This is a genomic window from Microbacterium sp. APC 3901 (assembly GCF_030407765.1).
Classification (GTDB): Bacteria; Actinomycetota; Actinomycetes; order Actinomycetales; family Microbacteriaceae; genus Microbacterium.
Genome location: NZ_JASDCU010000006.1, coordinates 1 through 57,671 on the forward strand (window position 1 = coordinate 1; position 57,671 = coordinate 57,671).

The 57,671-nt window shown below is 68.6% G+C and carries 46 protein-coding genes and 1 tRNA gene (1 of these 47 running past the window's edge); 19 read left to right on the forward strand and 28 right to left on the reverse strand.

Going from position 1 to position 57,671, the window contains the following annotated elements; genetic code table 11:
- From QMA07_RS06830 to QMA07_RS06840, 3 genes are all read right to left on the reverse strand, one after another.
- Positions 1–730: DUF1206 domain-containing protein (locus tag QMA07_RS06830; RefSeq protein WP_290160797.1), on the reverse strand; the 730-nt coding region annotated here is incomplete at its 3' end.
- A gap of 62 nt (positions 731–792) precedes the next feature.
- The gene (locus QMA07_RS06835) at positions 793–1,425 is read right to left on the reverse strand and encodes a GyrI-like domain-containing protein (protein ID WP_290160799.1); all 633 of its coding nucleotides are present in this window, start codon (positions 1,423–1,425) and stop codon (positions 793–795) included.
- Positions 1,426–1,523: 98 nt separating this feature from the next.
- The gene (locus QMA07_RS06840) at positions 1,524–2,693 is read right to left on the reverse strand and encodes an ROK family protein (RefSeq protein ID WP_290160800.1); all 1,170 of its coding nucleotides are present in this window, start codon (positions 2,691–2,693) and stop codon (positions 1,524–1,526) included.
- Positions 2,694–2,779: 86 nt separating this feature from the next.
- On the opposite strand from QMA07_RS06840, the gene xylA reads away from it, so the two are divergent.
- Together xylA and xylB are read left to right on the forward strand one after the other, a co-directional pair.
- Positions 2,780–3,967 (forward strand): xylose isomerase, encoded by a 1,188-nt coding sequence (xylA, locus tag QMA07_RS06845; RefSeq protein WP_290160801.1) that lies wholly within the window; start codon positions 2,780–2,782, stop codon positions 3,965–3,967.
- 5 nt (positions 3,968–3,972) lie between these two features.
- Positions 3,973–5,259: a xylulokinase gene (gene xylB / locus QMA07_RS06850; RefSeq protein ID WP_290160802.1), complete on the forward strand. Its 1,287-nt coding sequence runs from the start codon at positions 3,973–3,975 to the stop codon at positions 5,257–5,259.
- Positions 5,260–5,405: 146 nt separating this feature from the next.
- On the opposite strand, the gene QMA07_RS06855 is transcribed toward xylB, so the two are convergent.
- From QMA07_RS06855 to QMA07_RS06865, 3 genes are read right to left on the reverse strand one after another with little or no spacing between them, the layout of a single operon-like run.
- Positions 5,406–6,467: a Gfo/Idh/MocA family oxidoreductase gene (locus QMA07_RS06855; RefSeq protein WP_290160803.1), complete on the reverse strand. Its 1,062-nt coding sequence runs from the start codon at positions 6,465–6,467 to the stop codon at positions 5,406–5,408.
- Complete coding sequence (locus QMA07_RS06860; protein ID WP_290160805.1) at positions 6,464–7,195, reverse strand: cupin domain-containing protein; 732 nt, start codon at positions 7,193–7,195, stop codon at positions 6,464–6,466. The genes QMA07_RS06855 and QMA07_RS06860 overlap by 4 nt, the downstream gene beginning before the upstream one ends.
- Positions 7,192–8,322, reverse strand: coding sequence for a Gfo/Idh/MocA family oxidoreductase (locus QMA07_RS06865; RefSeq protein ID WP_290160807.1), 1,131 nt, complete (start codon positions 8,320–8,322; stop codon positions 7,192–7,194). The genes QMA07_RS06860 and QMA07_RS06865 overlap by 4 nt, the downstream gene beginning before the upstream one ends.
- A 100-nt stretch (positions 8,323–8,422) precedes the next feature.
- Here QMA07_RS06865 and QMA07_RS06870 point away from each other — a divergent pair, with 100 nt between their 5' ends.
- From QMA07_RS06870 to QMA07_RS06880, 3 genes are read left to right on the forward strand one after another with little or no spacing between them, the layout of a single operon-like run.
- Positions 8,423–9,427 (forward strand): LacI family DNA-binding transcriptional regulator, encoded by a 1,005-nt coding sequence (locus QMA07_RS06870; protein ID WP_290160808.1) that lies wholly within the window; start codon positions 8,423–8,425, stop codon positions 9,425–9,427.
- A 22-nt stretch (positions 9,428–9,449) separates the two neighbouring features.
- Positions 9,450–10,385 carry an NAD(P)-dependent oxidoreductase gene (locus QMA07_RS06875; RefSeq protein ID WP_290160809.1) on the forward strand — a complete coding sequence of 312 codons (936 nt, stop codon included), beginning with the start codon at positions 9,450–9,452 and terminating at the stop codon, positions 10,383–10,385.
- A 39-nt stretch (positions 10,386–10,424) separates the two neighbouring features.
- Entirely contained in the window at positions 10,425–10,820 is a 396-nt protein-coding gene (locus QMA07_RS06880; protein WP_290160810.1) for a VOC family protein, read from the forward strand.
- 89 nt (positions 10,821–10,909) lie between these two features.
- Here the strand turns inward: QMA07_RS06880 and QMA07_RS06885 are convergent, their stop codons facing one another.
- The 3 genes from QMA07_RS06885 to QMA07_RS06895 all read right to left on the reverse strand — a co-directional run bounded on the left by QMA07_RS06885 (position 10,910) and on the right by QMA07_RS06895 (position 13,841).
- Positions 10,910–11,887, reverse strand: a complete 978-nt coding sequence (locus tag QMA07_RS06885) for an NAD-dependent epimerase/dehydratase family protein (RefSeq protein ID WP_290160812.1) — start codon at positions 11,885–11,887, stop codon at positions 10,910–10,912.
- An 85-nt stretch (positions 11,888–11,972) separates the two neighbouring features.
- Positions 11,973–12,629: a GntR family transcriptional regulator gene (locus QMA07_RS06890; protein WP_290160813.1), complete on the reverse strand. Its 657-nt coding sequence runs from the start codon at positions 12,627–12,629 to the stop codon at positions 11,973–11,975.
- Positions 12,630–12,800: 171 nt separating this feature from the next.
- Positions 12,801–13,841 (reverse strand): aldo/keto reductase, encoded by a 1,041-nt coding sequence (locus tag QMA07_RS06895; RefSeq protein WP_290160815.1) that lies wholly within the window; start codon positions 13,839–13,841, stop codon positions 12,801–12,803.
- Positions 13,842–14,097: 256 nt separating this feature from the next.
- Here QMA07_RS06895 and QMA07_RS06900 point away from each other — a divergent pair, with 256 nt between their 5' ends.
- On the forward strand, positions 14,098–16,716 hold the full coding sequence (locus QMA07_RS06900) for an excinuclease ABC subunit UvrA (RefSeq protein WP_290160817.1): 2,619 nt from the start codon (positions 14,098–14,100) through the stop codon (positions 16,714–16,716).
- 171 nt (positions 16,717–16,887) lie between these two features.
- Positions 16,888–17,808 carry a formate/nitrite transporter family protein gene (locus QMA07_RS06905; protein ID WP_290160819.1) on the forward strand — a complete coding sequence of 307 codons (921 nt, stop codon included), beginning with the start codon at positions 16,888–16,890 and terminating at the stop codon, positions 17,806–17,808.
- Positions 17,809–17,889: 81 nt separating this feature from the next.
- Here QMA07_RS06905 and QMA07_RS06910 read toward each other — a convergent pair whose 3' ends face one another.
- The 14 genes from QMA07_RS06910 to QMA07_RS06975 form a co-directional block, all read right to left on the reverse strand.
- Positions 17,890–18,567 carry a CbiX/SirB N-terminal domain-containing protein gene (locus tag QMA07_RS06910; protein ID WP_290160820.1) on the reverse strand — a complete coding sequence of 226 codons (678 nt, stop codon included), beginning with the start codon at positions 18,565–18,567 and terminating at the stop codon, positions 17,890–17,892.
- The gene (locus tag QMA07_RS06915; protein ID WP_290160821.1) at positions 18,564–19,694 is read right to left on the reverse strand and encodes a uroporphyrinogen-III synthase; all 1,131 of its coding nucleotides are present in this window, start codon (positions 19,692–19,694) and stop codon (positions 18,564–18,566) included. The genes QMA07_RS06910 and QMA07_RS06915 overlap by 4 nt, the downstream gene beginning before the upstream one ends.
- The gene (gene cobA / locus QMA07_RS06920; RefSeq protein WP_290160822.1) at positions 19,691–20,926 is read right to left on the reverse strand and encodes a uroporphyrinogen-III C-methyltransferase; all 1,236 of its coding nucleotides are present in this window, start codon (positions 20,924–20,926) and stop codon (positions 19,691–19,693) included. The genes QMA07_RS06915 and cobA overlap by 4 nt, the downstream gene beginning before the upstream one ends.
- Positions 20,923–21,276: a nitrite reductase small subunit NirD gene (gene nirD / locus QMA07_RS06925; protein ID WP_290160824.1), complete on the reverse strand. Its 354-nt coding sequence runs from the start codon at positions 21,274–21,276 to the stop codon at positions 20,923–20,925. Before nirD ends, cobA begins: the two co-directional genes overlap by 4 nt.
- Positions 21,273–23,852, reverse strand: coding sequence for a nitrite reductase large subunit NirB (gene nirB / locus QMA07_RS06930; protein WP_290160826.1), 2,580 nt, complete (start codon positions 23,850–23,852; stop codon positions 21,273–21,275). Before nirB ends, nirD begins: the two co-directional genes overlap by 4 nt.
- Before the next feature lie 276 nt (positions 23,853–24,128).
- A tRNA-Ser gene (locus QMA07_RS06935) sits at positions 24,129–24,217 on the reverse strand.
- A gap of 210 nt (positions 24,218–24,427) precedes the next feature.
- On the reverse strand, positions 24,428–25,435 hold the full coding sequence (locus QMA07_RS06940; protein ID WP_290160827.1) for a LacI family DNA-binding transcriptional regulator: 1,008 nt from the start codon (positions 25,433–25,435) through the stop codon (positions 24,428–24,430).
- 43 nt (positions 25,436–25,478) lie between these two features.
- A complete protein-coding gene (locus tag QMA07_RS06945) occupies positions 25,479–26,156 on the reverse strand; it encodes a hypothetical protein (RefSeq protein ID WP_290160829.1) in 678 nt (225 codons plus the stop codon).
- A gap of 2 nt (positions 26,157–26,158) precedes the next feature.
- The gene (locus tag QMA07_RS06950; RefSeq protein WP_290160831.1) at positions 26,159–27,100 is read right to left on the reverse strand and encodes a carbohydrate ABC transporter permease; all 942 of its coding nucleotides are present in this window, start codon (positions 27,098–27,100) and stop codon (positions 26,159–26,161) included.
- On the reverse strand, positions 27,097–28,098 hold the full coding sequence (locus QMA07_RS06955) for a sugar ABC transporter permease (protein ID WP_290160833.1): 1,002 nt from the start codon (positions 28,096–28,098) through the stop codon (positions 27,097–27,099). Before QMA07_RS06955 ends, QMA07_RS06950 begins: the two co-directional genes overlap by 4 nt.
- 67 nt (positions 28,099–28,165) lie before the next feature.
- On the reverse strand, positions 28,166–29,461 hold the full coding sequence (locus QMA07_RS06960) for an extracellular solute-binding protein (RefSeq protein WP_290160835.1): 1,296 nt from the start codon (positions 29,459–29,461) through the stop codon (positions 28,166–28,168).
- Between the two features lie 163 nt (positions 29,462–29,624).
- Entirely contained in the window at positions 29,625–30,551 is a 927-nt protein-coding gene (locus tag QMA07_RS06965; RefSeq protein ID WP_290160836.1) for a hypothetical protein, read from the reverse strand.
- The gene (locus QMA07_RS06970; protein WP_290160837.1) at positions 30,548–31,639 is read right to left on the reverse strand and encodes a Gfo/Idh/MocA family oxidoreductase; all 1,092 of its coding nucleotides are present in this window, start codon (positions 31,637–31,639) and stop codon (positions 30,548–30,550) included. Before QMA07_RS06970 ends, QMA07_RS06965 begins: the two co-directional genes overlap by 4 nt.
- 28 nt (positions 31,640–31,667) lie before the next feature.
- Positions 31,668–33,443, reverse strand: a complete 1,776-nt coding sequence (locus tag QMA07_RS06975; protein WP_290160838.1) for an ABC transporter ATP-binding protein — start codon at positions 33,441–33,443, stop codon at positions 31,668–31,670.
- Positions 33,444–33,511: 68 nt separating this feature from the next.
- Here QMA07_RS06975 and QMA07_RS06980 point away from each other — a divergent pair, with 68 nt between their 5' ends.
- From QMA07_RS06980 to QMA07_RS07010, 7 genes are all read left to right on the forward strand, one after another.
- Positions 33,512–34,477 (forward strand): serine hydrolase domain-containing protein, encoded by a 966-nt coding sequence (locus QMA07_RS06980; protein WP_290160839.1) that lies wholly within the window; start codon positions 33,512–33,514, stop codon positions 34,475–34,477.
- A 272-nt stretch (positions 34,478–34,749) separates the two neighbouring features.
- Complete coding sequence (locus QMA07_RS06985) at positions 34,750–41,037, forward strand: SGNH/GDSL hydrolase family protein (protein ID WP_290160841.1); 6,288 nt, start codon at positions 34,750–34,752, stop codon at positions 41,035–41,037.
- Positions 41,038–41,147: 110 nt separating this feature from the next.
- Positions 41,148–41,549: an L-rhamnose mutarotase gene (locus QMA07_RS06990; RefSeq protein WP_290160843.1), complete on the forward strand. Its 402-nt coding sequence runs from the start codon at positions 41,148–41,150 to the stop codon at positions 41,547–41,549.
- Positions 41,546–42,712: an L-rhamnose isomerase gene (rhaI, locus tag QMA07_RS06995; RefSeq protein WP_290160845.1), complete on the forward strand. Its 1,167-nt coding sequence runs from the start codon at positions 41,546–41,548 to the stop codon at positions 42,710–42,712. Before QMA07_RS06990 ends, rhaI begins: the two co-directional genes overlap by 4 nt.
- A gap of 77 nt (positions 42,713–42,789) precedes the next feature.
- Positions 42,790–43,644, forward strand: a complete 855-nt coding sequence (locus QMA07_RS07000) for an alpha/beta hydrolase (RefSeq protein ID WP_290160847.1) — start codon at positions 42,790–42,792, stop codon at positions 43,642–43,644.
- Complete coding sequence (locus QMA07_RS07005; protein WP_290160849.1) at positions 43,641–45,677, forward strand: bifunctional aldolase/short-chain dehydrogenase; 2,037 nt, start codon at positions 43,641–43,643, stop codon at positions 45,675–45,677. Before QMA07_RS07000 ends, QMA07_RS07005 begins: the two co-directional genes overlap by 4 nt.
- Positions 45,674–47,071 (forward strand): rhamnulokinase family protein, encoded by a 1,398-nt coding sequence (locus QMA07_RS07010; protein ID WP_290160850.1) that lies wholly within the window; start codon positions 45,674–45,676, stop codon positions 47,069–47,071. Before QMA07_RS07005 ends, QMA07_RS07010 begins: the two co-directional genes overlap by 4 nt.
- A 126-nt stretch (positions 47,072–47,197) precedes the next feature.
- On the opposite strand, the gene rhaS is transcribed toward QMA07_RS07010, so the two are convergent.
- From rhaS to QMA07_RS07030, 4 genes are read right to left on the reverse strand one after another with little or no spacing between them, the layout of a single operon-like run.
- The gene (gene rhaS / locus QMA07_RS07015) at positions 47,198–48,241 is read right to left on the reverse strand and encodes a rhamnose ABC transporter substrate-binding protein (RefSeq protein WP_290160851.1); all 1,044 of its coding nucleotides are present in this window, start codon (positions 48,239–48,241) and stop codon (positions 47,198–47,200) included.
- 55 nt (positions 48,242–48,296) lie between these two features.
- Entirely contained in the window at positions 48,297–49,349 is a 1,053-nt protein-coding gene (locus QMA07_RS07020) for an ABC transporter permease (protein ID WP_290160852.1), read from the reverse strand.
- Complete coding sequence (locus tag QMA07_RS07025; protein WP_290160853.1) at positions 49,346–50,374, reverse strand: ABC transporter permease; 1,029 nt, start codon at positions 50,372–50,374, stop codon at positions 49,346–49,348. Before QMA07_RS07025 ends, QMA07_RS07020 begins: the two co-directional genes overlap by 4 nt.
- Positions 50,371–51,900 carry a sugar ABC transporter ATP-binding protein gene (locus QMA07_RS07030; RefSeq protein ID WP_290160854.1) on the reverse strand — a complete coding sequence of 510 codons (1,530 nt, stop codon included), beginning with the start codon at positions 51,898–51,900 and terminating at the stop codon, positions 50,371–50,373. Before QMA07_RS07030 ends, QMA07_RS07025 begins: the two co-directional genes overlap by 4 nt.
- Positions 51,901–52,049: 149 nt before the next feature.
- Here QMA07_RS07030 and QMA07_RS07035 point away from each other — a divergent pair, with 149 nt between their 5' ends.
- Positions 52,050–53,057, forward strand: a complete 1,008-nt coding sequence (locus tag QMA07_RS07035) for a LacI family DNA-binding transcriptional regulator (RefSeq protein WP_140036134.1) — start codon at positions 52,050–52,052, stop codon at positions 53,055–53,057.
- A 43-nt stretch (positions 53,058–53,100) separates the two neighbouring features.
- On the opposite strand, the gene QMA07_RS07040 is transcribed toward QMA07_RS07035, so the two are convergent.
- Entirely contained in the window at positions 53,101–54,150 is a 1,050-nt protein-coding gene (locus tag QMA07_RS07040) for a peptidase M24 (protein WP_290160855.1), read from the reverse strand.
- A 69-nt stretch (positions 54,151–54,219) separates the two neighbouring features.
- On the opposite strand from QMA07_RS07040, the gene QMA07_RS07045 reads away from it, so the two are divergent.
- The 4 genes from QMA07_RS07045 to QMA07_RS07060 all read left to right on the forward strand — a co-directional run.
- Entirely contained in the window at positions 54,220–55,215 is a 996-nt protein-coding gene (locus tag QMA07_RS07045) for a LacI family DNA-binding transcriptional regulator (RefSeq protein ID WP_290160856.1), read from the forward strand.
- A gap of 172 nt (positions 55,216–55,387) precedes the next feature.
- Positions 55,388–56,716 (forward strand): Gfo/Idh/MocA family oxidoreductase, encoded by a 1,329-nt coding sequence (locus QMA07_RS07050; RefSeq protein WP_290160857.1) that lies wholly within the window; start codon positions 55,388–55,390, stop codon positions 56,714–56,716.
- The gene (locus tag QMA07_RS07055; RefSeq protein ID WP_290160858.1) at positions 56,713–57,630 is read left to right on the forward strand and encodes an NAD(P)-dependent oxidoreductase; all 918 of its coding nucleotides are present in this window, start codon (positions 56,713–56,715) and stop codon (positions 57,628–57,630) included. Before QMA07_RS07050 ends, QMA07_RS07055 begins: the two co-directional genes overlap by 4 nt.
- Positions 57,631–57,640: 10 nt before the next feature.
- Positions 57,641–57,671, forward strand: the beginning of a protein-coding gene (locus QMA07_RS07060; RefSeq protein ID WP_290160859.1) for a 5-dehydro-4-deoxyglucarate dehydratase. The gene runs 869 nt beyond the window's last position; 31 of the gene's 900 nt are visible here — the first part of the coding sequence; its start codon is at positions 57,641–57,643; its stop codon lies off the right edge, out of view.

Genomic DNA, 57,671 nt, shown 5'->3' on the forward strand with positions numbered 1-57,671 from the left:
GCCAGAGGATCGCCCGCCCCTGAGGCAGGTCGCCCAGGCTGCGCAGGGCCCCGTCGAGGCCCGCGGCCTTCTCCGGATCCTGCGTCCACGCCGCCACGACGAACAACAGGCCGGTCACCGTGATCGCGATGCCCTTGGCGATGTAGCCGGCGACTCCGAGGGCGATGATCCCGGGCCGCGAGGGCCCGTCGGGAACATCCATCGTCTTCTCGAAGCCTCTGGTGAACCCGATCACGATGAACCCGACCCCCACACCCGCCACGGTCAGGCCGAGGATGATCAGCAGCACGATTCCGCCGGGAGCGCCGAGGATCAGCGCACTGAGGGCGCGCAGCGTCGTCTCGGACTCGACATGCCCTCCGAAGGCGAAGATCAGCGCCAGCCCCGCGATCATGAGGTACGCGCCCGCGATGCCGACCAGCTTGATCCTCATCCCCCACTTACGGGTCTCCTTGCCGCCGGCGAGGAGACCGCTGGCGATCTGCCACACGGCCAGGGCGACCAGCGCCACAGCGACCAGCCCGAGAACCAGCCCGCCGACGGGCGTGGAGCGGATCTGCTCCATCGCTCCGTCCTGGTCGGCATCCCCGCCACCGCCCGTGGCGATGGAGACGGCGATCACTCCGATGATGATGTGCACGAGGCCGACCACCACGAAGCCCGCCCGCGCCACCCGTCGGAAGGCGTCGGATCGCTGCGCCGTGCGCGCGGCACCCTTCGCTGAGGTCATCCGAGCAGGATATCGCCCGATGTGCAGATCGCCGGAGGGGTTGCGCCGAGCACCGGCACTCGTCAGCCGGTGCGCTCGACAGGCTGGCGGAGGATCGTCCGGAGCTTCGCCGGTTCGACGCGCCTGACATCGCTGAGATAGACCTCATGGTGCAGTCCAGTCATGGCCAGACCGTTCTCGGGGATGAACCGGTGGTGCAGATCGTCGAGCACAGGGGCCTCGTCGTCATACGATCCGACGTGCAGGGTCTGCACGCACAGCCCTTCGTCGAGAGTCTCGAGCCGCACCGACCGCAACGCGGGAGATGCCTGCTTCTTCTTCGCGAGCTTCTCGTCGACCGTGCCGACCGCGTGGTCGAGCATCTCCGGGGTGATGTGCTCCGGCACCATGATCATGAGAGTCCATCGCCATGCCGACTTGTCGCGGTGCGAGGTGAACGACTCCATGTCGGGTGCGTGCCACTGCCCCTCGAGTGGCATCACCACCGTGTCGATCCCGAACTGCTCCCTGCTCGCGAACTTGAGCGCGTAGGCGAGCGGGAAGAGCGCGGACACCGCATCCTGATACGCCGGAGCACTGTTGGGGTCACCGGCGCCGTCGACCATCAGGTACTGCATCGGGGGCACGTCGAGGATGCGGAACTCACCGCGCTTCGCCCGGTAGGCGTCGAGTGACTTCTTGGGGTCGATCGCCATCGCAGGGTCCTCTCGCGGTGGCATCGGCATCCGACCGTCGCCACAGTGTCGCACGGGCGGCGGACATCGAGTGAGCGGTGGACGCACACCGACAGAGGTCAGCTGCGCTCCCCCGGATCCGCGAGCAGGCTCGCGAAGGCCAGCTCGGCCGCGCCGATCAGCAGCCTGTCTGCGCCGAGAGCTGCGGGACGGATCTCCAGGGCCTCCGCGCTCTCCGACATCGCCAGAGCCTGCACGTCGTCCGCGATCTGAGCCGCTCTCAGGTCGGCGATCGTCGCCAGGAATCCGCCGAGCACGACGAGTGCGGGGTTGAGCACGTTGACGGCGTTCGCCAGCGCCCCCGCGAGCACATGCGCCTGGCGCGTGACCTCGTCGGCCACGACCGCCGACTCCGACGCCGAGAGCTCGGCGTCGAGCGTCTCGTCATCGGCCGCATCGAGGCCCACCGCGTCGAGCAGCAGACGTCGACTCACTTCGGCCTCGAGCACGCCATCGGCGGTGCGGCGATCGGCGTCTGCGGAGATCCGCGGCCTGTTCTGACCGAACTCCCCCGCGTATCCTCCCGCGCCGGCGACCGGCCTGCCGTTCACGATCAGGCCGCCGCCGATGCCGGACGCGCCTCCGTTCAGGTAGACGACGTCGTCGATCCCACGGCCGGCGCCATAGCGGTGCTCCGCGATCGCCCCGAGCGTCGCATCGTTGTCGACGAAGGCCGCGGACGACGTGGCCGCGCCGATGAGTTCGGCGAGCGGAACGTCGACCCAGCCGAGATGGGGCGCGTTGCGCACCACGCCGTCCGAGGTGCGCACGAGACCGGGCACGGCGACGCCGATGGCTGCGATCCGCGCACCGGCGAGCGCCCCCTCGCGCCACGCGGCCATGCGCTCGGCGATCGTCGCCACGACGACTGCAGGCGTCGGCACGGTCTCGTTCGGCAGGCGTTCGCGCACGAGGATGCTGCGGTCGAGACCGACCGCGGCGATCTCGATCGCATCGACCTCGGGGTTCACCGCGATGGCGACGACGCGGGCCGAGGCCGTCACGACCGGCGATGGTCGACCGACGCGGCCGGGGACGTCGGGGACCCGTTCGTCGACCAGACCCCGGCTGACCAGCTCAGCGACGAGATCGGCGATCGTCGAGCGATTAAGGCCCGTCCGCCCGGTGAGAGCTGCTCTCGACTGGGCGCCGTCCTCGTGCACGAGCCGCAGGATGAGGGAGAGATTGTGCGGGCGGGTGCCCGACGCGGGGCTCGACTGCGGCGGCATCCCTTCACTGTAAGGGGTGGACGCGGCTCCTGTCATGAGATATGTTGTGAATCACAACTTATTCGCTGACCTGCACAGGAGCAGACATGCCCACTCCCACCCGTGACGACAAGTTCTCCTTCGGCCTGTGGACCGTCGGCTACAACGGGGCCGATCCGTTCGGCGGCCCGACCCGACCGGCGCTCGACGTGGTGCACGCCGTCGAGAAGCTCGCCGAGCTCGGCGCCTACGGTCTGACGTTCCACGACGACGACCTGTTCGCCTTCGGCTCCACGGACGCCGAGCGCCAGACGCAGATCGACCGGCTGAAGGACGCACTCGCCGACACCGGCCTGGTGGTGCCGATGGTCACCACGAACCTGTTCAGCGCGCCGATCTTCAAGGACGGCGGTTTCACCTCGAACGACCGTGACGTGCGTCGCTACGCGCTGCGCAAGGTGTTCCGCCAGCTCGACCTCGGTGCGGAGCTCGGCGCCAAGACCTTCGTCATGTGGGGTGGCCGCGAGGGCGCCGAATACGACTCCGCGAAGGACATCCGCCAGGCGCTCGAGCGCTACCGCGAGGCCGTGAACCTGCTCGGCGACTACGTGACCGACAAGGGCTACGACATCCGCTTCGCGATCGAGCCGAAGCCGAACGAGCCGCGCGGCGACATCCTGCTGCCGACCCTCGGCCACGCGATCGCCTTCATCGACTCACTCGAGCGCCCCGAACTCGTCGGCGTGAACCCCGAGGTGGGCCACGAGCAGATGGCCGGACTCAACTTCACCGCCGGCATCGCGCAGGCCCTCTTCCACGGCAAGCTCTTCCACATCGACCTCAACGGTCAGCGCGGCATCAAGTACGACCAGGACCTCGTCTTCGGGCACGGCGACCTGCACAACGCCTTCTCGCTCGTCGACCTGCTCGAGAACGGCGGCCCCGGCGGCGTTCCGGCCTACGACGGCCCCCGTCACTTCGACTACAAGCCGAGCCGCACGGAAGACGAGAAGGGCGTCTGGGAGTCGGCTGCGGCCAACATGCGCACCTACCTGCTGCTCAAGGAGCGCGCGGCGGCATTCCGCGCCGACCCCGAGGTGCATGAGGCTCTCGCGGCCGCCCGCGTCGACGAGCTCTCGACGCCGACCCTGAACCCCGGAGAGAGCTACGACGACTTCCTCGCCGATCGCTCGGCCTACGAGGACTTCGACGCGAACTCCTACTTCGGCGGCAAGGGCTTCGGCTTCGTCCGACTGCAGCAGCTCGCTACCGAGCACCTGCTCGGCGCTCGCTGATCGTCATGCCGCTGGTTCTCGGGGTCGACTCGTCGACCCAGTCGTGCAAGGTCGTCGTCGTCGACACGGCGACCGGAGCGGTCGTCCGCTCGGGTCGCGCGTCGCACCCCGACGGGACGTCGGTCGACCCCGAAGCCTGGTGGCGCGCCCTGAACACCGCGATCACCGCGGCGGGGTCGCTCGACGACATCGCCTCGTGGTCGATCGGCGGCCAGCAGCACGGACTCGTCGCGCTCGACGAGTCCGGTCGAGTCATCCGCGATGCGCTGCTGTGGAACGACACCCGGTCGGCCGGCGCCGCGCAGGATCTCATCGCCGAGTTCGGAGCGTCCGAACTGGCTGCGCGCACCGGGCTCGTTCCCGTGGCCTCGTTCACGATCACGAAGCTGCGCTGGCTGCGCGATCACGAGCCCGAGCACGCGGCACGGGTGGCCGCGGTCGCCCTGCCGCACGACTGGCTGACGTGGCGCCTGCGCGGCTTCGGCCCCGAGAACCCGGTGCTCGACGAGCTCGTGACCGATCGGTCGGATGCGTCGGGCACGGGCTACTGGAACCCGTCGACGGGCGAGCACGACCGTGAGCTGCTGGTCGCCGCCCTCGGGCACGATGCGATCCTGCCGCGGGTGCTCGCGCACGACGAGTGGACGACGGATGCCGGTGGACGCCGCGTCGGAGCCGGAGCCGGAGACAACGCCGCCGCGGCGCTCGGCCTCGGTGCCGTCCCCGGCGACGTGGTCGTGTCGATCGGCACGTCCGGCACGGTGTGCGCGATCAGCACCACCCCGCTGAGCGATGCGAGCGGAACCGTGGCCGGGTTCGCCGATGCCTCGGGCAACTTCCTTCCGCTCGTCGCCACGCTCAACGCGGCCAGGGTCGTCGATGTGACGGCGGCGCTGCTCGGAGTCACGCACGGGGAGTTCAGCGATCTCGCTCTGCAGGCATCGCCGGGCGCAGAGGGACTCGCTCTGCTCCCCTACTTCGAGGGAGAGCGCACACCCAACCTGCCGGATGCCACGGCATCCCTCTCAGGCATGACACTGGCATCCACGACTCGGGAGAACCTGGCCCGCGCTGCCGTCGAAGGGATGCTGCGCGGACTCGGCGCGGGTCTCGATGCGCTGCGCGACCTCGGCATCCCCCTCGAGCGAGCCCTGCTGATCGGCGGCGGCGCGCAGTCGGAGGCCGTGCGCCGCATCGCACCCGAGATCCTCGGCCTGCCGGTCGAGGTCCCGGAACCCGGTGAGTACGTCGCGCTCGGCGCGGCCCGCCAGGCTTCTCTGATCGTCGACTGATCCTGCGCACCAGCCGTAGGGAGGAGATCTGCGCTTCGGGAGGAGCGATGCACGGCATCCGTCCTCCCGAAGCGCAGTTCTCCTCCCGCACAGGTGACGAACGGGGTGGAGGCAGCGGACGAGGCGGATGCCGAATGCGGATGCCGTCAGCCGGCGAGCACCCGGGCGTCGCGCTGCGCGATGATGCTCAGCTCGGCCGCGGCGAAGGCGTGCCGCTGCGTCATCGCGTGCTCGGTGCGGTCGAGGCAGTCGCGGATCAGCTGACCGAAGAACGGGAACCCGGTCCTGCCGGTGGCGTCGAACCGGAACTGTCCGTCCTGGTTGACGAGCAGCACCTGACCGCCGCCGTTGTCGGTGGTGATGTCGGTGTACTTGCGCAGCTCGATGTAGCCGTCGGTGCCGAGCAGCACGGTGCGCCCGTCGCCGAACACGTCGAGTCCTGCCGGGGTGAACCAGTCCACGCGCACGTATCCGGTCGTCCCGTTGTCCAGCACCACGTGGGCGTCGCCGAAGTCCTGCAGCCCCGGAGTCTCGCGGTGCGCGTAGTTGGCGACCGTCGAGCTGACGATCTCACCGGCGGTGGCACCCGTGTAGTAGAGCATCTGCTCGAAGTTGTGGCTGCCGATGTCGCAGATGATGCCGCCGTACTGCACGGGGTCGTAGAACCAGTCGGGGCGCCCGGTGCCGATGCGATGGGGGCCGAACGACGCGACCTGCAGCACGGTTCCGATCGCGCCCTGATCGATCAGCTGGCCGGCGAGGATCGCCGCCTCGGAGTGCACCCGCTCGCCGTAGTACACGGCGAACTTCTGCCCGGTGCGATCCACGGCCTCTCGGGCCGCGATGAGGTCGTCCATCGTCGTGATCGCAGGCTTGTCGGCGAAGAAGTCCTTGCCGGCGTCGAGCACCCGGACACCGAGCCGAGCCCGCCGATTGGCGATCGACGCGCTCGCGATGAGCCGCACATGCGGGTCGTCGAGCACCTCCTGCTCGCTGGCGGCCGCCTGCGCCTGCGGGAACCGCTCGACGAAGTCGGCGACCTTCGCCTGGTCGGGATCGAAGACGAGCGACAGGGTGGCGCCCGCGTCGATGAGCTGCTCGACCATCCCGAAGATGTGGCCGTGATCGAGCCCGACCGCGGCGAACACGAACTCACCGGGGCCGACCACCGGCTCCGGCAGCGGATCGAAGGTGTAGGTGCGGGTCATCGCGGGGTCTCCTCATCGTTCACGTCGTAGGTGCGCAGACGTCCGCACATGCCGAATCCGCGCGCTCCCTCCGAGGGTACGGCCCGGTGCACGCGGGCTTCGGACAGGTGCGCGGCAGACCCGGAGGCCACAGCCACGGCGAGCGCGAGCGAGTGCTCGGCCTGCGCCAGCGGGCGCTCTCGCACCAGGTCGGGCCATATCCGGGCACGGTCGCGCACGAGCGCTGCAGCAGCGGAGTGGAATGCCGCGAGCGCGGTGCGGTCGCGGCCGGCCACGGCTTCCCGCAGCGCCTCGAACCCCGTCACCGCGAGGTCGCGTCGCCGTCGGGCTCGTGCAGCGCGTTCGTCGGGGTCGTCTCCGAGTGACACCGCTGCGGCATACACGTCAGGGTCGGCGACGACCTCGGCGGGGAAGGTCAGCACCGCGTCGCCCGCCTCGGGCAGTCCGGAATTGCTCATCAGCACGACGACCTGCAGATCGCCGCGGTTCACAGCGCGGTGGATGGTGCCGGGGGTGAACCACACGACGGCGCCCGGGGCGAGCGGCGTCTCACGGAATCCGTCGGCGTCGATCGTCTGCAGTGCGCCCTCACCGGCGGTCACGATGTAGGCCTCTGTCGAGACGAGGTGCATGTGGGGGCTGCCTCCGCAGATGCCGTCTGGCGCGGCGTCGGCGTACACCTCGAGGTGCGACAACGAAGTGCCCCCGGGGAACGACGATGCGGTCACGATGCCGCCTCGACCAGCGACGAGGTCTTCTCGAAGAAATGCGGAGCGTGCGCCACGAGCTGCCCGGCTCGGTAGTACGGGTCGGACGCCGCGATCGGCAGCGACACGAACCGGCGTTCGAACCCCGCCTTGTAGATCGCGGTGACCACCTCGACCGCATCCCGGCCGTCCTGGCCCCCGGCGATCGGCGGGCGGCTGTCGCGGATCGCGCCGATCAGATCGCCGATCTGACCCTCGTGGCCGAGGTGCGCGAGCGGCGTGCGGGCTGCGACGAGAGCCTCGATGCGCGCCACGACGTCGGGAGCTCCCCCGTCTTCAGGGAATCCGTCGCGCCGAGACTGCTCTGCGACGACCGAGAACGGCTGCGACACGCGCGCATTCGCGCCCTGGATCACGATCGCCTGCTCCTCACCGTGGTGCACCACCGAACTGGTCAGCTGGGCGAGCCCGCGGTCGTACCGGAAGATCGCGACCGAGAGATCCTCGACCTCGGCGTTGTCGTGCTGCGCGTTGGCGAGCATGGCGGTGATCTCGGTCGGAGTCCCCAGCAGCCACAGCAGGAGGTCTATGTGGTGGATGGCGTGATTCAGCGTGCATCCGCCGCCTTCCTTCTCCCACGTGCCGCGCCACCAGAGGTCGTAGTAGGGCAGTCCTCGCCACCACGCCGAGTCGACGCGGACGTGCGAGATCGAACCCAGCAGACCCGAGTCGACGACGTCTTTCAGAGCGGCGAGGTCGTCGCGGAACCGGTTCTGGGCGACGACCGAGAGCACTCTGCCCGAGCGTTCCTGGGCAGCGAGCATCGCATCGCACTCTTCGAGGGAGGGCGCCATCGGCTTCTCGACGAGCACGTGGATGCCCGCGTCGAGGGCGGCGATCGCGAGGGACGCGTGCGTCGACGGCGGGGTCGCGATGCTCACGATGTCGAGCCCCCCGTGGGCGATCATCTCGAGCGGATCATCGAAAGCCACCGCATCCGTGAGCCCGAAGGCCTCGGCCTTGTGCGCAGCCCTGCCCGGAATCACGTCGGCGAGAGCCACCACCTCGCACTGGTCGGAGAATGCGAGGTATCCGCTGATGTGCGCGTCGGCGATCCCGCCGGTGCCGATGATGCCGATCCTGAGCATTCGCTGCCTCCTCGATGAGGTGTTACTACGTATTACTAAGACGTAGTAGATACTATCGAGGTGCACACCGGTCACGTCAAGCCCCGAGAGGACGGATGCCATGGAGAAACGACCGACGAGCCATGACGTCGCCCACCTCGCCGGGGTGTCGCAGTCGACGGTGTCGTTCGTCTTCACGGGGCGTGCCGGAATCTCGGAGGCCACCCGCGAGAAGGTGCTGCGGGCCGCGGCCGAGTTGAACTATCGACCGAATCTCGCCGCCCGATCGATGCGCACGCACCGCACCGGGCGACTCGCGGTCGTGGTGCCGATCGCCACGATGAACCCTCTCACCCTGCTGTCGGGGGCGATCTCCGCAGCACGGGACGAGGGGTACGTCGTCGAGGTGGTGAGCCTGCCGCAGGAACCGGACGAGCGAGAGGGGCGCTTCGCAGAGGTCAGGGACTCGGGGCAGTACGAGGGGATCCTGTCGTTCACTCCGCTCCCGGGCGCCGTGACCGCCGACGACACCGCTGGCGAGCCGACGCCCGGCACCGTCGTCCTCTCCGTCGGCGAATTCGACGACGCGATGCACATGGCCGGGGCGTTGACCGACGCGCGGCCCGTCGCCGAGATGGTCGAACACCTCGCGGCGCAGGGGCACAGGCGCTTCCTGCATATCGCCGGCCCGCAGGATTTTCCGTCCGCGCAGTCTCGTCGCCGGGCTTACCTCGATGCCGTGGCGCGGCTCGACCTCGAGTCGATCGGTGTGATCGACGGCGACTGGAGCGGTCGCTCGGGTGAGACCGCCATCGAGGGGCTCCCCTCAGAAGCGCCGCCCTTGGCTGTCATCGCGGCGAACGACGTCGTCGCGACGGGCGCCATCCGCGCGGCGACCAGGCGCGGATGGCGACTCCCCGCAGACATCGCCGTCACCGGATGGGACGACCACCCCCAGAGCGCGTTCCTGGTGCCCTCGCTCACGAGCGTCTCGCAGGATCGCGAGAGACTGGGTGCGTACTCGATGCACCGCCTCATCGCGGCCGTGCGCGGTGGAGAGCCGCCGACCAAACCCGACGGTCTGCTCACCGTGATCTGGCGCGAGTCGACCGAATCCCCCCGCTGACCGCCGTGAATCGGAGACGCACATGAAGATCCTGATCCCGAACACCATCGAGCTGCCGTTGACCGCAGACGTCGAGACCGTCGTCTACGACATCGACGCGGAGATTCCCGATGAGCACCGCGACGCCGAGGTGCTGGTCGTGTGGCACAACTCGTCGTCGTGGCTGCAGGACGCAGCCCGAATGCTCCCCCGGCTGCAGCTCGTGCAGGCGCTCGCATCGGGAGCCGACGCCGTGCTGAACGCCGGGTTCGCGGCGGACGTGCGCATCTGCTCGGGTCGTTCGCTGCACGACGGGCCGGTGGCCGAACACGCCCTTGCGCTGATCCTGAGCGCGGTGCGTCGACTCGACCGGCTGCGCGATGCCCAGCGCGAGCACCGCTGGGACGACGAGTTCATCGACGAGCAGAGTGCTGTCGAGACTCGGGCGCTGCACACGCTCTCCGGTGCGCGCGTCACGATCTGGGGTTTCGGATCGATCGCTTCGACGCTCGCGCCGTCGCTCACCGCACTCGGCGCGGAGGTGCAGGGCATCGCGCGCACCGCCGGGAAGCGGTCGGGCTTCGAGGTGCACGCGGATGCCGATGCGGCCGACGTGCTGGCGCGCACCGACGTGCTGGTGTCGATCCTGCCCTCCACCGACGAGACCGCCGACCTCTTCGACGCCGAGGTGTTCGCGGCGCTCAAGCCCGGCGCCGTGTTCGTGAACGTCGGCCGCGGTGCGACGGTCGACGAGGGCGCCTTGATCGCCGCGCTCGAGACGGGGCGGTTGCGTGCCGCGGCGATCGACGTCACGAGATCCGAGCCGCTTCCGGCATCCGATCCGCTGTGGGACGCACCGAACCTGCTCATCACCCCGCACATCGCCGGAAACCGACCGGTGGGTGCGGCGCGCCTGGTCGATGACAACGTCACCCGCCTGCTCGCCGGCGACGGTCTCGTGAACCAGGTGCGCCCATAGGGTCTGGACACCCCGCCGGGAGCGGCGCATGCTGAACGCATGACCGCCTTTCAGACAGCACACGCGTTCAGCGGATTCAGTGTCGACGACATCGACGCCGCCCGCTCCTTCTACGGCGACACCCTGGGCATGGACGTCACCACCAATGCCATGGGGTTTCTCGACATCAGCCTGCCCGACGGCGGGTCGATCCTCGTCTACGCCAAGCCGAATCACGAGCCCGCGAGCTTCACGATCCTCAACTTCCCGGTCGACGACGTCGAGGCCGCCGTCGATGAGCTCAACGGGCGCGGAGTCGTGACGAAGATCTATGACGATTCGGACTTCGACACCGACGACAAAGGCATCCTTCGGGGTGGCCCCGATCGAGGGCCCGACATCGCCTGGTTCAGGGACCCGGCTGGCAACGTGCTCGCTGTGCTCGCCGCCGGCTGATCCCGGCAGCCGTCACCGCGAGACCCGCTTGCGCGCATGAGACCCCCGTTCACACCGTGGGTGTCGTGCGCCGGGGAAGGTCTCGCGGCTCACGATGCGAGCAGGCGGTCGAACAGGGAGTTCACGGCGGGGTCGACACGCTGCAGGTCGGGGTGCGCGTCGTGCCAGTCGATGAGCTCTCGCGCCGCCGTGTGCAGAGGGACGAGCGGGCTGAAGTCGGGGACGACTCGGCGGATCTTCGTGTTGTCGAAGACGACCGAGTGCGCCATGTCGCCCGTGAGCTGACCGGCGCGGTCAGGAGCCGCCTGCTCGATCGCCGCGCTCGTCGCGTAGCGGATCCTCGGTTCGGCCCCGGCCGCGCGCCCGAGGATCGAGTAGATCTCGTTCCAGGTGTAGACGAAGTCGCTGGTGATCTGGAAGGTGTCGCCATAGGCGAGCGGATTGCCGAGCAGCCCGGCGAAGCCGACCGCGAAGTCGCTCGAATGGGTGAGCGTCCATAGCGACGTGCCGTCTCCGTGCACGATGATCTCCTCACCGCGGCGGATGCGGTCGATCGCCGTCCATCCGCCGAAGGCCGGGATCGTCCACTTGTCATAGGTGTGCGAGGGACGCAGCACCGTGACCGGGAATCCGCGACCGCGATAGGCGGCGGCGAGCAGGTCTTCGCACGCGATCTTGTCTCGCGAGTACTGCCAGTACGGGTTGCGCAACGGCGTGGACTCGGTGATCGGCAGCCGCGCGACGGGCTTCTGATACGCGGATGCCGAGCTGATGAAGACGTACTGCCCGGTGCGGCCTTCGAAGCGGTCGATGTCGCGCTGCACCTGGTCAGGCGTGAAGGCGATCATGTCGGCGACGACGTCGAACTCGCGCCCGGCGAGAGCCGCGTCGACCGCGCCAGCATCCGTGATGTCGGCCGTCAGCACCTCGACGCCCTCCGCAGGCGTCCGACGCGAGTGCCCGCGGTTCAGCAGCGTCACCTCCATGCCTCGGGATGCGGCGAGCGCACTCGCCGCCGAGGAGATGATTCCGGTTCCTCCGATGAACAGCACCGTCGTCGCAGCCATGTGTCGACTCTATCGACGCGTCAGTCAGGCAGGCTCGACTCGCCGGGGGTCGACGCGCCCTCTGATCCCGTCGTGAGACCGCGGACTAGACGAGGTGCTCGAAGAGTGTGCGAACGGCTGACTCCGCGGCGTCCGAGTCTCCTGCGCGCATCGCGTGCGCGACGGCTTCTGCCGCGGCGGATCGCACCTGCGTCACACCGTCACCGCGGGTGACCCCGGAGAACTGCAGAGCGCACTGGACCAGGATCGTGGCCTCGACGAGGTGGGTCGCCTGCCGAGGGTGCTCGATGAGGTCGGCCACGGCAGTGAGCAACCCGATGACTGCGGCGTTGCGGCCGACGGCGCCGCCAGCGCCGCCGATCTCGTCGGCATGAGCCGCGAGTTCTGAGCGGACTCCGTCGCCCAGCGTGGGCAGCGCCTTGCGGAGCGCCGTGCCTGCGAGCACGCCGGCATAGCTGAGAGCAGCACAGGAGTCGGCAGCCGTGAAGACGGCGACCTTGGTGTAGCGGGCGGGCGTGACCTCCACCAGTCCGATGTCCCGGAGCCGGATGATCGCTTCGCGGATCGGGTTCAGCGACATGTGGAGCTCCTGCGCGAACCGCGCGGTGTCGAGCCGGTCACCGGACACGTACTCACCCGCGAGGATCGCCGCCAGTATGTGCTGGAAGGCGAGTTCAGGCAGGGGCACGGGACTGCGATGAATCCACTGGTGCGTCCGTAGCTCGACATGGGCGATGGTCATCTGGTGCTCCTCGGGATACGTTGCGGACGCTCCCGTTCGCAGGGGCTTCCACTACCGAGACCCGCTGGCGCCTGGAATATTACGCGGTGGCCTCAGAAAAGTCCGAGGCGCCCCGCCCGGCGACGTGCGTAGGGCAGGACATCCCCGCGGAATCCCGATCGCGGACCGCGCTCAGACCACGCTGGCGCCCGGTGCTGCGGCGAACTCCTCGAGAGCGGCGATGACGTCATCCGCCAGCTCGACCTGGCTCGCAGCCACGGCGTCGTCGATCTGGCCGGTGCGCGAGGCTCCGATGATCGCGGTCGTCACCACAGGGTCGCGCAGCACCCATGCGACGGCGAGCTGCGGGATCGACAGGCCCGCCTCCTTGGCGACGCGGTCGATGCCGCGGATGCGCTCGAGATAGCTGTCGGTGAGGGCCGTTCCGTTGAGGAAGTGGCTGTTCGCCGCCCGCGAGTCGGCGGGGACGTCACCGTCGATGTATTTGCCGGTGAGCAGGCCCTGCGCGAGAGGCGAGAAGACCGCGCTGCCGACCTTCAGCCCGCGCAGCGCCGGGAACAGCTCGGCCTCAGGAGTGCGATCGAACAGCGAGTACCGGGGCTGGTGCAGCAGCAGCTTCACGCCCTGGCCTGCCAGCAGCTCATACGCCTGCCGAGCGAGCTCCGCCGGGTAGTTCGAGATGCCGACGTAGAGCGCCTTTCCGCTGCGCACGATGTCGACGAGCGCCGTCACCGTCTCCTCGAGGGGCGTCTCGGGGTCGGGGCGATGCGAGTAGAACACGTCGACGTAGTCGGTGTTCATGCGCTGCAGGCTCTGCTCGAGAGAGCGCGTGAGGTACTTGCGTGAGCCGCCGTCGCCGAACGGCCCCGGCCACATGTCGTAGCCGGCCTTGGTCGTCACGAACAGCTCGTCGCGATAGCGCGCCAGCCCGCTGTCGAGCACCGCGCCGAACGTCGACTCGGCCGATCCGTAGGGTGGGCCGTAGTTGTTGGCGAGGCCGATGTGCACGACCCCGCGGTCGAACGCGTGCAGCACGATCTCGCGCTGACTGTCGAACGAGCGGTCGCGTCCGAAGTTCTGCCAGAGGCCGAGCGACACCTTGGGCAGCGGGATGCCGCTCGCGCCCGCGCGCTGGAACGGCACGTCGGTGTAGCGGGTGGACGCGGCCTCGTAGGCGTGCGTCAGGCGGGGGTCATCAGCGGCGATGGGCATGAACGATGCTCCTATGCAGGCGGGGAAGGGCTTCAGGATAGCGCTTGCTGGCGGTGGCGCTCCGGCGACCGGCTGCGCGGCCGCCATCGCGATCCGAGATGCGTTTCGTCGGACTCGACTGATCCGGCCCGACGCCGCCCCTGCCTGATCGGTCGCTGTCAAGGACACCCACGAAGTCGCACGGGCGAGGTAGCGTGGCCCCGAGCCGGCGATCGCCGGTTCCATCGCCGCAGTCCGCGGATACGAGAAGAGGTCCATGATGGACGGGACCCCACCGTTGAAGCTCTCAGGCACGTCGAACGCCATCGTCGTGACCGGAGCACGTGTGCACAATCTGCGCGATGTCGACGTCGCGATACCCCGCGATGCGCTCGTCGCCTTCACGGGCGTCTCGGGCTCGGGAAAGAGCTCCCTCGCGTTCGGCACCCTCTACGCCGAAGCCCAGCGTCGGTACTTCGAGTCGGTGGCCCCCTATGCGAGGCGCCTGATGAGCCAGGTCGACATCCCCGACGTCGATGCCATCGAAGGGTTGCCTCCTGCCGTCGCCCTCCCCCAGCAGCGCACCGCCGGCAGCGCCCGATCGACCGTCGGCAGCGCCACGTCGATCGGCAATGTCGTGCGCATGCTGTTCTCGCGCGTCGGCACGTACCCGCCAGGGGCGGGGCCGCTGTTCGCCGAGGACTTCTCCGCGAACACCGTCCAGGGCGCCTGCCCGCAGTGCCACGGGATCGGTCAGGTGTACGACGTGCCCCTGCGCCTCATGGTCCCCGACGAGTCGTTGTCGATCCGCGACCGTGCTCTCGACGCCTGGCCTCGCGCGTGGCACGGCAAGCAGCTCATCGACAGCCTGATCTCTCTCGGCTACGACATCGACATCCCATGGCGCGATCTGCCCGAGGAGCAGCGTCAGTGGGTGCTGTACACCCAGGAGTCCCCGCAGGTTCCGGTGTTCACCGACCGCGGTCCGGCGCAGGTGCGCAAGGCCGTCGCCGCCGGCATCGAACCGTCGTACATGAGCACGTTCGTCGGCGTGAAGCAGTACGTGCTCAACACCTTCGCCCATTCGAAGAGCGCGAAGATGCGCGAGAAGGCTGCGAGCTTCATGGTCAGCGTCCGCTGCCCGATGTGCGACGGACGCCGGCTGAAGCCCGAAGCACTCGCCGTGACGTTCGCCGGTCTCGACATCACGGAGATGGCCGCACTGCCGCTGGCCGACCTCGAGGCTCTGCTCGAGACCGCCCTCGACACGTCCGACGGCGGGCCCGGCGGCGACTCCGACCGCGAGGCGCTCTCACCCGAGAAGCAGCTCGCGGCGCACCGGCTGGTCGACGAGCTGCGTGATCGGGTCTCGCCCATCATCGAGCTCGGTCTGGGCTATCTCTCGCTCGATCGTTCGACCCCCACCCTCTCGTCCGGCGAACTGCAACGCATGCGGCTCGCGACCCAGGTGCTCTCGCAGCTGTTCGGGGTCATGTTCGTGCTCGACGAACCGTCTGCCGGGCTCCACCCCGCCGACGGCGAAGCGCTCGTGCGCATCCTCCGCTCGCTCAGAGACTCGGGCAACACGGTCTTCTTCGTCGAGCACTCCCTCGACGTGATCCGGCACGCGGACTGGATCGTCGACATCGGTCCGGGTGCGGGAGCCACCGGCGGCGAGATCGTCTATTCCGGGCCGATCGACGGGCTTCGAGAAGCAGAGCACTCGCAGACCCGGCGATACCTGTTCGCCGATGAGGTGCGCGCCGGACAGTCGCCGACGCCGAGGCCCGCCTCTCGCGAGGCCGACGACGAACTCGTGCTCACCGATGTCTCACGGAACAATCTCCGCAGCGTCTCGGTGTCGATCCCCCTCGGCTGCCTCACTGCCGTCACCGGTGTCTCCGGATCGGGCAAGACATCTCTCGTGACTCAGGCTCTGCCCGATCTGCTGCAGAAGAGCCTGTCCAGCGATGTGGACACGTCGACGGCCGACGCGTCGAGTGAATCGCAGAGCGGCGTGACCGCGGATCCGCTGTTCTCCTCACCGACGGCCGAGACGACAGGGCGCGCGTCCGGCCCCGCAGGCCGCGTGCGTCGCGTCGTGCAGGTCAGTCAGAAGCCGATCGGCCGCACGTCGCGATCCAACGTGGCGACGTATACCGGGCTCTTCGACCGCGTCCGTGCCCTGTTCGCCGCGACTCCGGAGGCACGCCGGCGGCGATACGCCGCGAGTCGGTTCTCGTTCAACCTGCCGAGCGGGCGCTGCCCCACCTGCAAGGGCGAGGGCACGGTCGAGGTGGAGCTGCTCTTCCTCCCCACCGTCCACGCCCCCTGCAGCACCTGCGGCGGCACCCGCTACAACCCGGACACGCTCGAGATCGAGCTCCACGGACACACGATCGCCGACGTCCTCGCCCTGAGCGTGAACGACGCGCGTGTGCTCTTCGCCGACGATGCCGACGTCGCGCGACACCTGGATGCCCTTCTGGATGTGGGACTCGGATACCTGCCGCTGGGTCAGTCGGCCACCGAGCTCTCCGGTGGCGAGGCGCAGCGCGTGAAGCTGGCCTCAGAGCTTCGGCGCGCACAGCACGGCGACACCCTGTACCTGCTCGACGAGCCCACCTCGGGACTGCATCCGTCAGACACAGACCGACTGCTCGTGCATCTCCAGCATCTGGTCGACGCCGGCAACACGGTCGTGATGGTCGAGCATGACATGCGCGTGGTCGCGCAGGCCGACTGGGTGATCGACATGGGCCCCGGCGCCGGAGACCTCGGGGGAACGGTGGTGGCGCAGGGGACTCCGCGCTCCGTCGCATCGGCGAGCGGCAGCACGACGGCGTCGTATCTTGCGGAGGCCCTCGACGCGCAGGACCTCAGAAACGTCGACTGAACAGAAGATCCTCTGCGGCACAGATCGCCCGAGGCTGCACATCTCACACCGCAGGATCGATGAAGTGAGGCGTTTGCTCCACAGACGTAACGTCGCGTGCGGTCGCTGGAAACGCCGCTCGTCCATGCTCGATTCAGCCGAGCATCCGTGCTCCCGTCCCGTGGAGGTCATGTGTCATACATCAAGCCCGCCGAGCTCGCCACCCGCATGGTCGACGCCGGCGCATACAAACTGCAGCTGTCCACTCGCGACACCCTCATCCGCGCCTTCATGGGCGCCGCCCTGCTGACGATAGCCGCGGCCTTCGCAGTCACTGTCTCGACGCAGACCGGTCAGCCTCTCCTGGGCGCAGTGCTCTTCCCGGTCGGGTTCGTGATGCTCTATCTGCTCGGGTACGACCTGCTCACCGGAGTGTTCACTCTCGGGCCGCTCGCGGTGCTCGACCGTCGCCCCGGAGCGACGTTCGGGTCTCTGATGCGCAACTGGGGCCTCGTCTTCCTCGGCAACTTCGGCGGCGCCTTCCTGGTGGCGATCCTGATGGCGATCTACTTCACCTACGGGTTCTCGACCGCGCCGAGCGCCGTCGGCGAGGCGATCAGCGAGATCGGACACGGTCGCACGGTCGGGTATGCCGATCACGGCGCAGCAGGGATGCTGACTCTGTTCATCCGTGGCGTGCTCTGCAACTGGATGGTGTCGACGGGCGTCGTGCTGGCCATGGTCTCGGACAGCACGATCGGCAAGATCGTCGCGATGTGGCTGCCGATCATGCTGTTCTTCTACATGGGCTTCGAGCACTCCATCGTCAACATGTTCCTGTTCCCGTCCGGCCTGCTGATGGGCGCCGACTTCACGGTGTGGGACTACATCGTCTGGAATGAGCTGCCCACCGTCGTCGGCAACCTCGTCGGTGGTCTCGTATTCGTCGGGCTCCCGATCTACTTCACGCACGGACGCCCGAAGGCCCGGAAGGCCCGCGAAGCACGCGCTGCTCTGCGCCGGGCACGCTCCGTCGTGGCCGAAGCACCCGCCGACACCACCCCGGTGACCCGCCAGGAGGCCGGCTCGGAGCTCGAGCCCTCGCGCGTCTGACTCCGAGGGGGAAGAGGGCGGATGCTGCGGCATCCGCCCTCTTCCCCCTGCGCGCGCCGTGCCGGGCGGTTCCCCTGCGCGTCAGGCGGAGCGGAATCGATCGATGATGACCTCCGCGATCCGCGCGTCGGCACCGAGGGGCGCGGATACCCGGTCCGCGCCGGACTTCTCCACGAGTCCGGCGAAGTATCCGGGAGCCAGGACGTGGCTCGCCGCGATCACCCGTGTCGCCCCGTCTCGCCGCGCTGCGGCGACGGCCTCCCCGATCTTCGGATCGATCGCCGAGGCGTAACCGATCGTGATCGGGGCGGGGATGAGGCGAGCGAGGTGCTCCGACGCCGCAGTGACATCGGCGACGGCTGCCGGATTGCTCGAACCGGCGGCAGCGAGCACGACGTGGTCGCCAGGGAGCCACATACCCTCGACGGCCGCACGCAGACGGGTGGCCAGCACCTGGGCGATCAGCGGGTGGGTGCCCAACGGCTCCCCCTGCCGGACGTTGTCGTGCGGCCGCACGGCGTCAGCGATGTCGACGGCCGTGTGAAAGCCGACCGACAACAGCAGCGGCACCACGACGACATCGTCGAGCACCCGCTCCTGATCGATCACATCGAGCACAGTGGGCTCCTGCACGTCGACGAACGCCTGCACGACCCGCGAGTCGGGCATCCGCTGCCGCACGAGGTCGACGAGCGCCTCGACCGTGCGCCGGCCCGCCGGTGAGTCCGTGCCGTGAGAGCAGGCGACGAGCGTGGTCATTGGGTGTCCTCCATGGTGAGCCGATACCCGCGCTTCACGACCGTCTGGATGGCGGTCGCTCCACCGAGCGCCTCGCGGAGCCGTGCGACCGCCATCTCGACGGCATGCGCGTTCTCGCCGCCCCGCGGCAACACGAGCCCGAGCTGTTCCCTGGAGACCACCCTGCCCGCAGCATCGAAGAGTTCGCTGAGGATGCTGGCGCCGGCACGCGAGAGCGGCACGAAGCGCCCATCGAGCAGCACGCCGCGGCTGCGCATCTCCATGGTTCCTGCAGCCGTTCGCCGCTGCGGGGCTGCTCCGGAGGCGAAGTGGTCGACGACGCAGCGAACCAGCGAACCGAGCCTTCCGCGCGCGGCGAGCGTCGTGTGCAGCCCAGCGCTGCGCAGCGGTGCCGCCGTGATGGGGCCGACGGCTGCGAGCAGCAGACGTCCAGCCTCCGCGCGTCGGCGGATCGCGTCGAGCGTGTCAGCGCGGATCGCGGCCCGGACCCACTCGGCTGCACCCGGCGCGGAGGTGAAGAGCACGGCGTCGACCTCGCCGGAGCCCGCCTGCACCACGGAGCGGTGCACGATCTGCGGGTCGGGCGGCGGCCCCCAACGGTAGACCGTGATGCTCACGACATCGGCGCCGAGGTCTGCGAGCAACGCGTCGAGTCCGTCGGCACCCGCCCCGTGATGCTGGATAGCGATGCGACGCCCGGCGACGCCTTCAGCCGTGAGGTACTCCCCCACCTCCGCCGAGGTCTCGGACTCCGCAACCCAGTCGGCTGTGAACCCCGCCTGCTGGATCGCGCCGTGCGCCTTCGGCCCCCGAGCGACGAACTGGGCATCTGTGAGCGCGGTCGACAGCTCTTCTGCCAGATCGTTCTCGTGCGCTGCGTCGATCCAGCCGCGGAACCCGACACCCGTCGTCACGATCACGATGTCGGGCGGATCCGCGATCAGATCACGGGTGCGGGCGAGCAGATCCTCGTCGTCTTCGTTCGGGATGATGCTCAGCGCCGGCGCACGGTAGACCTGCCCCCCTCGGCGTTCGAGCGCCGTGACGAGGTCGCCCGCGCGCCTGTCTGCGGCCACGACGATCGTGCATCCGGTCAGAGCCGGCGGGAGGGGGGCACGGGTCGTCACGCCAGAGCAGCCCCGATGGTCGACGGCGAGGGCAGCAGCAGGCGCTCGCTCGCGACCTCGCCGATCACGATCACAGCGGGATTGCGGAGCCCTACTGCGAGGGCGTCGTCGACGGCGCGTCCGAGGGTCGTGCGCGTCGTGCGCTGCTGCGGTGTGTGCCCGCTCTCCACGAATGCGACCGGACGGTCCTTCGGAATGCCGTGCGCGATCGCGGATTCCACCAGACGTCCGAGAGCTGCGACGCCCATCAGGACGACCGTCGTCACCGTCGCATCAGCCATGGCCTCCAAAGTACCCGGCCCGAGCCCGCCCTGCCCGTTCACGACGTGGAAGGCGGCCGCCGTGCCGCGGTGCGTGACCGGGATGCCGGCTGACTGCGGCACCGCGATCGCGCTCGTGATCCCCGGGGTGACGTCGACGGAGATACCTGCGGCGAGGCACGCGAGCATCTCTTCGCCGCCGCGGCCGAACACGAACGGGTCGCCGCCCTTGAGACGTACCACCCGCAGACCGGCAGCAGCGCGCTCGACGATGATCCGGTTGATCTCCGCTTGAGGGACCGGGTGTCGCCCCGGCTGCTTGCCGACGTCGATCACCTCGACATCGGGGTCGAGCCCCTGCACGATCTCGACTGCCGGTCCGAGTCGATCGGTGACGAGCACGTCGGCCTCCGCGATCAGCCTCCGCGCGCGCACGGTCATCAGATCCGCGGGACCAGGCCCGCCGCCGACCAGGTCGACCCGGCCGCTGCGCGCGCCCCGCCGTCGCCGGAGCGGCAGCCGGCCATCACCGACCAGAGCGATGATCGCATCGCGCACGGCCATGGAGCGGCGTGGATCCGCGCCGACGGTGCTGGTGACCGCGACCGTCACGTCGCCGACTTCCGCCTGGGCAGTCAGCCTGGCCGATCCGTGTGCGCCGTCCGAGGCGTTGATGCAGAGGACCCGCTGCAACTCGCACTGCTCGCCGACCGCGCGATCCACATGGGCATCGCCGGTCGCGGTGTGCACCAGCCACGCGCCCGCGAGGTCCGCCGTGCGGAACTCCCGAGCCTGCCACGCGACTCCGTGACTCGCGACGAGCCGCACGGTGTCCTCGTGCAGCGCCGGTGCGACGATCCGCACACTCGCGCCCTCGGCGAGGAAGCGACGGAGCCGCTTCGCGGCCACCTCACCCCCTCCTACGAGCAGCACGTCGCGTCCCGTCAGATTGACACCCAGCATCACGGTCATCGGATCTCCTCGATGTCGAGCTCGACGTGACCGTCGACGACGGTCACGCTCCACACCCGCAGCGAAGCGGGTTCCCTGCCCTGCGTCTCGAGGCATTCGCCCGTGCGCAGATCGAACACCTGCTTGTGCATCGGCGACGCAAGGGTCGCAGCCTCGCCCCGGCTGCCGACGATGCCGCGTGACATGACCTGCGCACCGCTGTACGGGTCGAGATTCGACACGGCGTGCACCGAAGCGTCCGCCAGCAGGAAGAGTGCGACCTGGACCGTCCCGAAGAGCGCAGCCCTTCCACGCTCGATCTCCAGATCATCGATGGCGCACACTCGAACCCGACTGCCGGTGGTGGTCACCGCCGCACCTCCAGAGTCGTGCCCGCGATGAACACCGAGCCGTCGCTACGCTCCTCCGCCGTGGCCGGGCGCACCTGGCCTCGTTCCGGCACATAGGCGAGTGAGGGGTCTGGGGTGTCCGTGGCGTTCACGAACGACTCGAACCGCCGGAGCTTCACCGGGTCCCGTAGGGTCGCGGCCCATTCGTCCTCGTACCGATCGACGTGCACGGACATCGCCGTGTCGAGGTCATCGCAGATGCCGAGCTCGTCGTCGAAGATCACCGACCGCAGTCCGTCCAGCCCGCCGTCGAGCTCTGTGCACCACCCGGCGGTGCGCTGCAGACGATCCGCCGTGCGGATGTAGTACATGAAGAAGCGGTCGATCGCGCGGATCAGCCCTTCGTCGTCGAGACCAGACGCGAGTAGCTCAGCATGTCTCGGTGAGAAGCCGCCGTTGCCGCCGACGTACATGTTCCAGCCCGTCTCGGTCGCGATCACCCCGACGTCCTTCGAACGAGCCTCTGCGCATTCTCGCGCGCACCCGGAGACGCCCACCTTGAGCTTGTGCGGCGCTCGCAGCCCGCGGTAGCGCAGCTCCAGCCGCACCGCCATCCCCACCGCGTCCAGCACACCGTATCGACACCACGTCGAGCCGACGCATGACTTCACAGTTCGCAGCGCCTTGCCGTACGCCTGTCCCGACTCGAAACCGGCGTCGACCAGTCGCTGCCAGATCTGCGGCAGCTGCTCGAGGCGGGCACCGAACATGTCGATGCGCTGCCCGCCCGTGATCTTCGTGTACAGGCCGTACGACTCGGCTATGTTGCCGATCGCGATCAGGCCCGCCGGCGTGACCTCGCCACCCGGCATCCTCGGCACCACCGAATAGGTGCCGTCCTTCTGCATGTTGGCCATCACGTGATCGTTGGTGTCCTGCAGCGAAGCGTTCTCACCGTCCAGTACATGCGCTCCGACCAGCACGGCGAGGATGCTGGCGAGGGCGGGCTTGCAGATGTCGCAGCCACGCCCCGTGCCGAAACGCCCGATGATCGCGCTGAAGGTCGAGAGCTCCGACACTCGCACGGCGTCGAAGAGCTGCCTGCGTGACATCGCGAAGTGTTCGCACAACGCATCGGACGTCGTCTGCCCGAGCTTGGTCATCTCCTGCCCGACGATCTTCTTCACGGCGAAGATGCACGACCCGCACGTGGCGCCCGCCTTGGTGCATGCCTTCACGGCTGCGGCATCCGTGCAGCCGTCCGTGTGGACGGCGTCGCGGATACGCCCGGCGGTCACATTCGAGCAGGAACAGACCACCGCGTCGTCTGGGAGCTCGTTGTCAGGGAGGCCGGCACCGGCCTCGGGCAGCAGATAGGCGGCAGGGTCAGCGCCCAGCGGAGCGCCCACCAACGGACGCAGGGACCCGTAGGCCGAGGCGTCGCCGACGAGGATGCCGCCGAGCAGCGTCTTCGCGTCATCGGAGAGCACGAGCTTCTTATAAACACCGCTCACCGGGTCGGTGTATACGACGTCGAGGGCATTCGGGGTGACGGCCATCGCATCGCCGAAACTCGCGACATCGACACCCGAGAGTTTGAGCTTGGCCGATTCGTCGTACCCGGGGAAAGTCGCATCGCCCCCGAGCAGTCGGTTCGCCGCCACTTCCGCCATCGCGTATCCCGGGGCGACGAGCCCGACCGAGCGCCCGTCGTAGTTGGCGACCTCACCGATCGCGAGGATGTGCTCATCGGCGGTGCGGCACCGGGAATCGATCAGCACACCGCCGGACGGATGCACATCGAGCTGAGCGAGCCTCGCGAGCGAGTCCTGCGGACGCACGCCGACCGTGAAGATCACGATGTCGGTGTCGTGCATGGTTCCGTCCTGGAACTGCAGTGTCGCGACCGCCCCCGACGCATCCGGGTCCAGGCGGGTCGTCCGCGTCCCGGTCCGGACCGCGATCCCCTTCGATTCGATGAGGCGCCGGAGGACAGTTCCGCCGGCCAGGTCGAGCTGCGCGGACATGAGCCGGTCGGAGGACTGCACGACGGTGCATCCGACGTCGAGCCCCTGCATCGCCCCCGCTGCTTCAAGCCCGAGCAGACCACCGCCGATCACCGTGCCGCGAAGCGGGCGCCCGAGCTGCTCCTCACGGCGTGCGACGAAATCACGGATCGCCGCGAGGTCGTCGATCGTCCGATATACGAAGCAGCCGGGGAGTTTCGCTCCATCGATTGCCGGCCGCAGTGCGTACGAGCCCGTCGCGAGCACGAGAGTTCCGTACGCATGGATCGCGCCTGACCGCGTGCGCACCGACCGCGCGCTGCGATCGATGCTCATGACCCGGTCATCTCGGATGAAATGCACTCGGTCGTCGGCAAGGACGCCGGCGTCGAGCTCGAGGTCATCGGCGCTGGCACCCGAGAAGTATGAGGACAGCCCGACGCGGTCGTAGGGCGCTCGTGCCTCCTCACCGATCAGGGTGACGGAGCGTGTATCCCCCTCGGACCGGAGCAGACTCTCGACGAAACGATGCGCGACCATGCCTGCACCGACCACCACAACATCTGCCGATGTGCTGCTTCGAGCGATCACGAGCCCTCCTCTGTCCGTAGCCCGACAGTAGGGAACCGGTGTTTCGCGGAGAGACGAGTCGCTGTTACGCCGAGCGAACGTTCTGCTCACATCCCGATAACGCCGATGTGAGACCGTCGCGCTACAGAGACATCGGGCGCCGTGGTCGTCGTCAGGGCACCGGCGAACTCGTCGCGGATTTCACACTCGACCCGACCAAGAACCACCAACAAAAAAACGGCTGGACCCCCGAAACCGGGGGTCCAGCCGTTCACGATGTCCTGAAACTTCGCACTGCGGAGACGAGGGGATTTGAACCCCTGGTCCCCGTGAGGGGACTCCACCTTAGCAGGGTGGTGCACTCGGCCGGACTATGCGACGTCTCCAGGCATCCGACCCGAAGAGCGGATGCACCTTGCAAGCATAACGGGTTCCCGTGGCTGGAACGAATCGGGACTCAGCAGGTTCGGCCGGGCCGTCTGCAGGACAAGAACCCGCCTGCAGGACGAGGTTCCACGGATGCTCTGCATCCGTGCCCCGCTCCTGCAAACGACCCGGGGTGAGGTCACGGTCGTCTGGCAGGAACGAATCGGGCGTCAGACCGAGCCCGCACTCGACTCTCGCACGATGAGTTCGGGCTGGAACCGCACGCGACGGTCGTGTTCGACGCCGTCGAGCTCCTTCAGAAGCAGGTCGACGCCCGTCCAGCCGAGCAATCTGGCCGGCTGACGCACAGAGCTCAGCGGCACGACCGTGGCGGAGGCGAAGTCGATATCGTCGTACCCGACCATCGCGATGTCCTCGGGCACGCGGATGCCGGAGCCGAAGCTGAACGCCTGCAGCAGCCCCACGGCGAGCAGGTCGTTCGCCGCGAAGACGGCATCCGGGCGCGCGACCACCGCACGCCCCGCGATCGCCTCCCCGGCCGACCTGCCCTGCAGAACCGTGAGGGCCGACTGCTCGAACACCTCGAGCGTCGCGTCGGGGTGCGCCGCGACGGCGAGCTGCACTCCGCGAAGACGATCGGCCACCTGCTGCACCGACTGCGGGCCCCCGACGAAGGCCAGGCGACGACGCCCCGAAGACAGCAGATGGTCTGCGGCCAGACGTCCGCCCTCGACGTCGTCGACCGAGACCGAGGGCAGCACACCCTCCTCCACCTCACGGTCGACGAGCACCACCGGCATCCCTCCGGCGGCGAAGCGGTGCACGGCGGTGAGGTCGTCGGTGGCCGGGGTGAGCAGCACGCCGTTGACGCGCTGCTCCTGGAAGAGCTCGAGATGCGCCAGCTGGCGCTCGTCTCGTTCGTCGCTGTTGCCCAGCAGCACGGTCATGCCGGCATCCGCTGCTCGGTCTTCCGCTCCCCTGACCACCTCGGCGAAGAACGGGTTGCCGATGTCGGGCACCACGAGTCCGATGCTGCGGCTGCGACCGGCGCGCAACTGCCTGGCGGCGTCGTTGCGCACGAAGCCGAGCTCCTGGATGACCCGCTGCACGCGCTCGACCGTCTTGGCGGATACCCGCTCCGGCTGATTGAGGACATTCGAGACGGTGCCGACCGAGACGCCGGCCGCAGCCGCGACGTCCTTCACTCCTACCGCCATGGCATGCCTCCGTCTGTCCGCGCCTGTGCCAACGACTACCTTCTCATTCCGCGCTGTGCACCCCGCGCCTGCGACGCGCGGGCACGGCGACGACGGCGAGCGCCGCACAGCCGATCCCCGCGATGAACAGAGGTGCGAGAGCCCAGGTGACGACACCGGTGAAGATCGCAGCCGCCGCGATGTACGCGGCACCAGCGACGTCGCCGCGGATCGTGCCGGGGACCGACCGCAGGGCGACGACCCAACCGAGTGACGGCGACCATGCACCCGCGGTCATGAGCACGGCGACCGCGAGGACGAGCAGCCCCGCCCAGCCGATCACCGCGATCGCCTCACCACCGGGGAGCGCCCCGGAGCCGGCGAGCACCACATCGATCGTGAGCACGGCCGCGATCAGCACGGCCGGAACGCCGATGACGAGCGAAGGCAGGATGCCGGCACGGATGTCGGCCCAGAAGAAGCCGGCGCGAGAGTCCTCGGCGGCGACGAATCGACGCAGGTGCCGGATGCCTGCCGCCAGCGCGATCGGCAGAGTGACGACGCCGAGCGCGACGACCGTCATCATCAGCCCGATCGTGAGCACCTCGCCGAAGAGTCCGAACTTGGCGGTCGCTCCGGGGTTGACCCCCGGCTCGGTTCCGGCGACCGTGGGCCCGGCCCCCGAGCGCGCCTCGCGCTTCGAGGCCCGGTGTGCCCGACGTTCTGCGCTGATGACCGACATGCCTAGCCCTTCAGTCCCTGAGTGGCGACCCCGTCGACGAGGAAGCGCTGGAAGACCACGAAGAACAGCAGCACGGGCACGAGGGCGACGAACGACGCGGTGACCGTGGCACCGTAGTCGGACGACGAGGTCTGGTCGTTGTAGAGGCGCAGTGCGATCGGCAGCGGATAGTTCTCGGGGCTGGTCAGGTAGAGCAGCGGACCGAGGAAGTCGTTCCAGGCCCAGATGAACGAGAAGATCGCGCAGGTGATCAGAGCCGGCTTGATGAGCGGGAGGATGATCGACCAGAAGATCCGCAGGTGACCGGCACCGTCGATGCGAGCGGCTTCATCCATGTCACGAGGCATCTGGCGGATGAACTGCACGAGCAGGAACACGAAGAACGCCTCGGTGGCGAGGAACTTCGGCAGGATCAGCGGGATGAACGTGTCGACCCAGCCGAGCTGATTGAAGATGATGTACTGCGGGATGATCACGACGTGGAACGGCAGCAGCAGCGTGCCGATCATCGCGGCGAAGAAGATGCCGAGCCCCTTGAACTGCACCCGGGCGAACGCGTACGCGGCGAGCGCGGACGAGAGCACGGTGCCGACCACGGCAGCGGCCGCGAGGATGAACGAGTTCAGGAAGAACCGCCACATCGGCACGCCGGCGATGCCCTCCATGACCTTGCCGTAGTTGTCGATGGTCGGCGCCTGCGGGAACAGCCCGGGGTTCTGACCGAACTCGGAGTTGGGCTTGAACGTCGATAGGAAGAGCCACAACAGCGGGTACAGCACCACCGCGGTGATGATGATCAGCGCGACGAGCCAGATGGCCGTCTGCCAGGTCTTGCGCTTCACCCTGCGACGAGGGGCAGGAGGGCCGACCGGCGTGGTCTGCTGCGCGGCGAATGCCGGCGTCGACGCCGAGCCGGACGTGATGCCCTGGTTGGAGGTGCTCATTTGTCGTCTCCCGAGTAGTGCACCCACGACCGCTGGGTGCGGAACAGGATGAAGGCGATGATGGCTACGACGATCAGAAGGATCCACGCGATGGCCGCGGCGTATCCCATCTGGCCGTCGGAGAATCCGCGCTTGTACAGGTACACGGTGATGAAGTTCGTCATTCCGGCGGGACCGCCCGTGCCGTTGGAGATGATGTAGGCGGAGGCGAACACCTGGAACGCGCCGATCAGACCGAGCAGCAGGTTGAAGAACATCACCGGCGAGAGCATCGGGATCGTCACGGCGCGGAACCGGCGGTACGCGTTCGCACCGTCCATCTCGGCCGCTTCGTACAGCTCCTTCGGGATCTGCTTGAGTCCCGCGAGGAAGATCACCATCGTCGATCCGAACTGCCACACGGCGAGCAGGATCATCATCGGCAGGATCAGGCCGGGGTTGCCGATCCATCCGCCGAGATCGACGCCGAAGACCTGCAGACCGCTGTCGACCGGACCGTCGGACGAGAACATCGCCCGCCACACGATCGCGACCGACACGGAGCCGCCGATCAGCGACGGAGCGTAGAACGCCGAACGGAAGAAGCCGGCCCCCTTGTCGCGGTAGTTCAGCAGCATCGCGACACCGAGCGCCGCAGCGAGAGTGATCGGAGTGCCGATGAACACGTAGACGAGCGTGATCTGCGCCGACTGGATGAAGTTCGGGTCGCTCGTGAACAACCGGATGTAGTTGTCGAGACCGATCCACTTCGGCGGCTGGAAGATGTTGTACCTCGTGAAGGAAAGGTACAACGAGTAGATCATCGGCACGGCGGTCAGGCCGAGGAAGCCGATCAGCCACGGCGTCAGGAAGGCATAGCCTGTCGCCGTCTCGCGACGCAGGCGTGACTTCTGCCCGGGTCGCACGGGTTCGTTCTCGGGGCGGCGGCCGCTGCGCAGCGGCCGCCCGCGTCCGGACTTCTTGCCCGTGACGATCGTCCTCGTCGCCGTCGTGCTCATGACAGCTCCTTCCGAAGTGGGTGGGATGCGGTGGGCCGGGCGGTCGTCGCCCGGCCCACCGACGGAATCACTGGTTGAGGACGACGTCCATCTCGGCGAAGAACTGCTCCACGGCGTCATCGACGGTCGTCGTGCCGAAGTTCAGTTCGGTGCCCAGCACGCGGAACTTCTCCTCGAGCGTGCCGTAGCCGACGATCGGCACGGGAGGCGCGTCGCCGAGGCGGTCGGCGATCGACTCCTCGTACTCCTTGACCTGCTGGCTCAGCGGGTCGAGCTCCGCAGCCTCGAGCGCGGTCTCGGAGGCGGGGAGGCCGCGGTTGGTGCCGAAGATCTCACCGGACTCGGGAGAGTTGACCAGGAAGTTGACGAGCGTCGCCGCAGCCTCGGGGTGCTCGGTCTTGGCCGAGATCGTGTGCAGCATCGACGGCTTCAGGTAGAGGTCCTTGGCGCCCTCCTCGGTCACCGGCGGGGCCACGAGGCCGAGTTCGGTGTAGCTCTCACCGAGGTTGGCGAGGTAGCCCGCACCGAAGTTGTCCCACGTGAGCTCACTGGCGGTCCTCGCGGAGTCGAACGCACCGAGGGGGGTCAGCTCCTCGACGACCTGCTGGGGCACGCCGGCGCCGTCGCGGATGTCGGCTCCGGACTCCCAGAACTCCTTCAGTCGCTCCTCGTCGAATCCGGGGGTGCCGTCCTCGTCGAAGAGGTTCTTGCCCTCGCTGCGGAGCTGCAGCTCGAGGTTCTGGATTCGGCCCGAGAAGTCGGAACCGCCCCAGAAGGCGCCGCCGCTCGCATCGGTGACCTCGGACACCCAGTCGGAGTAGTCGGCCCAGTCGCCGCCGGCGAACTCCTCGACGCCTGCCGTCTCGAGCAGCGCCGGGTTGGTGAAGAGGCCCCACGCGTTGGTGGAGGTCGCGATGCCGTAGGTCGTGTCGTCGACCACACCGATGCTGAGGATGTTCTCGGGCAGCGGGTCGGTCTCGATGACGGATCCGAGGTAGGGCTCGAGGTCGAGCAGCAGGCCGTTCTCGGAGTACTGACGCAGGTACGAGTAGTCGAACTGCATGACATCGGGGAGCCCGCCACCGGCGGCCTCCGTCTGACGCTTCTCCCAGAACTCCGGGAACCCGAGGAACGTCGCGTTGACCGTGATGTTCGGGTACTCCTCGTTGAACGCGTCGATCGCCTGGTTGTACAGGTCGGCGCGGACGTCGTTGCCCCAGAACGCGAGGTCGAGGGTGACCTTCTCGTCGGGGTCGTAGGTGGCCCCGCCCTCGGGGGTGCCGCCGCCGGCGCAGCCGGCGAGTACCAGCGCTGCGCTGGTGGCGACGGCCGCTGCGGCCGCCAGACGCTTCTTGCTGAACATCGTTGTCCTCTCTGGTGAACGTCCTCGTTCGGCAATGCCGCGGAACGCCTGTGTCCATGTGGTGCGGGGGGCGATCTCCATAGTGCGGGGAAAACGCTTACCTGCACGCTAATCCAGATTGAAACGTTTCGCAACCGGCAATTCGCGGCGGGGATTACATCGATTACCGCGAGGACTTCGATCCTCTCACGAGCAGGTTCTCCGCCTCGACGTCGAGGCGGACCCGAAAGACGGCGGCGCGTCTACCCTCCCCCGTGGCCGGGTGCACCGGAGCCCCCTGCGCCGCGCCGAAGAAGTAGAACCACAGGGCCTCACCGTCGCGCACGTGCGCCCCATGATTGCCGTGACCTCCGGTCGGCAGATGGTCGAGGATCACGGCATCCTCGCCGCCCTGGCGGCTCCAGTCGACGCCGTCATGAGAGCGATAGACGCCCATCCCCCGCCACTCGTCGACGATCAGCCACCAGAACCCGCCGAGCTCGAACCCCGTCGGCCCCTCGTGCGGTCTCCCGCCGATCGCCACGCCGTCGAGACTCCAGACCTCGAGATCACGCGATGAGGCGACCATGGTGATCGAGTCCGCCGCCTCGTCCTTGTACCAGAGACGCCACAGCCCGTCGGGAGTGCGAGCCACGGCCGCATCGATCACACGGTCGCTGCTCAGCGAGAGCGGGCCGCGCCTCGACCAGTGGCGGAGATCGTCCGAGACGTACTCCACGATCGAGCGCGCGAATCCCGGCCAGCGGTCGGGGATGCCGTCGATCTCGGTGAGGTACATGCGCCACCGCTCGCCGTCCCAGACGACCTCGGGCGCCCAGTGCGTGCGATCGACCTCGGCGGGCGGCGGGCCCGGCTCGAGGACGAGATCGGATGCCGCCGGTTCGAGCGTCCCGTCGTAGCGCCAGTCCATGCCGTCTCGAGACGTCGCGACGCCGATCCGGCTGCCGTGGATCCACGAGACGCCCGGCCCTGCGTCGTCGAGGCTCGCTCGGCGCTGCGTGTAGAACATCCACCACAGCCCACCGGCGTCGATCACGACCCTCGGGTCGGTCGCGCCGTCATAGACGGGGTCTCGGAAGAGCTCCCTCATCGGCGCAGATCGGTGACCGGGCTCGCGAATCCGGCGCGATGGGTGGGGTGCGCAGCCAGGATCTCCGGAGTGATCACGGCGCCGTCACTCGCGGCCGAGGCGTAGATCCCCGCCACGATCTCGAGCGAACGGGCCGGTGCATCCGCGGTCGCCGGAAGCGTCCCGCCGTCGAGCAGGGCGTCGAACACGTCGCGCAGCAGCGGCCCGTGATCACTGCGCTCCTCCGCATCCGGGAACTCCCATCCCGCCGCCTCCGATTCGCAGCCCGGCGCGGGGGTGATCCGCCAGTTCTCGTGGCCGTGCCCGTAGACGTGATCGACCGTGATCGTGGCCTTCTGCGTGTCGATGCGGATCGAGCTCGCCTCTCGGGGCGACACCGCACTCGTGATGAGCTGAGCGACCACGCCCTGATCGAAGACGATCGTCGCGGTCGAGACGTCCTCGGTCTCGGTCTCGCGATCGAGCCGCCAGAGCCTGCCCTGCACCGACGACCAGTCACCCAGCAGATGCGCGAGCAGGTCGATCTGGTGGATGCCGTGTCCGAGCGTCGTGCCACCGCCCTCGGTCTCCCACTTGCCGCGCCAGGGCACGGCGAAGTAGTCGGCGTCGCGGAACCAGAGCGTCTGGCACACGGCCACCAGCGGGCGGCCGAGCGCACCGCTCTGCAGCAGCGAGCGCACGTGCGCCGCGGCCGTGCCGGTGCGCTGCTGGAAGACGACCGCGAGCTGTCTTCCCGCTGCCTCAGCCCCGGCCCGCATGTCGTCGAGCTCATCGAGCGACGGCGCCGGCGGTTTCTCGACGACCACGTGGGCCCCGGCGGCGAAGGCGGCGAGCGACTGCTCGCGGTGCGGCGCCGGCGGTGTGCAGATGAGCACGACGTCGGGATGTTCGGCCGCGAGCATCTCGTCGAGGTCGCCGTAGGCGGCGGCGATGCCGTAACTCTCGGCGAATTCCTCGGCCTTCTCCGGGCTCAGGTCGGCGACGGCGACGAGCTCTGCGCGTGGGTATGCGGCGACGGCACGCGCGTGCGCATTCGCCACGGCTCCGGTGCCCACCAGGGCAGCGCGAAGTGTCTTGACAGAAGTCATCGGTCCTCCTCAGGACGGTGAGTCGGGGTCATCTCAGGCCGTTCTGCACCAGGTGCAACCGAGCGTATCGCCCGTCTGCGGCGAGCAGATCGTCGTGCGACCCCTGCTCGACGATGCGTCCGCGCTCGAGCACGACGATGCGATCGGCCTGCCTGATCGTCGACAGCCGGTGTGCGACGACGAGAGTCGTGCGGCCGCGCATCAACCGCTCGAGCGCCTCTTTCACCAGGCCTTCGGATTCGGGGTCGAGTGCGCTGGTCGCCTCGTCGAGCAACAGGATCCGCGGGTCGCGGACGAGCGCACGGGCGATGGCGAGGCGCTGACGCTGACCACCCGAGAGACGCGCGCCTCGCTCGCCGACGACGGTGTCCCACCCCTGCGGCTGCTCGCTCACGAACTCCCACGCGTTGGCATCCCGCAGAGCCCGTTCGACCCGTTCGGGCGTGACATCGGGCATGCCGTAGGCGATGTTGTCGAAGACCGACCCCTCGAACAGCACGGACTCCTGCGGCACCACGGAGATCGACCGACGCACGGTGCGCAGGTCGAGCTGCTGCATGTCGGATCCGTCGAGCACGATTCGGCCGCTCGTCGGCCTGACGAACCCCAGCACGAGATTCAGAAGCGTCGATTTGCCCGAGCCCGACGAACCGACGAAGGCGACCGTCTCGCCCGGAGCGATGCGCAGATCGATCTCGAACAGAGCGTCCTCGTCGGCATCCGAGTAGCGATGCGTCGCCGAGTCGAGCACGATCTCGCCGGCCACCGTCGAGACGACGCGCTTGCCGGAGTTCTGCTCGACGTCGGGCTCCTGCAGGACCTCGGCGATCGAGCGCACCGACTCGAGTCCGCGGGCGCCGACCGGGATCAGCATCAGCAGCTGGGTGAGTCCGCCGGTCAACAGGGTGAAGTAGCTCGAGAGCATCACGACCTCGCCGGGAGTGATCGGCAGGAAGCCGGTGAGCGCGCATACGGCCGCGAGCATGAGACAGGCGACACCGAGCAGCTGCATCGCCACCCACGAGATCGACGCGACCCGCCCGTTGAGCAGGTCGAGGTCGAGGCCGGCCCTGCGCACTCCGTCTGCACCGCCCGCGACACGACTGATCGCCGTCTCTTCGAGTCCGTGGGCGCGAGTCACCGGAATCAGCGACGCCATCTCGCCGACGCGAGCGGACAGCGTCTCGATCTCGCGTCGGAAGACCTCGTTGCGGCGCTGCGAACGATTGCGCATGCCGTATCGGATCCCGATGGCGATGGGCACGGCGAGGGCGTAGACGGGAAGGAACTGCGGCACGGTGATCGCCGTCATCCCCAGCGCTCCGAGCATCACCATGGTCGACGACAACAGCGGATGCGTGACCTGCTGCAGCATCAGCTCGACGTTCTCGACATCGCGCACGACCTTCGTCTGCACGATCGACGAGCTCATCCGCGTGTGATATCCGATCGAGAGACTCTGCAGCCGGGCGGTGAGGGCATTGCGCAGGTCGGCGCCGAGGTCGCGCACCACGGTCATGAAGTTGCGCGTGTAGATGATGTGGTTGGGGTAATTCTGCAGCAGCAGCACCGCGGCGAGCGCGAACCACCACAGCACTTCGGTCACCTCACCATCGCTCGCCACCACGTCGATGATCGCCGCCGTGATCACGGGCAGGAACCAGAGTGGAATCTCCTTGATCGCGAAGGCGGTGATCGCGAAGGTCAGTCGCCAGGGGCGGCGGGCGACGAGGCGCAGCACAGAGCGAGTCGGGTGATTCCCATCGACGAGCGCGGCCGGGTGGGAAAGCGCTTTCTGTGCCATGGTCCTATCGTAGAGTCACCATCGTCGACACGGAAGCGCGACGACCTGAATCCGCCGGGAGCACCCTCATGACCTTCGACGCCGCATTCGACTGGGCCCGTCGCCACGTGCAGGCAGAGACACTTCCCACCGCCGTCGTCGGCATGGCCACCGCAGAAGGGATCGTCGACCTCGAGGGGTTCGGCGCCGCGACCGATGCCGTGTACCCGCTGTTCTCGATCACGAAGATGCTCACGGGCATCACCGCGACCAGAGCCATCGAGCGAGGTCTGCTCACCCCGAACACCCCCCTCGCCGAGGCGCTGCCCGACTTCGGGTCGTCTCGCGATGACATCGTGCGGCTCTGGCATCTCGCCTCGCACACCTCCGGGATCTCCGAGCCCGCCCTCGACACCCCGCTTCCGCTGCGCCACGAGCTGCTCAGCCAGGGCCGGGATTTCGCGGCAGGCACCGCGTCACGCTACTCCACACTGGCCTTCGAAGGCATCGCCGCGCTGATCGAGCACGCGACAGACACGACGTGGGATGCCGGCACCTTCGAGTGGGCGCAGAGCATCGGCGCGATCGGTCTGACCCTCGACACCGCACAGTCGGTCGGCGTGCCGGATGCGGCAGCCGGCGGGCTCGACCTCGACCGGTTCCATGCCACGCGAGCACCCGGCGCAGGGCTGCTGGGGCGCGCCGAAGACCTGCTCCACCTCGGCACCGAACTGCTGCGCATCGACCAGGGAGGGCGCGACGGAATCCTCTCTCCGGCCGCACTCGCGATGATGCGGCGACCGCTGACGGGAGACATCCCGCGCCTCGATCCTTACCCCGACGAGCGAGGCCAGGACTGGGGCTTCACGTTCAATCTGCGGTCACGAGCACCTGGGCTCGTCGACCGCGACGTGTTCGGCCACGGCGGGTGGGCCGGCACCGAGTTCTGGGTGCACCCGAGCGCGGGGGTGGCCTGGGTGCTGCTCACGAACGCTGCTGTCCGGCCCGGCGTCGACGCCGACGAGCTCGACAACGCCGTGGTGAGCGCTCTCTAGAGCGCCCCCGTCCATCCGACATCCGTCGCCCGGCGACTCGCGTCGCCTGCCGCGGCGTGGCGCGCTGAAACGTCTCAAGAAAGTTCTTGCCACCGCGTGCGGCAGCATGCGAGGATCGGTGCCAACTCTCGGGAATACGTTTTCCGGCAGTGTCAGATCCATCGATCGGCCGAGACACAGTGGTCTCTTCGCCTCGGCTCCCCCACGCGATATCCGCACCGACGCGGGTGTCTCAGCCGTACCCCTTAGCCAGTGATGTCCAAGGAGGAACCGTGGAGCATTCCACCCGTTCTGCACGTAATCCCCGCCCGTTCCCGCGCCTGCGCGCCGGGTTCGCCGCCGTCTCGATCGCGGCCGTGATCGGAGCGACCATGACCGCCGTTCCGGCCGCCGCCGCACTCGAACCGGCCGCAGACGGCGCGTGGCGGTTCGACTTCGGCACGGCGACGAGCCCCGTCGCCGAGGGATACGAGCCGGTGCTCACGACCTCGCTCTACACCGCCGCATCAGGGTGGGGAGTGACGGTACCCGACGGCGTCGCGCTGTTCGACCGCAACCGCACCGGCAATCGCACGCCGGCGGATCCGGTCGCCGAGGACTTCGTCGCCGGCACCTCGTGGGGCTTCCTGCTCGACAGCGTTCCCGCGGGCGAGTACGACGTGACCGTGACCATCGGCGACGCGCTGACGACGGCATCGAGCACCAACGCGACGCTGACGCTCGAGGGCGTCGCGCAGACACGGCTCACGACCGCCAAGGGCGGCTCCACCACCGAGACGTTCCGCACGAAGGTCGAAGACGGCCAGCTGACCGTGGGCTTCACGGGGAGCGGCCTCGGGGCCTACGTCAACGGACTCGTCGTCGCACCGGTGCTCCCCGCCGCGCCCGCCGACCTCGCGGTCGCCAAGGTCGCCTGGAACACGGTCGATCTCTCCTGGGGGCCCTCGGACGGCGCCACGGCCTACCGCGTGCTGCGAGCCGACGTCGATGGCGATGCGGTCGGCGAGTTCAGTCAGATCGCCGAGATCGAGACGACGACCTTCTCAGACACCGACGTCGCCGAGGGCGACTCGTTCGCCTATGCGGTCGAGGCCGTCGACTCCTACGGGCGCGTATCCGCTCGCACCGCCGAGGTGCGCAGCGGAGCGATCCCTGCGCTCGCCGTGCCGGCGACGCCCGAGGCGCTCGCGGTCGCGCAGGTGACGAAGGATGCCGTCGCGCTGACCTGGACCGCGACGCCGAACGCCGATGAGTACGTCGTCGAGCGGGCGGGTGCCGACGGGCTCTTCTCCGCCGTCACAACCGTGACCGCCCCCGCGTTCACCGACACGGTCGACACGTCGCAGAAGTGGTCGTACCGGGTGACCGCGCGCAACGCGGCGGGAGCCTCCGCTGCCTCCGCCGCCGTCGACTCGGCCGTCTACGCTGCGCCCGCTCCCCTGCCGGCCGGCGACCGGATCGTCTTCGACTTCGGCCCCGGCGCCCTCGCCGACGGCGCCGTCGGCGTGACCTCCGCCGTCGGTTTCTCCGACGAGTGGGGATACGGCTTCAGCACCGCCCCGACCTCCCCCGAGCCCGACGTCGACCGCGGCGGCGACGACCCGCTGCGAGGAGACCACGTCGCCGCGCACGGCGGCACCTTCGAGGTGCAGCTCGGCGCGGGCGACTACATCGTGAATGTGGTCGCGGGCGACCGGACTGCCGCCAGCGAGATCGCGATCACCGCGGAGGGCATCGCCAAGGTGCAGACGACCGCGAAACCCGCCGGGGAGTACCTCGAGATGGCGTTCCCGATCGCGCTCGTCGACGGGCGCCTGACCCTGCAGGTCGGCGGTTCCGCGGGGGCACTCGACGCGCTCACCATCACGCGCCAGACGAACCGGGCACCCGGAGCGCTGCCGACGGTCTACCTCGCCGGCGACTCGACCGTCCAGACCTACACAGACACGTTCGCACCGCAGGCGGGTTGGGGTCAGATGATCGACCGGTTCTTCGCCGATGATGTCGCGTTCGCGAACCACGCGATCGGCGGACGGTCGTCGAAGAACTTCATCACGCAGGGCCGCCTCGACGAGATCCTCCGCGGAATCCGCCCTGGCGACTATCTTTTCGTGCAGTTCGGCCACAACGACGCGACTCAGGGGGTCGACGATCGCTACGCGTCTCCCGCCGATTACAAGGAGTATCTGCGCAGCTACGTGCAGGGCGCCCGCCAGCGCGGCGCGACCCCCGTGCTCGTCACCCCCGTCTCGCGCCGCAGCTTCGACGCCACGACCGGTGCGGCCAACGTGAGCTTCCCCGAGTACGTGGCGAAGATGATCGAGCTCGCGCAGGAGGAGGGCGTCTCGCTCGTCGACCTCTCGGCATCGAGCCGCGCCTACCTCGACGAGATCGGTCCGGAGGCCGCGAAGTCGGTGTTCCTCTGGGTCGATCCGGGCATCTTCCCCGGGCGTCCGGCCGGCACCCAGGACGACACGCATTTCCAGGACTACGGTGCGATCCAGATGGCTCGCCTCATCGCCCAAGACGTCGCCGCTCTCGACGACCCCCTCGCCGCGAAGGTCGTCGACGTCGAGCCGCCCGCCGCAGTGCCGGCCGCACCTGCGAATCTCGTGGCGGGCTCCATCTCGAATGCGGGCGCCGTGCTGCAATGGGACGCGTCCTCGGGCGCCGACATCTACCGCATCGAACGCCAGGCCACCGCCGACCCCGAGCAGGTCTGGTCACTGGTGACCACGACCACCCAGACGAGCGCCATCGTGCAGGGCCTCGCCGAGGGCGCGGGGTACCGCTATCGCGTGTTCGCGGTGAACGGCCGAGGTGTCTCGGAGGCGTCGAACACCGTGAGCTTCTCGACCAAACAGGCGAGATGGAAGTTCGACTTCCAGCTCACTGGCGGGGTCGTGATGCCCGGCTACACCGAAGTGAACCCCGACGACGGGTACACGGCTGACGGCGGATTCGGCTTCGCGAGCCCCTTGGCCGCGAACGCCGGGCGCGATCGCGGGAGCGCGGCTGGCGCGAGCGACCTCGAGCGCGACTTCGTCCTGCCCGGCGACTCGAGCGAGTTCCTGCTGGACGTGCCGAACGGCACCTACTCGGTCAAGACCTACTCGGGCGACTGGATCGGCTCGACTCGGACGAACTTCGACATCGAAGGAAAGGCCTTCGGAACAGGCAACGCAGGCTCCGGCGCCGTGAACGCTTCGGTCCGCGGCCCTGTGCTCGTCACCGACGGTCAGCTCACCGTGCGTGTGCACGGCGCCGCCGCGGGAACACGCCTCAACGGCATCGAGGTGACTCCGATACTGCTCGGCCCGGCCGGCCTCGAGGTGACCGACGTGAACGCGGATCCCGCGGCGCCGACCGTCTCCCTCGCCTGGACCGCCGAGCCGGGGATGACCTGGAAGGTCTACCGCACCTCGGCGTTCGAGAAGTCGTCGACACTGGTCGGTGAGACCACGACGGCCTCGTTCATCGATTCCCGCGCCCGACTGGGGCTCGATTACACGTATCACGTGACCGCGGTCGACCAGACCGGGCTCGAGTCGGTGCCCTCGGCATCCGTCGACGTGTCTCTGGTGGACTCGGCTGTCGATGCGCCGGCGGCACCGACCGCGCTCGCGGTCGACCGCCTCGAGAAGCGCGAGGTCGAGATCTCGTGGGCGCAGCCCAGCACAGCCGTCTACACGATGGTCTTCCGCTCTGAGATCGAGGGGGAGCGCGGTGAACTCGCCGGCTTCGCCACCACGAACCGTTTCATCGACACGGCCGTGCTGACCACGATCCCGTACCACTACACCGCTGTCGCGGTGAACGCCGGCGGTGCGGGGCCCGACTCGGCACAGCTGAGCACCGAGGCGGCCACCGTGCTGCAGCGGCAGGCCGAGTATCTCGACCGCGCGCCCGCAGCGGCGCAGACGGACGACGGCGTGCTGGTCAGCTGGCGCATGCTCGGGACCGACCCCGACGCGATCGCCTTCCACGTCTATCGTGACGGCACTCGCATCACGGACGAGCCGATCACCGAGTCGACCAACCTCCTCGACGCGGACGGCTCGGGCGACTCGACGTACTTCGTCACGAGCCTCCTCGAGGATCGGGAGGTCACGGTGACCGACGAGTTCGGCGTGCAGGACGGCGGCCACCTCTCGATCCCTCTCGACAAGCCCGCCGACGCGTACACGAAGGACGGGCAGCCGTACTCGTACCGCGCCAACGACGCGAGCGTCGGAGACCTCGACGGCGACGGGCAGTACGAGATCCTCGTCAAGTGGGACCCCTCGAACTCGAAGGACAACTCGCAGGCGGGCTACACCGGCAACGTGTACCTCGACGCCTACCGTCTCGACGGCACGCGCCTGTGGCGCATCGACCTGGGGGTCAACATCCGGGCGGGCGCGCACTACACGCAGTTCCAGGTGTTCGACTATGACGGCGACGGACGCGCGGAAGTGATGATGAAGACCGCCGACGGCACGATCGACGGCGTGGGGCAGCCCATCGGCAACGCCAGCGCCGACCACCGCAACAGCACAGGGTACGTGCTCACCGGGCCCGAGTACCTCAGCGTCTTCCACGGACTGACGGGGGCCGCGGTCGACACCGTGGACTACGTGCCGGCCAGAGGCGACGTCGGCTCGTGGGGCGACGCCTACGGCAACCGGGTCGACCGGTTCCTGGCGGCGACCGCGTACCTCGACGGCGAGCACCCCAGCGCGATCTTCAGTCGTGGGTACTACACCCGCGCCGTGATGGCGGCATACGACTTCGACGGCACGACGCTGACGCAGCGGTGGGTGCTCGACTCGAACGACGCGGGCAACGAGGGCCTCTACGGCGAGGGCAACCACAATCTGTCTGTGGCCGATGTCGACGGCGACCAGAAGGACGAGATCGTCTTCGGCTCAGCCACGGTCGACGATGACGGCACTGTGCTCTACTCGACCGAGCTCGGCCATGGCGACGCGATCCACGTCTCGGACCTCGTGCCCTCGAACCCCGGCCTCGAGGTGTTCGCGGCGCACGAGGACATGAACGCCTCGGGCAACGTCGGTGCGACGATGCGGGACGCCCGCACGGGTGCAGTCCTCTGGTCCGTCCCCGCCGCCAGGGACACCGGTCGTGCCGCATCCGGCGACATCGATCCCCGGCATGAGGGCGCCGAGGGATGGGCGATCGGCGGGGACGCCGCGTGGGACTCACCCGTCGGCCAGCTGAGATCGTCCACGGGCGAGCTCATCGGCGAGCGCATTCCTGCAGCGAACTTCCTCGCCTGGTTCGACGGAGACCCGCTGCGGGAGATCGTCGACCATGACTGGAACGCCGAGACGTCCACGGGCGTACCGACGGTGTCGAAGTGGAACTGGGAGACCGAGTCCAGCGACGTCATCCTGAAGGCTGCGGGCACGCTCTCCAACAACAGCACCAAGGGGACGCCGAACCTGCAGGCTGATCTGTTCGGCGACTGGCGCGAGGAGATCGCCTGGCGCTCCGACGACTCGACCGAACTGCGGGTCTACTCCACCACCGACGAGACGGACCTGCGGCTGCGGACCCTCATGCACGACCCGGTGTACCGGCTCTCGGTCGCGTGGCAGAACACCGGATACAACCAGCCGCCGCAGACGAGCTTCTTCCTCGGCGATGGCATGGAACAGCCGCCGGCGCCGCGCATCGCGGTGACGGGCGACCCCTCGGGTGCGGTCGATCAGACGGCTCCCGTCGTGTCGGGGATGCCCGCGGACGGCGCTCTGTTCCCGAGCACGTCGACCTTCACGGTCGACGTGACGGCTGTCGATCCCGAGTCGGGGGTGCGCACTCTCGACATCACCTTCGACGGAGAACCCGTCGCGCCCGGCCAGACCATCGAGCTGGCCGAGCTCGTCGGCGCCCACACGGTGACGGTCAACGCCGTCAACCACGACGGCCTCGTCACCCGCGCGGAGGCTCAGATCCTGGTCTACGACGATGAGCGACCGGCGGCGAAGCCCGCCCGTGGCACGCTGTCGACGGACTCGGGCTGGGACACCGGTCTGCATGACGGTGAGTTCACGGTGTCGATGAATCTCTGGCACGGCGTGAACGGCGCGGTGTTCCGGCTCTACGAGAACGGCGCGCTCATCGCGACGAAGCTCCTCGATGCGGACTCGCCGAAAGCCCAGCTCACCACCGTCTCCGTGAGCGGCCGCACGGACGGCACGTACGTGTACACGGGCGAGCTGGTCAACGCGAAGGGCACGACGGCCACGACATCCGTCACGGTCAAGGTGAAGGATGCCGCACCAGGGGTGCCTGTGGTCAGTCACGACAACTGGGATCGCGACGGCAGCTACACCGTGACCACCGACCTCTGGTGGGGCACGAACGGCACCGAGTACCGGTTGTACGAGAACGGGGCTCTGATCGACGCTCAGGCCCTGGTGGCCGCCTCGCCCTCGGCGCAACGCGCGCAGACGGAGATCACCGGACGCGCCCCGGGCACCTACGCCTATGTCGCCGAGTTCTCGAACGCTGCGGGCACCACGGCCTCGAAGAGCGTGACCGTGACGGTGAGGTGATCAGCCGATCCGTCCGCGGCATGGCCGGTCGCTTGACAGAGCGACCGGCCATGCTAGTGTTGAGACCATTGAATGAAACGATTCAAAACCTCGATGAAGAGAGATCTCCCATGACCCGCGTCGCGTTCCAGTTGCAGGTGCGTCCTGAACTGCTCGACGAATACCTCGCCCGTCACTCGCCGGTCTGGCCCGAGATGCTGGCCGAGATCGCCGCCGCCGGCCGTCGCAACTACTCGCTGTTCCTGGCCGAGGGCGGCACGCTCGTCGGCTACTACGAGACCGACGACGATGCCGCCGCCCAGGCGTATCTCGCCGCCTCCCCCGTCGCCGCTCGGTGGGAAGCCGAGATGAGCCGATTCTTCATCGGTCTCGACGGGCGCCCCGACCAGGCCGCCACCGCACTCACCGAGGTGTTCCACCTCGAAGACCAGCTCGCCGACGCCGGCGACTCCCCCGCATCAGACATCGACGACAACGACAACCGCAACGACACCGAAGGCAGCGCCTCATGAGCATCCTCTCGTCCGACAACCTCGCCGCTCTCGAGCAGCAGGGCATCGAGCTCCCCAGCTGGGCGTTCGGCAACTCCGGCACCCGTTTCAAGGTGTTCGGCACGCCCGGCACGCCTCGCGACCCGTGGGAGAAGATCGCGGATGCCGCGCAGGTCAACAAGTACACCGCGCTCGCACCGTCGGTCGCCCTGCACATCCCGTGGGACCTGGTCGACTCGTTCTCCGACCTGCGCAAGCACGCCGAGGACCTCGGCGTGACCCTGGGCACCATCAACTCCAACACGTTCCAGGACGACGACTACAAGTTCGGCGCCCTGACTCATGAGGATCCCGCGATCCGCCAGAAGGCGATCGACCACCACCTCGCCTGCATCGACGTGATGGACGCCACGGGAAGCCGCGACCTGAAGATCTGGCTCGCCGAGGGGTCGAACTACCCCGGCCAGGCCGACCTTCGCGGCCGTCAGGACCGCCTCCAGGAGTCGCTGCAGCAGATCTATGCACGCCTCGGCGACGACCAGCGCCTCGTGCTCGAGTACAAGTTCTTCGAGCCGGCGTTCTACCACACCGATGTTCCCGACTGGGGCACCTCCTACGCCCAGGTCTCGTCTCTCGGCGACAAGGCCATGGTGTGCCTCGACACGGGGCACCACGCGCCCGGCACCAACATCGAGTTCATCGTGATGCAGCTGCTGCGCCTCGGCAAGCTCGGGTCGTTCGACTTCAACTCGCGCTTCTACGCCGACGACGACCTCATCGTGGGCGCGGCCGATCCGTTCCAGCTGTTCCGCATCCTGTTCGAGGTCGTGCGCGGCGGCGGGCTGAACAACCACGACGTGGCGTTCATGCTCGACCAGTGCCACAACGTCGAAGACAAGATCCCCGGTCAGATCCGCTCGGTGCTCAATGTGCAGGAGATGACGGCCCGCGCGCTGATCGTCGACCGCGATGCGCTGACCGCGGCGCAGAAGTCCGGTGACGTGCTCGCCGCGAACGCCGTCTTCATGGACGCGTTCTACACCGACGTGCGCCCGGCCCTCGCCGAGTGGCGCGAGTCGCGTGGGCTCGCCGCCGACCCGATGGCGGCTTACGCCGAGTCGGGCTACCAGCAGAAGATCGCCGCCGAGCGCGTCGGCGGCGTGCAGGCCGGCTGGGGCGCCTGAGCGCGCACCCCTGACTCGTCGGGGTGCGGGAGCCGATCCCCGCACCCCGACGTCCCATCGACAGAACGGATGACCCTGTGAGAGACCAGGTGCTCGACGGACCGCACGGCCCGCTGCGCGTGCGGGTGTACGAGCCGGAGAACCCCGCTGGCCCCGGACTCGTCTGGGTGCACGGCGGCGGATTCGCCGCGGGCGAGATCGACATGCCCGAAGCCGACTGGGTCGCGCAGAGCTTCGCCGACCGCGGCATCGCCGTGGTGTCGGTGGACTACTCGCTCGCCCCTTTCCCCCGCACCTGGGCTGCGGCAGCCGAAGCTCCCGAGCGAGAGGGCGTGCACTACCCGGTCGCCTCCGAGGAGGTCGAGGCCGCATTCCGCTGGGCGGTCGAGTCCGGCCTCGCCGAGGGGCCGTGGTCGATCGGCGGAGCGAGCGCCGGCGGCAACCTCGCGACCGGCGCGGCACTGCGTCTCAGCCACAGCGCGGGGCCCTTCCCTGCGCTCGCGGTGCTCGCCTATCCGACGCTCCACGCCGTGCAGGCAGCCCCGGATGCTGCGCTGCGCGCCGCTCTCGACGCGGACCTCGATGCCGACGTGTTCGGCCCCGACGCGGTGCGCGGCATGTACGAGAACTACCTCGGCGGACCGGCCGACGGCGGCGACGTCTATGCCGTGCCCGGCACCGCGTCCCCCGCCCAGCTCTCGCACTTCCCCGCCACGATCATGATCAACGGCGAGGTCGACGAGCTGCGCGTCTCGGGTGAGGCCTTCGGAGCCTCGCTGCGCGACGCCGGCATCGACCTCGACATCTCCACCGAGCCGGGCACCCGCCACGGCCACCTCAACCACCCAGAACTCGCAGCAGCGACAGCATCGATCGATCGCTTCGCCGCACGCATCCTCGCCACGTCTCCCGAGCACAAGGAACAGCCATGAGCAACCCCACCGCCGCCGCCCTCATCGAGCGGTCGAACCGCCTGGGCGCCGATCCCAAGAACACCAACTACGCCGGAGGCAACACCTCGGCCAAGGGCACCGAGACCGACCCGGTCACCGGGCAGCCCGTCGAGCTGATGTGGGTCAAGGGTTCGGGCGGCGATCTGGGAACACTCACGGAGCAGGGCCTCGCGGTGCTGCGCCTCGACCGCATGCGCGCGCTCGTCGACGTCTACCCCGGCCTCGACCGCGAAGACGAGATGGTCGCGGCGTTCGACTACTGCCTGCACGGCAAGGGCGGTGCCGCTCCGTCGATCGACACCGCGATGCACGGGCTCGTCGACGCCGCACACGTCGATCACCTGCACCCCGACTCCGGCATCGCGATCGCGACCGCCGCCGACGGCGAGGCGCTCACCGCGAAGATCTTCGGCGACAGGGTCGTCTGGGTGCCGTGGCGTCGCCCCGGATTCCAGCTCGGACTCGACATCGCCGCGATCAAGGCTGCGAACCCGCAGGCGATCGGCACGATCCTCGGGGGCCACGGCATCACGGCGTGGGGCGACACGTCGGAGGAGGCCGAGGCGAACTCGCTGTGGATCATCGACACCGCTGCGGCCTACATCGAGGCCAACGGCAAGGCCGATCCTTTCGGCGGCGTCCGCTCGGGCTTCGAGGCCCTTCCCGAAGCAGAACGCCGTGAGCGAGCCGCAGCTCTCGCGGGCACCATCCGCGGCATCGCATCGACCGACAAGCCGATGGTCGGCCACTTCACCGACTCCGACGTCGTGCTCGACTTCCTGGCCTCCGACCGCGCCCCCGAGCTCGCCGCTCTCGGCACGAGCTGCCCCGACCACTTCCTGCGCACCAAGGTCAAGCCGCTGATCCTCGACCTGCCCGTCACCGCATCCGCCGAGGAGCAGATCGCCCGACTGCACGAGCTGCATACCGAGTACCGCGCCGACTACCAGGCCTACTACGACGCGCACGCGACCGCAGAGTCGCCCGCGATCCGCGGCGCCGACCCGCTCATCGTGCTCGTGCCCGGAATCGGCATGTTCTCGTACGGTGCGAACAAGCAGACCGCCCGCGTCGCCGGCGAGTTCTACGTCAACGCGATCAACGTCATGCGCGGGGCCGAGGCGCTGTCGACCTACTCCCCCATCTCCGACGCCGAGAAGTTCGACATCGAGTACTGGGCACTGGAGGAGGCGAAGCTGCAGCGGATGCCGAAGCCGAAGTCGCACCAGGGGCGCATCGCGTTCGTGACCGGTGCCGCCAGCGGCATCGGCAAGGCCATCGCGACCCGTCTCGCGGCCGAGGGTGCCTGCGTCGTCATCGCCGACCTCGATCTCGAGAAGGCGCAGGCTGCTGCGGCCGAGCTCGGGAACACCGACGTCGCGATCGGCGTCGCGGCGAACGTCGCCGATGCGGATGCCATCCAGGCCGCTCTGAACGACGCCGTGCTCGCGTTCGGTGGCGTCGACCTCGTCGTCAACAACGCCGGCCTCTCGCTCTCGAAGCCGCTGCTCGAGACCACCGAGAAGGACTGGGATCTGCAGCACGACGTCATGGCCAAGGGCTCGTTCCTCGTGTCGAAGGCCGCCGCCCGCGTGCTGATCGACCAGAAGCTCGGCGGCGACATCATCTACATCTCGTCGAAGAACTCCGTCTTCGCCGGCCCCAACAACATCGCCTACTCCGCGACGAAGGCCGACCAGGCCCACCAGGTGCGTCTGCTGGCCGTCGAGCTCGGCGAGTTCGGCATCCGCGTCAACGGCATCAACCCTGACGGCGTCGTGCGCGGCTCGGGCATCTTCGCCTCCGGCTGGGGCGCGAACCGCGCCGCGACCTACGGCGTCGCCGAAGAGGACCTCGGCCAGTTCTACGCCAACCGCACGATCCTCAAGCGCGAGGTCGTTCCCGAGAACGTGGCGGATGCCGTCTACGTGCTGACGGGTCCCGAGCTGAGCCGCACCACGGGTCTGCACATTCCGGTCGACTCCGGCGTCGCCGCGGCGTTCCTGCGATGACGGTGCGGTCCGTCGCCGCCGTCGACCTCGGGGCGACCAGCGGTCGCGTCATGATCGGGCGGATCGGCGACGGCCGGCTCGACCTCGAACTCGTCTCGCGGTTCCCGAACGGTCCCGTCGAGCGTGAAGACGGCCTGCACTGGGACTTCGGGGCTCTGTACGAGCATGTCGTCGAAGGGCTCGCCGAAGCGGTACGTCGTGAGCCGGGCATCGAGAGCGTCGGGATCGACTCGTGGGCCGTCGACTACGGCCTGCTGAAGGGCGGCGAGCTTCTCGCCGAGCCGTTCCACTATCGCGACGAGCGCACGGCGCGCGGGGTCGACGAGGTGCATGCGATCGCGCCCTTCGCCGAGCTGTACGGGCGCAACGGACTGCAGTTCCTGCCGTTCAACACGCTCTACCAATACCGCGTCGATGCCCGCCTCACCGGGGCAGACACCGCACTGCTGATCCCCGACCTGATCGCCTTCCTGCTCACGGGAACGGCCGTGGCCGAGCGGACGAACGCCTCGACAACGGGGTTGCTCGGCGTCGAGACGGGCGAGTGGGACACGGAGCTGGCCGAGCGCGTCGGCATCCCGACGCGCATCCTGCCGACGCTGGTCGACCCGGGCGAGACCATCGGCACGCTCCGCGCCGACCTGGTCGAGCGCATCGGCAAGGACTTGCCCGTCATCGCGGTCGGCTCGCACGACACGGCGTCCGCGGTCGTCGCGGCTCCGCTGTCGACTCCGCAGTCCGCGTACATCTCGTGCGGCACCTGGGGCCTGGTCGGCGTCGAGCTGACCGAGCCGGTGCTGACGGATGCCGCACGCGAGGCCAACTTCACTCACGAGCTCGGCGTCGATCGCCGCTACCGGTTCCTGCACAACGTGACGGGGCTGTGGCTGCTCAGCGAGACCGTGCGCGCCTGGGAGGCGGAAGACGGGTCGTCGATCGACCTGCCCGAGCTGTTGACCGCGGCGTCCGCTGTCACCGGAGACGTGCCGCTCTTCGACGCGAACGACTCGTCGCTCAGTGCGCCCGGTGACATGCCTGCGCGCATCGCGGCGCTGCTCGGGTCGGACGCGCCGTCGTCACGGCCGGCCTTCGCCCGGTCGATCGTCGAGTCGATCGCGACAGCGTTCGCGGACGCGGTGCAGACGGCATCCGATCTGTCCGGGCGCGAGCTCGACAGCATCCATCTGGTCGGTGGCGGATCGCTGAACCGCCTGCTGTGCCAGGCGACGGCCGATCGCACCGGCCTCCCGGTGCTCGCGGGCCCCGTCGAGGCGACTGCCCTCGGCAACGTGCTCGTGCAGGCGCGCGCCCTCGGCGCCGCTCCGGCATCCCTCGAGGAGCTGCGAGCCCTGGTCGCCGCGACTCACGAACCCGAGCGCTTCGACCCGCGCTGACCGGTCCCGTCACGGCCCATCTCCGTCTGCGTGCTGCCGACGGCACACGTGGGCTCCCGGATCGCCGGCACACACGGAAGGGGCGCCGGAGCCGAAGCCCCGGCGCCCCTGACGAGGCGATTCGACTCAGAAGTCGAACTCGCCGATGTTGTCTGCGTTGAACTCGAACGGGTCGCCGAGCAGCACGACGCCGTCGGCGCCGACGGTGTACTCGCCGAGATCGCCGGCCTCGAAGGTGTCGCCCTCTTCGCCGGTGATGTCGCCCTCGATCAGCGCCTTCGATGCGAATGCCGCCAGGTAGCCGAGGTCGGCGGGGTTCCACAGCGCGAACGCGGTGACGGTGCCGTCCTCGACATACTCGCGCATCTGGTTCGGGGTGCCGAGACCGGTGATCGCGACCTTGCCCTTGTAGTCCGAGGTCGAGACATATCGAGCGGCAGCCGCGATGCCGACCGTGGTGGGCGAGATGATGCCCTTCAGGTTCGGGTGGCTTTGCAGCAGAGCGGCGGTCTTGTCGAACGACGTCTGGTCGTCGTCGTCACCGTAGACGGTCTCGACGATCGTGATGTCGGGGTACTCGCTGGCGACGTACTCCTTCATCAGGTCGATCCAGGCGTTCTGGTTGGTCGCGTTGGCGGATGCCGACAGGATCGCGACCTCGCCGGCTCCGCCGATCTGGTCGGCGATCAGGTCGACCTGCACCTTGGCGATGCCCTCGGAGTCGGCCTGGTTGATGAACAGGTCACGGCACTCCGGGTTCGTGTCGGAGTCGAAGGTGACGACCTTGACGCCCGCGTCGCGGGCCTCGTTCAGCGCGTCGCAGATGGCCTTCGGGTCGTTCGCCGAGACGACCAGCGCGCCGACGGCCTGCTGCGTCGCGGTGTTGATGTAGCTGACCTGGGCGTCGGGCGTGGCCTCGGCTGGTCCGACCTCGGCGAACGTGCCGCCGAACTCGTCGACGGCGGTCTTGCCGCCCTCGCTCGAAGTGTCGAAGTAGGGGTTTCCGAGGTTCTTGGGCAGGAAGGTGATCGCGAGATTGTCAGATCCTCCCTCGGCTCCGGAGCCCGAGCCGCCGGACCCGCCGCTGGTGTCGGCGCAGCCGGTCAGCACGAGCGCTGCGGCCACGGCGACAGCCGCGAACCCCGCGATCTTCTTACGTGCAAACATCATTGTTCTTCCTTTCGTGATGATCACCGCGGGCGGATGCCGGCGATGAGAGGCTGCCTCATGGTGCGGGAGAGGCCGCTACGCGCAGTGGTGGACCGGCCTTCGCACGCACGCGCTGCACCCAGGCGAGGGCGCTGGCCGCGACGACCGAGAAGATCAGCAGTCCGCCGGTGATGATGTTGATGACGTCAGAGGTGACGCCCGCGAGACGCAGGCTGCTGCCGAGCACCCCGATGAGCAGCACCGCCGCGACGACACCGTGCAGGTGTCCCCTGCCGCCGAAGACCGACACACCGCCGAGTACGACGGCCGCGATCACCTGCAGCTCGAGCCCCGTGGCGTTGTCGCCTCGAGCACTGCCGAAGCGCAGCGTGTAGAAGATGCCGGCGAAGGCGGCGACCACACCTGAGAGCACGAACAGGATGAACTTCGTCCGTTCGACGTTCACACCGGAGAACCGTGCGGCATCCTTCGACAGCCCGATCGCGAACACGCCTCGCCCGAAGGGCGTGAAGTGCAGCAGCACCGCGAAGAGCACCAACAGGATCAGGAACGGGATCACGATGTACGGGATCGTCGTGCCGGCGATCTTCGCCTTCGCCAGCGCGGTCCAGGTCTCGGGGAAGTCGGTCACGGCGGTGGTGCCGAGCAGACCGACAGCGAGACCACGGAACAGCGCGAGGGTGCCGATCGTGACGGCGAGCGACGGCAGACCGACGGTCGTCACCAGGAAGCCGTTGAACGCACCGCCCACGACGCCGACCAGGAGTGCCGCGAGGGCGGCTACTTCGAACGGGGCACCCGACTCGGTGAGCACGCCCGTCACCACGCTGGCGAGTCCGACCATGGATCCGACCGAGAGGTCGATCTCGCCCGTGATCATCACCAGGGTCATCGGCAGTGCGATCAGCAGGATCGGCGCCACATCGAGCAGCAGGTAGTTCGCGGTGATCGGCTGAGCGAAGCCGCGGATCGACACCGCAGCGACAATGGTCACGAACACGAGCAGCGCGATGATCGCGAACTCGCGGTTGATGAAGATGCGCCGCCAGAGCGGTCGGTCGTATTCGCGGATGACGCGGATCGACCCCGTCGTCGTCGTGGTGGTCATGATTCGTCCCTCGCCTCGATGAGCTGGCGTCTCTGTCTGACCGCGAGCACCCGGTCGAGCACGATGGCCCCGATGATCAGCACGCCGACGACGGCACGCTGCCAGAAGTCGGGGATGCCGAGGATCGGCAGCGCGCGGTTGATGGTCATCAGGAGCATCGCGCCGATCGCCGCACCCCAGACGGTGCCGACTCCACCGGTGATCGCGATCCCGCCGATGACGGCGGCGCCGACCGCATCCAGCTCCCAGCCGCTGCCGGCCTGCGAGCTGATCGACCCGTACCGGGCGGCGTAGAAGACGCCCGCGAGTCCGGCGAGCGCACCGGAGAGCACGAATGCCGAGAGCACACGGCGGGTGACTTTGAGCCCGTAGAGTTCAGCGGCTGACGGGTCGGATCCGATCGCGTAATACTCACGGCCGCTGCGGGTGTTGCGCAGATACCAGGCCGCGAGGGCGAGCACGATCACCGCGACGATCGACAGCACCGGGATGAACAGGATCTGCTGTGTGCCGAGCGCGAGGAAGTCTTTGGGCATATCGGACGCGTTGATGCGGTCGCTGCCGGTCCACAGCACGTTGATGCCGCGATAGGCATACAGAGTGCCGAGGGTGATCACCATCGCCGGCACCTTCGCGAACGCGACCAGCGCGCCGTTCACGAGGCCGAGGAAGGCGCCGAGCAGCACGGCCGCGATCACGACGAGAACGATCGGGATCCCGGGCACGTCGACGAACAGGCGTCCGGTCAGATATGCCGTCAGGCCCATCACCGAACCGACCGAGAGATCGACGTTCCGGGTGATGATGACGATCGCCTGGCCGACGGCGACGAGCATGAGGATCGACGGCGTGAGCAGCAGGTCTCGCCACCCGTCGGCGCTGAACAGGAAGTTGGGGTTCTTCACCGTGGCTGCGATCACGACGAGCACGAGAGCCGCGAGGATGCCGAGCTCCCGTGCACGGCCGACTCCGCCGAAGGACTTCTTGGCCGCGGCGGGCGCGGGTGCCGTGGTGATGGTGCTCATGCGTGCAGCTCCGATGAGTGGGTGGCGGCGAACATGACGTTCTCGCTGGTGGCGTCGTCACGGGAGATCTCGGCAGTGATGCGACCTTCGCGCATGACCAGCACCCGGTCTGCCATGCCGAGGACCTCGGGCAGCTCGGACGAGATCATGAGGATTCCCAGCCCCTCGCCCGCGAGCTGCGAGAGCAGACGGTGCACCTCGGACTTCGTGCCCACGTCGATGCCTCGGGTGGGCTCGTCGATGATCAGGACGCGCGGGTCTGTGGCCAGCCACTTGGCCAGCACGACCTTCTGCTGGTTTCCGCCGGAGAGGGTGGATGCCACGGTGTCGAGCGCGTGCGTCTTGACCTCGAGGCGCGATGCCCATTCCTTCGCCGCTCGGTTCTCGATGCCGGTGGTGATCAGACCCCACTTCGAGAGCCGACGACGGATGGCGAGCGTGATGTTGCCGCCGACGCCCGCGTCGATCACGAGGCCCTGCTTGCGGCGGTCTTCAGGCACGAGCGCGAGTCCGCTGCGCATCGCGGCGGTCGGGTTGCGGCGCGCCACACCTGTGCCGAGCATGCGCACCTGTCCCTGGTCGTACGGGTCGACGCCGAAGACCGCGCGGGCGACCTCGGAGCGCCCGGCCCCGACGAGACCGGCCAGTGCGACGATCTCGCCCGCACGCACGGTGAAGGAGATGTCGTGGAAGACACCGGGGCGGGTGAGTCCCGTGACCTCGAGCAGCGGCTCTCCGACGACGGCCTCTTGCTTGGGGAACAACTCGGTGACGTCGCGTCCGACCATCTGGCGGACCAGCTCGTCGACCGTCGTCTCGGCTATGGCTGTGGTGTCGATATAGGCGCCGTCACGCATGACGGTGACGGTGTCGCACAGGTCGAACACCTCGTCGAAGCGGTGCGAGATGAAGAGGATGGCGCGGCCCTCGTCGCGCAGGCTCCGGGCGACGGCGAACAGACGGTCGACCTCGACGCCGCTGAGTGCGGCCGTCGGCTCATCCATGATCAGCACACTCGCGTCGAGGGAGATCGCCTTGGCGATCTCGATGATCTGCTGGTCGGCGATCGACAGGCCCTCGGTGATGCGGTCAGGGTCGAGCGTCACGCCCAGGCGGCGGAAGATCTGGTCGACCTCGGTGCGCATGGCCTTGCGGTCGATACGACCGAGGAACCCCGTGGGCTGTCGGCCCATGAAGATGTTCTCCGTCACCGAGAGATCAGGGAACAGCGTCGGCTCCTGGTAGATGACCGCGATGCCAGCAGCCTTCGACTGGGCGGTGCTGGTGAAGTCGACGTCTTCACCGTGCAGGCGGAAGTCCCCCGAGTCGCGGCGGTAGAGACCGGCCATGATCTTCACCATCGTCGACTTGCCCGCGCCGTTCTCGCCGATGAGGGCATGGATGGAACCGGGGCGGAGCGTCAGGCTGCCGGAGCGGAGTGCGACGACGGGGCCGAAGGACTTCACGACCCGATGCAGCTCGAGCGCGGTGGGGGGAGCGCTTCGGGCGGAGGCTGCGTCTACCACTGGCTTTCCTCTCCGTTGAGGGGGATGATGATCGGAATGAACTTACCTGAATCGATTCAAGCTCGTTTCAGGCTAGTGTATGTGATGCCGGCCTCAGGTCAACCCCCGATGCCGAAGCGTGATCCGCCCGACGACGAGAGGACAGCCGAATGCCGATCAGCATCCGCGATGTCGCCGTGCGTGCGGGCGTCTCTGTCGGCACGGTCTCGAACGTCCTGAATCGTCCGGACGAGGTCTCGAGCGACTCGGTCGAGCGCGTCACCCAGGCGATCGAAGAACTCGGCTATGTGCGCAACGACGCCGCCCGCAAGCTCCGGGCCGGCGTGAGCACGACCGTCGGGTTCGTGGTGCTCGACGGACAGAATCCGTTCTACAACGATGTCGTGCGCGGCGCTGAAGACGAGGCGTCGAGCCACGGCATCGCCATCCTCTATGGCAATACCGACGACGACCCGTCCCGCGAGAAGGTGTATCTCGATCTCTTCCGCGAGCAGCAGGTGCGCGGGCTGCTCATCGCCCCCTACGGCGATGTCATGACGCAGCTGCGCAAGTTCCGCGCGAGCGGCATCGCGACCGTTCTCGTCGACCGATTCAGTGCAGACAGCGGCTTCTCCTCGGTGTCGGTCGACAGCGTCGCCGGAGGGCGGTTGGCCGTCGAACACCTGATCGAGGGCGGACGACGGCGCATCGCGTTCGTCGGCGGCCCCTTCGACATGCGGCAGGTCACCGACCGCCTCGCCGGTGCTCGCGCCGCGGCCGAGAACGCGGCAGTGCATGTCGAACTCGAGGTCGTGCCGACCGCCGCGATGACCGTCGAAGAAGGTGTCGCCGCAGGCGCCCGCCTGCTCACCCGCCCCCGGCGCGAATGGCCGGATGCACTGTTCGCCGCCAACGATCTGCTCGCCCTCGGGCTGCTGCAGTCACTCGTGTCCGGCGGGCGTGTGCTCGTGCCGGACGAGATCGCACTGATCGGCTTCGATGACAACCCGTTCGCCGCCGCAGCTGCGGTGCCTCTGTCCTCCATCCGTCAGCCCAGCCGCATGATCGGCCGCACCGCGCTGCGGATCGTGCTCGAAGAGGCGGCCGACCCCGAGAGCATCCCGCGGCAGACCGTGTTCCCGCCCGAGCTGATCGTCCGTCGCTCGACCGGCGGCTGATCGCCCACACCCGCACCGAGCTGACGCCCACCCGACTCGCGATTCAGTAGCCGCGCGTGGTCGGGCGCCGCATCCCCTCGTACTCGACCGACGGCCATCGCTCGTCGACGGTGAGGATCTCCCAGCCCTCGGCGCTGTGCAGCATGGTGTCCTCGACCTTGACGCCGGGCGCAGACGGGTTCCAGGCGAACGCCTGATTCTCGACGAGCACGTCGAATGTGGATGCCGTGGCCCGCGGGTCGCGTCCGGCATAGCCGGTCGGCCCGCCCTGATGGTGCCGCCGCCATTCGTCGGCGTCGAACCCGAAGCGCCCGTAGGCCGCGCATCCGACGGCGAACGCCTCGTCGAGCCGGGCTCCCGGTACCGAGGCGTCGAGGAACGCCCGCTCCACTGCGAGGATCGGCTCGTCGTCGACGGCAGCGCCGATCCAACGCGTGGCATTCGCGATCAGTCCGTCCCTGCGTCCGCACACCACGATCATGGCGCGCGCTCCCAGCAGAGCGGCCGTGGGCAGCGGGTGCCTGTACGACACACGCTCCGCTCCGGTCACCAGCACGACCAGTGGATCGATTCCTCGCGACACGAGACCGGTCGCGACGACGGAAGCCGCGTCCCGTTCGCTGCTCGCCGGCCCGATGCCGTTCGCCAGAGAATCCGTCACGGCGCGGGCGAGATCGCGACCGAGTGAGCGGTACCGTGAGATCTCGGCCGGCAGCATCCGCGCTCTCACCGCGCGAAGCTCCGCGGCGAGGACCGCCTCACCGAGAGCCGACGACGACCGCACGTCCTCCGCCGCCGCGACCGCCGGCGGAGTCCACCACGGCACCCGCACGATGCGATCGGCATCCGACGGCAGCAGTTCCTCGGCGATCAGACGATCCGCCTCGTTGTCCGCGACGAACAGCGTGTCGCCGTCAGAGTCCGCTCGCACCGCCAGCACCGGCGGGCCCGCCAGCGACACATGCGTGCGCACCCCCTCGAGGTACCACGACACCGCCTCATGAGACGTCAACAGGATCGGTGCCCCGGCACCCCGCCGCACTCGGGCCACTCTGTCCTGCTTCTCGATACGATCCTGGTACGACCCGACCATGAGTGCTCCTAGCAAACGTTTTCTCACATACGACCACATCCGCCACCGTTCGCGGAAGAGGGGATCCGGATGACACGCTCCACCCGAGCAGGCATCACCGACGTCGCGAAGCTCGCCGGAGTGTCCCTCTCGACCGTGTCCCGCGCCATGAACGGGAACCCGACGGTGGATCCTCTCCTCGTCGAACGAGTACGGACCGCGGCAGCCGAACTCGGCTACACGGCGAACCCCCTCGCTCGCAGCCTCGTGCTCGGGCAGACGCAGACGGTGTCCGTCATGATCCCCGACCTCGGCAACCCGACATTCCAGGCGATCCTGCACGGCGTCAGTCGTGCCGCCGCGACCGATGGGTACCACGTGCTGATCTCCGACACCGCCGAGCAGGTCGACCGCGAGGTCGAGCTGGCCACCACGACACGGCGACGCACCGACGGAGTGATCCTCTGCGCCCCGCGTCTGCCGCAGAACGAGCTCTCCGCCCTGCTGCCGTCGGTCGCGCCTGCCGTCGTGATCAACCGCCCCCCTCAGAGTGACGTGCCGACGGTCGCCGCCGACTACGAGGCCGCGATGACCGAGCTGATCGCCCACCTGCGCGGCCTCGGGCACCGTCGCATCGCCTTCCTCTCGGGAGTCGTCGGCAGCGCATCGGGTGAAGCACGCGCGCGGGCGATCGCGGCTGCCGAGCGGACCGGCGACCTCGAGTTCGCCGAGATCCCCGCCGGCGTCGACTTCGACAGCGGAGCCGCCGCGGCAGACGCCGTGATCGACAGCGGCGCGACTGCAGTGCTCGCGTTCAACGACCTCGTCGCGATGGGACTGCTGTCCGCGGTGACGAACCGCGGCGTCCGCGTGCCGGAGGATCTCTCGATCACGGGCTTCGACGACATTCCGTTCGCGGCGTACACCACGCCACCGCTCACGACGGCGACCGTGCCCGCCGCCGAGATCGGACGGCTGGCATGGGGGGCCATGCACGCGCTGCTGACGGGAGGCGACCCGGTCGCCTCCGCATCCTTCACGCCGAAGGTGGTCGTGCGCGCGAGCACCGGCCCCGCCAGGAGCTGAGCCCCCGGGACGCGCGCTTCCCCGCGCGACCGCCACGCCGCGTCGAAAACGGGCCGGCGGTCCCCGACGCGGCTGACATCGCCGGCATCGCCGTGAGGAGCTTTTGCAGCGACCCTGTTCCTGTTATGGTGAGAAAACGTTTCCTGAGAGTTCGAGATCAAGAAGGATCACGATGACGAAGACCCGTTACGCCGTCGCCGGTGCCGGCGCCCGCGCCCAGATGTACGTCGAGGGGATGCTCGGTGCGCATCGCGACCGCGCAGAGCTCGTGGCGATCATCGAACCGAACCCCGTTCGCGCCGCGCACTACGCCGACCGCATCGCCGAGGCGGGTGCCACGGCACCTCGACTCGCGACGCCCGACGAGCTCGAGCAGGTGATCCGTGACGAGCGCATCGATCGGGTCATCATCTGCTCCCGCGACGACCTGCACGCCGAGCTGATCGTCCGATCGCTCGAGGCAGGTGTCGATGTCGTGGTCGAGAAGCCGCTGACGATCGATGCGGCGAGCGCCGCCCGCATCGAAGACGCCGTCGAGCGCACCGGCCGCCGGGTCGTGCTGACGTTCAACTACCGCTACTCCCCCCGCAACAGTGCGCTGCGCCAGGTGATCCAGGACGGCACGATCGGGCAGGTCACCTCGGTGGACTTCTCGTGGATGCTCGACACGAACCACGGCGCCGACTACTTCCGTCGCTGGCACCGCGAGAAGAAGAACTCCGGCGGGCTGCTCGTGCACAAGTCGAGCCACCACTTCGACCTGGTCAACTGGTGGATCCGCTCGCAGCCGACCCGCGTCTTCGCATCGGGCGGACTGCGCTTCTACGGGGCGGACAACGCCGCGAACCGCGGCCTCGGCGAGCGACCGGCGCGCGGCACGCACGACGACGGCGACCTGTTCGAACTCGACCTCCGCACCGACGCGCGCCTCACCGCGCTCTACCTCGACGCCGAGCAGCATGACGGGTATCAGCGCGACCTCGACGTGTTCAGCGAGGGCATCACGATCGAAGACAACCTCGCTCTCGTGGTCGACTACGCGTCGGGCGCGACGATGTCGTACTCGCTCAACGCTCACTCGCCGTGGGAGGGCTACCGCGTCGCGGTCAACGGCACGCTCGGCCGGGTCGAGCTCGAGGTCGTCGAACGCGGTGCCGTGCTGGCCGGTGAGGGACTGCACCCGCACATCGACCCCAGCCTCTCAGGAGGCGACGGCACCACCTCGCTGCGCCCCGAGAGCGAACGGCTGATCGTGCAGCGCCACTGGGAAGCCGCGTACGAGGTGCCGATCGACGGAGGCGACGGCGGGCACGGCGGCGGTGACGAGCTGCTGCTCTCCGACGTGTTCGAAGGCCCGGGCGACGATCCGCTCTCGCGCCCCGCCGACTGGACCGACGGCATCCGCTCCATCGCGGTCGGCATCGCGGGCAACCGCTCGCTCGAGACCGGGCTCCCCGTGAAGGTCGACGAGCTCGGCATCGCCCTGCTCGCACGCCGATGAGGATCGTCGTCACCGGCGGGTCCGGGCGGCTCGGCCGCACGCTCGTGACGGGACTCGCGGATGCCGGGCACGAGCTCGTCTCGGTCGACCGTGAGCCCACCGCACACCTCGACCGCGTGGGGATCACGCAGTTCTCGCTCGATCTGACCGATGCGGATGCCACGGAGTCGGCGCTCGCAGGCGCGGGAGCCGATGCGCTGATCCACCTCGCGGCGATCGCCGTACCGTTCAGCGCCCCCGAAGACGTGATCCTCCGCACGAACGCCGCACTCGCGCAGTCGGTGCTCGGCGGAGCGGTGCGCGCCGGCATCCATCGCGTCGTCGCGGCGTCGAGCCCGACGGTGATCGGCTACGGCGCACCACGCGGCTGGACTCCCGAGCGCCTCCCCCTCGACGAGACGTCACCCACCGAACCCTGGAACGCCTACGCCCTGTCGAAGCTGCTCATCGAGCAGACGATCGACATGCTGCGGCGCCAGACGGGCGACGACGTGCGCTTCGCGTCCTTCCGCCCGTGCTACGTGATCGCCCCCGAGGAATGGGCCGGCGCTCCCACCCAGCAGGGACACACCGTGCTCGAGCGCCTCGACGACCCGGCGCTCTCGGCTCCGGCGCTCTTCAACTACATCGATGCCCGCGACGTCGCAGCCTTCGCCGACGCCCTGCTCGTCGCCCTCGAGGACATCCCGAACGGCGAACGGTTCTTCGTCGGCGCCGACGACGCGCTCGCCCGCCGCCCCCTGAGCGAGCTGCTGCCGCAGTTCCATCCCGGCACCGAGCGGGCGGCATCCGAGCTCACAGGCGATGCACCCGCATTCTCCTCCGCCAAAGCGGCTCGCCTGCTCGGCTGGAGACCCACACGCGCCTGGCGCACCGAACTCGCCGCAGCGTCAGCCGCGGCGGTCATCTCCTGAAAGGCTCGACATGGACTTCGATGGAATCCTGTTCTTCCCCG

Coding starts and splice junctions, on each gene's coding strand:
- QMA07_RS06910 (WP_290160820.1), bottom strand. CDS start 18,567: ATGACCACGCTCGTCGCCTGCTCTCACGGCACGGACTCACCGGCGGGC.
- QMA07_RS06835 (WP_290160799.1), bottom strand. CDS start 1,425: ATGGCGATCGACCCCAAGAAGTCACTCGACGCCTACCGGGCGAAGCGC.
- QMA07_RS06955 (WP_290160833.1), bottom strand. CDS start 28,098: ATGAGCACGACGGCGACGAGGACGATCGTCACGGGCAAGAAGTCCGGA.
- QMA07_RS06895 (WP_290160815.1), bottom strand. CDS start 13,841: ATGCCCATCGCCGCTGATGACCCCCGCCTGACGCACGCCTACGAGGCC.
- QMA07_RS06890 (WP_290160813.1), bottom strand. CDS start 12,629: ATGACCATCGCCCATGTCGAGCTACGGACGCACCAGTGGATTCATCGC.
- QMA07_RS06875 (WP_290160809.1), top strand. CDS start 9,450: ATGAAGATCCTGATCCCGAACACCATCGAGCTGCCGTTGACCGCAGAC.
- QMA07_RS06865 (WP_290160807.1), bottom strand. CDS start 8,322: ATGCTCAGGATCGGCATCATCGGCACCGGCGGGATCGCCGACGCGCAC.
- QMA07_RS07055 (WP_290160858.1), top strand. CDS start 56,713: ATGAGGATCGTCGTCACCGGCGGGTCCGGGCGGCTCGGCCGCACGCTC.
- QMA07_RS06965 (WP_290160836.1), bottom strand. CDS start 30,551: ATGAGGGAGCTCTTCCGAGACCCCGTCTATGACGGCGCGACCGACCCG.
- QMA07_RS07010 (WP_290160850.1), top strand. CDS start 45,674: ATGACGGTGCGGTCCGTCGCCGCCGTCGACCTCGGGGCGACCAGCGGT.
- QMA07_RS06840 (WP_290160800.1), bottom strand. CDS start 2,693: ATGCCGCCGCAGTCGAGCCCCGCGTCGGGCACCCGCCCGCACAATCTC.
- QMA07_RS06960 (WP_290160835.1), bottom strand. CDS start 29,461: ATGTTCAGCAAGAAGCGTCTGGCGGCCGCAGCGGCCGTCGCCACCAGC.
- QMA07_RS06975 (WP_290160838.1), bottom strand. CDS start 33,443: ATGGCACAGAAAGCGCTTTCCCACCCGGCCGCGCTCGTCGATGGGAAT.
- QMA07_RS06990 (WP_290160843.1), top strand. CDS start 41,148: ATGACCCGCGTCGCGTTCCAGTTGCAGGTGCGTCCTGAACTGCTCGAC.
- QMA07_RS06880 (WP_290160810.1), top strand. CDS start 10,425: ATGACCGCCTTTCAGACAGCACACGCGTTCAGCGGATTCAGTGTCGAC.
- QMA07_RS06900 (WP_290160817.1), top strand. CDS start 14,098: ATGATGGACGGGACCCCACCGTTGAAGCTCTCAGGCACGTCGAACGCC.
- QMA07_RS07035 (WP_140036134.1), top strand. CDS start 52,050: ATGCCGATCAGCATCCGCGATGTCGCCGTGCGTGCGGGCGTCTCTGTC.
- QMA07_RS07005 (WP_290160849.1), top strand. CDS start 43,641: ATGAGCAACCCCACCGCCGCCGCCCTCATCGAGCGGTCGAACCGCCTG.
- QMA07_RS07025 (WP_290160853.1), bottom strand. CDS start 50,374: ATGAGCACCATCACCACGGCACCCGCGCCCGCCGCGGCCAAGAAGTCC.
- QMA07_RS07050 (WP_290160857.1), top strand. CDS start 55,388: ATGACGAAGACCCGTTACGCCGTCGCCGGTGCCGGCGCCCGCGCCCAG.
- cobA (WP_290160822.1), bottom strand. CDS start 20,926: ATGACCGTGATGCTGGGTGTCAATCTGACGGGACGCGACGTGCTGCTC.
- QMA07_RS06980 (WP_290160839.1), top strand. CDS start 33,512: ATGACCTTCGACGCCGCATTCGACTGGGCCCGTCGCCACGTGCAGGCA.
- rhaI (WP_290160845.1), top strand. CDS start 41,546: ATGAGCATCCTCTCGTCCGACAACCTCGCCGCTCTCGAGCAGCAGGGC.
- QMA07_RS06870 (WP_290160808.1), top strand. CDS start 8,423: ATGGAGAAACGACCGACGAGCCATGACGTCGCCCACCTCGCCGGGGTG.
- QMA07_RS06945 (WP_290160829.1), bottom strand. CDS start 26,156: ATGTCGGTCATCAGCGCAGAACGTCGGGCACACCGGGCCTCGAAGCGC.
- QMA07_RS06950 (WP_290160831.1), bottom strand. CDS start 27,100: ATGAGCACCTCCAACCAGGGCATCACGTCCGGCTCGGCGTCGACGCCG.
- QMA07_RS06885 (WP_290160812.1), bottom strand. CDS start 11,887: ATGGCTGCGACGACGGTGCTGTTCATCGGAGGAACCGGAATCATCTCC.
- QMA07_RS06855 (WP_290160803.1), bottom strand. CDS start 6,467: ATGACCCGCACCTACACCTTCGATCCGCTGCCGGAGCCGGTGGTCGGC.
- rhaS (WP_290160851.1), bottom strand. CDS start 48,241: ATGATGTTTGCACGTAAGAAGATCGCGGGGTTCGCGGCTGTCGCCGTG.
- QMA07_RS07040 (WP_290160855.1), bottom strand. CDS start 54,150: ATGGTCGGGTCGTACCAGGATCGTATCGAGAAGCAGGACAGAGTGGCC.
- QMA07_RS06970 (WP_290160837.1), bottom strand. CDS start 31,639: ATGACTTCTGTCAAGACACTTCGCGCTGCCCTGGTGGGCACCGGAGCC.
- QMA07_RS06940 (WP_290160827.1), bottom strand. CDS start 25,435: ATGGCGGTAGGAGTGAAGGACGTCGCGGCTGCGGCCGGCGTCTCGGTC.
- xylB (WP_290160802.1), top strand. CDS start 3,973: ATGCCGCTGGTTCTCGGGGTCGACTCGTCGACCCAGTCGTGCAAGGTC.
- QMA07_RS07020 (WP_290160852.1), bottom strand. CDS start 49,349: ATGACCACCACGACGACGACGGGGTCGATCCGCGTCATCCGCGAATAC.
- xylA (WP_290160801.1), top strand. CDS start 2,780: ATGCCCACTCCCACCCGTGACGACAAGTTCTCCTTCGGCCTGTGGACC.
- QMA07_RS07045 (WP_290160856.1), top strand. CDS start 54,220: ATGACACGCTCCACCCGAGCAGGCATCACCGACGTCGCGAAGCTCGCC.